Genomic DNA, 57,671 nt, shown 5'->3' on the forward strand with positions numbered 1-57,671 from the left:
GTCGCGAACGCCTTCACGGCCCAATTGACCATGCTCATTGACGCAACCCCAGCCTGCGAGAGCTTTGACCTGCGTTTCAACCTGAGGCTCCGAGAAACGGCCAACCAAATTCAAGCGCGCAGAGGACTTGAGCAAGTCAAGACTTTGCACAACCTCGCGAATACCGCGAATCGACGTAATACCGCCGACATAGCAGACCTCATTCTTCTTCCGATCCCACGGTACCATGGCGTCCAATTCTCCCAACATCGGAAAATTGTTGATATCGAGCACATTGCGGTTAAACGCCTTGAATTTATCCCTAATGAAAGGCGTCGCGGTGAGGATGCCATCAAATTTCGGACAGGCGTATTTTTCATACCAGGAAAACAGTGTGGCAACGACCCGACGCACCACCGGGTGCATGTAGGGTTTGCTCAGCAGTTGCTTGGGAACATCCTCGTGAGAATCGAAGATAACCCGCTTCCCCTGCTGTTTCAGGCGTACGCCCACTGGTATCAACTCAGGATCGTGCAGATGATAGACATCTGCATTCAGCGCCATGGCTCGTTCATAGACACGGCGAGTAGTCTTGAACATCCGATTCAGACGCCCACTCAGGCGCCCCACATCGCTGATGTGGACATTCTCATTAATCTCATCACCGTTGCCGTCAGCGACGACGAGGTAAACCTCATAACCTTCGCTCGCGAGCGTACGACACTGTTTTCGGAAGATACGAATATCGTACCGAGTGTGCACCGAAGTAAGGTGGGCAATTCGTGTCATGACCAATACTGCCCTTTATGAGTACACATTGATGCGACGACCCAGGGCCCGCTGCAGGAGGTACTGGAGCTTCTTCGCACGGGTCTGCTGATTATCCCAATTCGCGAAATCGGAGTAGTCATGGATCGGCGCCTGCATCAACGCCTCGAACTCTTCACGAGTAATACGCATTTTTTTGCAGAAGTACTCGATATCGATTTCCAGTTCGGCAGGGTCGTAGAGCGGCTCTGCCAGCTTCTCCAGCGCCTGCTCTCGGGTCATCTGCTTGGAAAGGACCATGCTCGAGTAATGGAGTTTGCGCTTGTCGTAACCGAACTTGGTCGGCAGGTAGTAGTTCTGGAACAGCTTGGTGAAGATCGATTCGCCGTGCTTGCGCGCGTAAGAGCGATAGCCAACTACTTCCTGAAGGTATTGCTCTGCCTGCGCTTTGTCGTAGCTCATGTAATTGAGTGGACGGAAGGTTCGCATACCTTTGACGAAGGGATACCAAAAATAGTATTCAAAGAAGCTGATAGTTTTGTAATCGCGCAGCGGGCGCTGGCCGTACTGCTTATGGATAGCTCGCAGGTTGATCGCATCCATGGCGCTGCCGTGCCAGGAATCCGGGAAGACTGCCTCAGTCGCGAGGTTGCCGCCACTGAGGATATATTTGATTTTGTTTTTGACGGCGAAGTGATACATGCTGGCGAAAAATGCATGATCCTGTGGAACATCCTGATTCGCGACAGCAGCCTTCATGTACGCCAACTGCAGATCTCGGACCTCTTCCCAATTCATTACGTGGGTATGCAGGTCATAACCGCAATGTTTGATAATTTTTTCAATATTGCTGACGGCAAGCTCACTGTTCCAGCCCGCGTCAACATGTACGACTAGTGGGCGCAAGCCAAGATCTTTAACTTTGAGGGCAAGATAAGAGCTGTCGACACCACCGCTGAGGCCAATAATGCAATCGTATTCCTGACCGGCACCGTCTTTTTTGATCTGGTCTACAATTTTCTGCAGGCGCTGCTGGGCGTCGTCGCCGCTAAACAGCTGCAGCGATTGCACAGAGTCGAATTTATGGCAGTGATTACACACACCGGCCTCATCGAATACTATCTCGGCATCCGATGTATCCATGACACAACGACTACAAACCTTACTCAAGGCCATTCTCCTAAAATCCCTGTCTATAACCTGAAATCTGCATGCTAGATCCCAGGCTTATGATTCTCGCCGTCACCCACGTCTGGGCTGACAGGCACTGTCTGCGCGCGTGTGTCAGCTATCGCAAACTTGCGATATCGATAGTTGGATAGCTTATAAGCACCGCTCGGTGTTTCCCGTGAAATACAAACAGGCTGCCCGCCGCTACGGCAGAAACGTTGGTCTGCTCGAACAAATCGGTGAGATCGCTCACCGCGCCTGCACCACCGCAGGCAATCACCGGCACATGTACGCTTTTGACGATACTGTCGATCAGCGTGGTATCGAAGCCTTTCTGGGTGCCATCCCGGTCTATAGAGTTGATGAAAATCTCACCGACGCCGGCGCCCTCCAGTGCCCGACCCCACTCGACGGGCGACCGCTTGGTGTCTACAGATCCGCTGGCAGCATACACGGTGTAGCCGCCCCAAAAGCTTTTCTTGCAATCGATCGAGCCAACCACGCTCTGCGAGCCATATTTGTTGGCTATCTCACGGATGATCGACAGATCGGCTAACGCCGCAGCGTTGATTGAAATTTTTTCCACACCCAACGCAAATAATTTATCCGCATGCGCCAGGGTCTTGATTCCACCACCGTAGCAAATAGGCATGAAACACTCACCGGCAACTTCGGCGATCAATTCGTAATTGGGCTCCTGCTTAAGCACCGATGCCTCAATATCCAGCAGGATCAGTTCATCGACCTCTTTCTCATTGAAGATCCTGATCGCATTGATCGGATCGCCAACATACTTAGGGTCTTTGAACTTGACTGTCTTGACCAGGCCGCGATCTTTGAGCAACAGGCATGGAATAATACGTTTTCTGAGCATTAGATCAGCTCCACGAAATTCTTGAACAATTGCATACCGAATTTGTGGCTTTTTTCTGGATGGAACTGAAAGCCGAACACGTTATCTTTAACGACCGCAGCAGTGAACAGCTGATCATAGTTGGCGCTCAGCAAAATATTGCTTTCATCGCGCGGGCTCATGTAATAGCTGTGCACAAAATAGAACCTGCTGGGGTTATCCAGGCCGTTCAGGCCGTCAAGGATGGGATGCTCCTGCGCCGCTACAATTTCGTTCCAGCCCATGTGCGGGATCTTGCGGTGCTCACGCGGTTCGAAACGGACGATATCCATGTCGACCCAGCCCAGGCCGGGTTCGCTGCCCTCTTCCGAGCGCATGCCCAACATTTGGCTACCGAGACAGATACCCATGACTGGCTTGCGCTTCTTCATGACCTGTTCAGTCAGAACGTCAACCAAGCCACTTTTGCGCAACGTCTGCATACCCGCGTCGAAGGCACCGACGCCAGGTAAAATAAGCTTTTCAGCACTTTCGATATCTGACCGGCTGTTCGAAGCAATGGCCTTAGCGCCCACGCGTTTCAACATATTCAAAACCGAAGCGATGTTTCCGACACCATAATCAACGACAACGATCACTTGGCTTCTCCCTTGGCGCAGTGGAAGGAAATCCAGAAATAGATGAAATACATAAACGCGTAACCCGCTGCGTAAAAGGTCAGGACAGACTCAACGTTGGCCGGCAGCATAAAACATGCCACGGTCATGGCCAGCAGAACCAGTTGCCATAGCAAATCCAGGTTCTGCCGCTGGGCAATGTAGATCGTGTAGCTGAGCGGACTGACAACAAAGCGCATGTAAAACAGAGGTATCAGTAACACCGCGTAACGCCCCGATTCCGTCCACTCGGCGCCAAAAATCAGGGCGAACGCAGGTTCTGCGAAGAAACCGATAATGATAAAAGGCGGCAACGCCAGCAGCGCAAGTACCTTGAACGTGGACAAGAACAGTTTGCGACAGTTGCCAGACTCCCGATATTCGCGAGCCGCCTGCTCTTTGAAGACATCCAGCACGGAGGCGGCGAGTAAGGATATCGGAGCCCCCATCATCCTCAGCGTCAAAGCGAACCAGCCGGCGATTTCGCCGCCAAACTTACTGGCCAGCAGAATAATGGGCAGCTGGCTCGACACTGTATTGATAAGATCGGCCGGCAATGAATACTTGGGAAAGTTGGAATAGCTGCGCGCTACCATGGCGAGCTTGGCCGAAGGAGCACCTAGGCTGCCAAGCAGCAGAGGCTTGCCCACCCACAGCGCTGCCAGTCCGGTGGCAATCACAACGCCAAGCATCTGCCCGTAGATCAACCCTTGCTCGCCCTGCAGCAAGTAGGCTGCAGCGACCTGAGAGAATGCGATGCAGGCTGCCAGGCTGATCCGAGCGAAGCCGAGTTTATTGAACGCTTGTTGGTAGGTCAGCACCGACAGCAGCAATTTATTAATGCCCAACCCCGCAGCAACCGCTACGAGGGCAAGCCAGTAATGGGTAATTTCGGAGGGCAAGCGAGAGGTTACGTACGGTAGGACCAAGAGCAGCCCGGCAACCGCGACCGACAATATCACCACCAGCACAATCACGAGTTTTATTACAGCGTGTAACTCCTCCCGTTGATGGGTGGAAAACAGTGCCAGCTCATAGCGCCCAGTGAGCAATACCGAAATGATGGTTGCTGCAGACAGCCACACACTAAACCCACCAATTTCCGCCGGTGCGTAAAGTCGGACCAAGAGCAACATGACGCCGATGGTGATTAGCTGAGCACCCAGCGTGCCGAGGAGCACACGCATAATTCGGTTGAAAAACAAAGCGCTCACTTGACCACCCTCGCCTGCAATCTGATCGGCAATGTAATCAACACCAGGGACACCAACATGAAAAAAATTCCGGATCCTAGCAAGACCGTTAGTAGCGACTGCTCAATAACCTTCGTCGCCACCAATAGCGCAACGGGGATCGCCAGGACAGCACCATGGCGGGAGTACAGGTAGTTCAGCAAGATGACGATTCCGGCTACTATTAACGACTCGACCACCACGCCCATATACCGCAACTGCATAAACGCGATGGCAAAAAAATTCACGTTCGCGTTCATTTCTGGGCTGTCGAACATTTCTGCACCCAACCTGAATGTCACCGGATCCGCACGACCTTGGCCAAATAGCGCGCCCAGCAGTGTGTCACTGTAGAGATTGCTACCGTACTGAACGACAAACGCATCCACAGCGCCCAGCAGCGTAGAGGGCACGATAAAAGCACGCCGTAAAAAATAATCATTCAGGTAGGAGTAACCGAACAACTCGTGTTCCAGAGCACCTATCACCAATAAGGTCAGCAGTGTGCCCAGCAACCACGACAATTTGATGCTTCCGAATCGGCGGAAATACACCATGAGGCCGTATATCAGGCAGAGCACCACAATTGGATATTTCTGTCCGAACGCGCCCCATAGCACCATAACGTTGAGAATACCCAACATCACAAAACGCTTTTTCTTCCGGTAAACGCCCCAGGCAAACAACACCGGAAACAACGCTTGCGTGCCAATCGATGCCAAATAGGCGCCTGCAGTCCCGGTTGCAAATACATCTCGGGCGAGCGCACGCCGGGCATACTGGCCAAAAAAATCAAAAGAAAAGTAACCCGCGCTTTTAACCACTATGAAAGCCAGCACAGCAAGGTTGAGACAGGACAACAGCGCCAAGACCCTTCGTCCTTGGCTCTCTTGAGAATCGTTACTTAGAGAGTAAAAACGAATCTTGTTGGCCAGGCCAATGATCGATACGCCAATCACGACAGCGAGCGTAACTCCAGACAGGGGGCCGGCCTCTGGTGAAAAACGATTTGCACCATTCAGTACCAATGCATGCGGCACAAGTACGAGCACAAAAAAAGCCACCAGCAAGTCACCAGGCCTTTCAATACGCCCCACTGCGAGCAACGCGCAAATGACTGCGAGCAGCAAAAGGTACATGTATTGAATGAAATCCACAGGCCGTTCTGCCGCGCCCATGTAGCCGTAAAGCTGATAGATGTAGCTGTTATTCACCCAGACCAATGCCAAAAAATAGGCAAACAGCAACACTGCGTTCAGCAGTACTGATTTGTCGATCCGGGTGGCTAGGTACATTCTTACAGTGCCAATGCGGCGCTGATGGCCTTCACAGCAGCCTGATCCAGATAAGGATGCATCGGCAAACTCATGACCTTGGTCGCAACGTCATCGCCAATCGGCAACACAGCGCTTTCATCCATGACCGCCGGCTGTTTGTTCAGCGGGATCGGGTAATGAACCGCGGTAGGAATTCCGGCCGCCTTGAGGCGCTCTTGCACGGCATCGCGATCCTGCACCTGCACTGTGTACTGGGCAAAGGCACTGATGTTGCCTTCAGCAATGTACGGTGTACCCGACACGCCCGCCTGCTTCAGTGCAACGTCATACCATGCCGCAACCTGCTGACGCAGGCCGATCTCTTCCTCGAATATCTCCAGCTTCGGCAACAGAATTGCCGCCTGCAGGGTATCGAGCCGGCTGTTTACACCCACGCGAATGTGATGATAACGACGGTCCTGACCATGGCGCGCTACCTGGCGAATCACTTTGGCCAGCTCTTCGTCATTGGTGAAGATAGCGCCGCCGTCACCGTAGCAACCCAACGGCTTGCTCGGGAAGAAGCTGGTGCACGACACCGTGGTCAGGTTGCACGAGCGTTTGCCTTTGTACGAAGCACCAAAGCTCTGCGCCGCATCCTCGATTACCGGGATGCCATGCTTGGCGGCGATTGCGTTGATTGCATCGTAATCGGCGCACTGGCCATACAACGAGACCGGAATGATCGCCTTGGTCCGCGGCGTGATGGCGGCTTCCAGCAAGGCGGGATCAAGGTTGTAAGTGCGTGGGTCGATATCTACATACACCGGTTTGGCGCCGAGCAGCGCTACGGTTTCGGCGGTGGCTATGTAGGTGAAGCCGGGGGTGATGACTTCATCGCCTGGACCGATGCCAAACGCCATCTGCACGATCTGCAAGGCATCAGTGCCGTTGGCGCAGGTGATGCAGTACTTGGCGCCGACAAACGCCGCCAGGCGCTCTTCGAGTTCGCTGACTTCCGGGCCGAGGATGTATTGGCCATGGCTCAGTACCCGCTGGATACCGGCATCGATCTTGTCCTTGATGCGTGCCTGCTGGCTCTTCAGATCAATGAATTCAATCATGCTTACGCGTCCACCTTGCTCAGGGTCTTGCCATTAAGTACGTAGCGCACACCGGAATGCGAACACACCGCTTCGCGGTTGGCATCCAGTTGCAGTTGTTCGCCGAACTCGCTCATCCAGCCGATCTGCCGGGCGGGAACCCCAACCATCAAAGCATAGGCGGGGACATCCTTGTTGATCACCGCGCCCGCGCCGACGAACGCGTATTCACCGATGGTCACGCCGCAGACGATGGTGCAGTTGGCACCGAGCGTGGCGCCTTTCTTGACCAGCGTGTCGCGATACTGATCCTTGCGCTCTATCAGCGAGCGTGGGTTGTAAACGTTGGTGAACACCATGCTCGGGCCGCAGAACACGCCCTCCTCCAGCGTCACGTTGTCGTACACCGATACGTTGTTCTGGACCTTGCAGCGGTCACCGATGACAACCTTGTTGCCCACGAACACGTTCTGACCCAGCGATACGCCTGCGCCGATCTGCGCGCCGGCGCAGACGTGGACGAAATGCCAGACCCGGGAATCGTTACCGATCTGCGCGCCGTCGTCGACGATCGCGCTGGGGTGCTGATAATAACTCATGGCTTGAGACTCACACTGGATTGAGGTTGATCGAAAAACCGCTGCAACCGAGCACTTGCAAAGTGCCCGTACTGACGTGCGCCCACCTCATTGAGGTGATGGTTGTCCTGATAGATGAGCTCACCATCCTGGTATGGCGCGTGAGCAAAAAAGCTGCTGTCGGCGAAGTCCATAAACTGCACATTCGGGATGCCAGTCGCCACCGACTGCAGCTGCCGATTGGCATCTTGCCATTGGCTATTGGGCAACAGCGGCGCAGACAAACCAAGCGCTGCGAACCGACGCAGGCGCTGTACGTTTGACTCAAACATAGGGATCTGCGCCAGCACCACCACCTGCTTGCCGGCATGGCTGGCATCCAGCAGGAAGGTGCGCATTGCCTCGACAAAAGCCGGGCTCTGCATTTGATACTGCCACATGCCCGCCACAATGATTTTGTCGAACGACGGCATCAACTGCGCCACTGCATCAATTTGTGCCTTGCACGGCTTTTGTGCCTTGCACGGCTTTTGTGCCCAGCCTGGCAAGCGTTCCAGATCGAAAGCCTTGATTGGCACACAACTGCTGCCGCTGAGCAACCGATAAGCCACGCCGGTCTCGTCACCGACAACGTCGAAGAAGTAGTTCAACTGGGCGGCGTGGCTGTCGCCGATCACCAACACACTTGGCTGCGCATAGGCTTTGCCGCGCTTGCACTCGCCAACCTGGGTGCCGTGGCAGATCAGCTCGGGCGCCGCGTAGCGGGTCAACTGCACCGGCGCGGGCTCGACCACACGCAGGTTCAACTGCGAGCCGGCAACCAGCAGCGCGGCCGTCACGACTGTCGCCAGTGCCCACTTTGGCGCATGTTGGCGAAGACCGGCAGATCGCCGAATCGGCGTTTCGATGTAGCGATAAGACAACCAGCCCAGCAGCAGCGAGCTACTTGCGAACAGCAGCACGCCACCAGCACTGAGCTCGTACTGGCCAGTGTAGTAGCGGATGAAAGCAAGGATCGGCCAGTGCCACAGGTACAGCGAGTAGGATATGCCGCCGATCCAAACCATTGGTCGGCTGGCCAGCAACTGACTAGCCGGGCCACGACGGGCAGCGATCAGCAGACCGGCACCGACGCAGGGCAGGACTGACCAGTACCCGGGGAAGTTTTGCTTATCGATGAGCCAAAAGGCACAGATCAACGCGACCGTGCCCAGCACGCCCACGGCGGCCGACAGCTTGCCTGGCAATTGATGATGCTGCAGCGCCAAAGCGGCGACGGCTCCGACCATGAACTCCGGCATGCGCGCCAGCAACGCAAAGTACATGGAGTCCTGCTTGCCCATGGCAACGCGATGGCCGCTCCACGCAAACAGAGCCAGACCCAACAAAACGAACACCGGCAAGCGCCATCTGCGCGGCACACAGATGAACAGGATCGGGTAGAACAGGTAGAACTGCATCTCGATCGCCAGCGACCAGGTATGCAGCAGCGGCAGCTCATCGGCACGCGGGGCGAAGTAACTGCCAAAGTCGGCAAAGTAGCGATTGCTGGTGAAAAACGACGATGACTTCAGACTTTTTTCAAAGAAACCGTAGTCCGCTGGCAGGAACAATACGGCCGAGACGATGCTGACAATTGCCAGCATGACAAAGTACGCCGGCAGGATGCGCTTGATCCGGCCTGCATAAAACTCGAACAGGTTGATACGTTCAGTGCGCCCAGCCAGCAGCGCAGTGATGATAAAACCGGAGATGACGAAAAACACGTCAACGCCCACAAAACCTGCAGGCAACCAGGCACTGTTGGCGTGATAAGCAAGCACCGCCAATACCGCAACGGCGCGCAGGCCCTGGACATCCAGGCGCATGTCTGTCGATTGCCTTGGCGCACCGACAGCGTTCAGCAGATTGGAATTATTGTTCGACACGCTGAAGACGGACCCTGCGCAAACAAGCTGTATACAGGTGGCCCCGTAGAGCCACCCATGGTGTTGGAGACCTTAGCGGGTCAGCGCTGCCACGAACGGATGGCCTTCGTTATCAGCGGCCTGCACGATGGCAGCACTACGGATGGTGTTGACCGTTTCGACGCAATGGCGCGCATCTTCGATACCGTAACCGCGACCGGCCAGAATCTCTTCATAGCTGGTGGTATGCAGGTCGGTGAAACCTTCCGAGAACTCCATTTCCTCGCCGTTGACGGTGATCGAACGGTAGGTAGGCTTCTTGCCCTTGACCGATTCCGGCAGGTCGTTGGCATCGACCGAGAGGAACCAGCGTACGCGGGCTTTCTCGTACTCGAGGTAACCGGCAGCTTTATGCTCGGAGGTGAAGTGCACGACGTTACGCTGCAGTTTGCCGAAGATGAAGTGCAGCATGTCGTAGAAATGCACGCCGATATTGGTGGCCACACCGAACGACTTGCGCGGGTCACCCTTCCAGCTCTTCAGGTACCAGTTACCGCGGGAGGTGATGTAAGTCAGGTCGACTTCATACTTGTGCGGGTTGTTCTCACGGGCAACCTTGTCTTTCAGGGCGATGATCGCCTGGTGGTGACGCAGTTGCAGGATGTTGAACAGACGCTTGCCGGTTTCCTGTTCCACCAGCGCCAGTTGGTCGAGCATCTCTGGGGTTGGCACCAGCGGCTTTTCGCAGATCACATCGCAGCCCAGGCGCAGGCCTGCGGCAATGTGTGGGTAGTGCAGGTAGTTTGGCGAGCACACCGCAACGTAATCCAAGGCGGTGGCCGGATCACGTTTGAGGTTACTGGCGTGATCGAGGAAGAACTCGAACTCGGTGAAGAACTCGCTCTGCGGCGAGATGCTGTCAATGATGCCGACCGAGTCGTTGATGTCGTAGGCAGACACCAGACGGTTGCCGGTGTCCTTGATGGCGCGCATATGGCGAGGAGCGATGTAGCCGGCGGCACCGATGAGAGCGAAGTTTTTCATGGTTGATCCTGTAAAAACGAAAGTATCCGCCCGCGCGGCAAGCGCAAGCGGATCGACATGACGAAGTCGGTAATCAGGCTTTGATGATATGCGCTGTCGGCGTGCGGTACTTGCCGCGGCTGTCGACGATCAGCTTGGCCTTGCTCTCGATCAGGGCATAGTCAAACTTGTCGTGATCGGTCGCCAACACAACAGCATCGAAGCTGGCCAGGTTTTCAGCGGTCAGTGCTTCGCTGCTCAGCTCGAAGTGGTGCTCGCGCATCTTCGGGAACACCGGGACATGCGGATCGCTGTACGCAACCACGCCGCCCTTGGCTTCGATCAGCTCCATGATTTCTACTGACGGCGACTCGCGCATGTCGTCTACGTTTTTCTTGTATGCAATACCCAGGACCAGCACGCGGCTGCCCTTGAGTGCCTTGCCTGCATCGTTGAGGCCGTCCATCAGTTTGCCGAGCACGTATTCCGGCATGGCCTGGTTGACTTCGCCCGAGAGCTCGATGAAACGGGTATGCAAGCCGTATTCACGCGCCTTCCAGGTCAGGTAGAAAGGGTCGATCGGAATGCAGTGGCCACCCAGGCCTGGGCCAGGGTAGTACGGGGTGAAGCCAAATGGCTTGGTCGCTGCGGCGTCTACCACTTCAAAGATGTCGATACCCATGCGGTCGGCCACGATCTTCATCTCGTTGACCAGGCCAATGTTGACGGCGCGGTGGATGTTCTCCAGCAGCTTGGTCATCTCGGCAGCCTTGGTCGAACTGACCTGAACAACCTGATCGATCGCTTGCTCATACAGGGCGACGCCGACTTCCAGACACTGAGCGGTGTGACCGCCAATGACTTTTGGAATGGTGCGGGTTTCGAAGTTCGGATTGCCCGGATCTTCGCGCTCAGGCGAGTAGACCAGATAGATGTCCTGACCGACCACCAGACCGCCTTCCTGCACTCGAGGCAGTAGCTCTTCTTCGGTGGTGCCTGGGTAGGTGGTGCTTTCCAACGAAACCACCTGGCCAGGGCGCAGGTAAGGCTTGAGCGCGTCGGTGGTGTTGATGACGAAGCTCATGTCCGGTTCGCGGTATTTGTTCAACGGGGTAGGTACGCACAGAATCAGTGCATCGCATTCGCTGACACGGGTGAAGTCGGTTGTCGCCTCAAAACCGCTCTCGCGCGCCTTGGCAATATTGGCGGCAGAGATATGTTCAATGTAGCTCTGGCCGGCGTTGAGCTTATCAACTTTGAATGTATCGATATCGATACCCAGTACATTGAAGCCAATGGCATTATATCGCAGCATCAGTGGCAGACCGACATAGCCAAGACCGACGATACCAATCAAAGCCTTGCGGCTTTTGAACTTTTCTACCACTGCATTAATGTCTGTCATATTTTCCAACTCACCATGAATTTTCCGCCCGTCGTCAAGACAGTACAGCGGGTACTAAAACTTGGACGACTCATTACCAGCCGAGTGAATCGATCCGCTACTAACCTCGGTGCCGTCGCCCTATTGCATACGCTCGCCGTCGTTGCCGACCTCCGTGCGTCACGCGCTGCAGGAAATCCAAGGCGCTGCAATCATATTGCTTTAACCATCGAGGTTCCAACAGTTCTTTGGCAGCAACGATGCGGCCATTTGACATCACTTACGCTGCTAAGTTGCTGCGCCGTTCGTTGCCGGAGTATCGAGCCGGGACGTCCCGGTTTCTGCCACTGCATCAGGAGAAACGCGCTCTGCAGTGCCTTTGATCTCCAGCACACGGATCTGCCGCAGGCGGTCCTTGACCAGGCTGCGAATCAGCGCGACAAACACACCCAGCATCAACCCGACCACCAACGCCACCAACACGATCAGCGCTTTGCGTGGACGAATCGGACGAACCGGCTCAACCGCTAGCTGGTCGACACTGATCAAACGCAGGCCTTGCAGGCTGGTATCCAGGTTAAGCAGGCGGGATTTTTCTGCTCGGAGTGTCTCGATCCCTTCAAGAAAGGCCGCGTCATTAGCCCGCGCCTTGAGCATCTGCACCTTGCGGTTAGTGGACAGCATGACGAGCTCTTTGCGAATCTGCGCGATGCGCGGCTCGGTGAAGTCGTCGGAAGTACGTCGGCGCAACGCATTGCGCTCTGCCTCGAGCACATTCGAGCCAAGGAAATACAACGGCGTTTGCTGGCTGTTGACTTCGGTGCGAATGACATTGCTGCTTTCCGAATCTGCATTGGCCATCAGGGACGGTGTAGAGGGCCGGCTCAGGCCCAGGCTTCGCGCAATGGCAATTGCCTCATCCAACTGAGCCAGCCGCGCCTCTCTGCGCAGTTTCGATTGCACACGCAGGGCGCTCAGCTCGTCGTTCAACTCCGCACGCTTTATGGCGTCGGCCTCTTCCAGGCGCGCTATTCGGCTTTCTTTGCCAGCGCTGTATTGCTCCATCGCCGAACTCAGCTGGGCATCAACTTCGGTCAGGCGGTTGGCCTTGATGATCTGCAGGTCCTGGACCAACTGAGCTCGCTCTCGCTCGGCCGCATAAGCGACAAAGTCATTGAGCACACTGGCTCCATCAAGCCCCCGGTCGTAGCGAATCTTCAGACCAATATAAGTACTGAGCAGATCAGTCTTTTTGGGGTCTGGCTGCATGAGCATCAGCGCATCGCTGTTGAACGCATCGAACGCTTGCTCCAGACTCTGGCCCGGGCTTGCGAACGCCTCGATCAGCTCCGGCCGTGCCCGGAAGAAGGCCAGCCGCGCGTCATAGGAATCCAAGGTCGCGCCTACCCGCTTGAGCGCCGCAACCGGCGGCAAGGTGTAGATTTTCGACCGGTTCAGGGCGTCCAGCTCGTTCAGGGCAACCGGGCGCAAAATAGTCGATGTTTCATAGACCGGTGTTGCAAGCTGAGCATAGACAACACCTAGTGCGGCACTTACGGCAGCCACACCGAGGATCAAAACTCTACGTCGCCACAGTCGCCGGACGAGATCGAAAAGGTCTATTTCGCTGGTATGGATAGCGGGCGGTACACGCGTGACGCTGTTCAATGCACTTTGCCTGATAGATAGGTTGAGAATTACCACGACAGGCACTGCTTAGCGCATCATGCGCGCGTCCAGCTTTTCCATGCCATCGGTGACCGCGAGCATTGTTGCATTTCTCGCAATTTCCAACAATGGTTGGGGACAAGAACCGGCCACGTTACAGCACTCAAGCCATGACACGGCGCCTTATCCAGACATCTCTGGCAAGCGCGACCATCACCCCCAAACCCAAGCCCGCCGCACTAGCCAGCAGAACGATCAACGACTTTTTAGGCTTGATTGGCTTATCAGGCTGCTCGACAGCGCCATCCTGCTGATATACCGCGATGGCGGATGGATCAATGCTGATACTGCGATAAATACCCAGCTTTTCCTGCCTGGACCTGAGCTCGCTGATGAATGGATCATCGGAGACGCGCGATTTGAGGGTATCGATTTCAGCTCTGAGCGCTTCACTCCCTCGCATGTAGGTCAGGCTGCCTCCCATGCCCGCTGAAATTTCTGACGACAAGTCACCTGCAAGAATCGGTGGCTTCTTCAGCCCAATGGATTCAGCCACAGCAAGCGCCTCCTGCAGCTGAGCAATCTGGTCTTCACGCTGCTTGCGCGCGCCGGCCTGGGCAGCTTGAATCTGTCGCTCAAGGTTATCAGCCATGATCGCGAGGTCGCTGTGGCTACCCTTCAACACTTCTCGCTTAGCGCGTTCAGACGCCATTTCCACGTATGTCGTGACCCAGTCGGCAGCTCTACGGGGGTCTTCGAGATTAGCGGTTACGACATAACGAGAGGGCATGTCTTTGCCAGCCTGAGACACTTTGATCAAACTGTTGAAGTGACTGTACAACGCGTCACGCGAACCACTGCGCTGCTCATCCGTGAGGTGCGCCAAATATTCCGTGCGGAAAAATTTGTTACGTAGTGCTTCTGACTGCAGGGCCTTCAAGTAAATGTCGTATACATCCTTGACGGAATAGGTCGACAAGCCTGAATCTCCACCCCGAGCGTTATTAAGTTGAGCAATCTCGCTCTGCGACGGCGGCTGAACATAGAGCTTGGCCTCATATACCGGTTGTACGAGCAGCACATAGGCGATACTCAGTCCAATTACCGGCAGTGCAACCAGTGCAACCCAGAGCTTCCTTCTCCAGACACCCTGCACCAACTCGACCAGATCAATTTCACCCTCACCACTCAGGCGCTCACGTTCATTGCGCATTTATTCTAATTTTCCTTGGATCCGTCGAAGTCAGACTTCCCTGAACAGGTACGACCTTCGCCAACCCATGGCTTGCTACCTGTAAAGATGAAGCGTAGCGGCAATTCAGCAATGTGCATGGCCCATTACATATCTTTAGCATTAATCCGTTATAGAGAGGTCTGAGCCTGGGAAGTTCCACTCCGCACTGACTTCAAAGCGTGCTCTGCCAAACGGTCAAGCTGGGACTGTGACGTCCACCTCGCACCCGAGTTCCGCAGATTTGCTGCGCAGCGCTGACGCCAACCCCCGCTTCGCCCCACCCTCCCCATGCACAAGCACCAGCCGCCTGGCCGCCCTCCCCGCGCCGAGCGCAAACTCGACCAACCCAGCCTGATCCGCATGAGCCGAATAGCCCGTCAGCGTCGTGACCTTGATCCGCCGCGGATAGGCCTCGCCATCCAACTCCACCTTCTCAGCACCAGCCTGCAAAACCGCCCCAGGCGTCCCCTTGACCTGATACCCGACAAAAACCACCTCATGCCGCGGATCACCCAGCATGGCTTTGAGGTAATTAACGATCCGCCCACCCGAACACATGCCATTGCCGGCAATCACAATCGCTGGCCGGCCAGTACTCTTCAGATAGTTGACCACTTGCTGGTGCTTTGCGTGGCTATCCACACACACCAACTGGGAAAAGCCAAGCGGCTTGCGCCCTTCGCTCAAGCGTAGTCGGGCTTCGTCATTCCAGTACTGATGCAGCTCCCGGTAGACCTGGGTCACGCGCTGAGCCAGCGGCGAGTCGAGGATGATCGGTAACTGCGCCCAGTCGACCTGATCATCGCAGGCTGCCGCGCCCGAGGTGTCGAGCAGGCCTTTAAGGTGAAGGACCTCTTCAATCTCATAGAGCAACTCTTGCGTACGACCGAGACTGAATGCGGGGATCAGGATCGTGCCCTGGTCAGCCAAGGCACGATCTATCGCTGCTTCCAGACGCTGGCGCCGGTCGCTGCGGTCAGGATGCAGGCGGTCGCCATAGGTGCTTTCGAGCACCAGCACATCGGCGCGCTCTGGCGGCTGGACTGGACACAGCAAGGGGCTGTGGGGCGCGCCGATATCGCCAGAGAACACCACACGTGTGCTGCACGATTGCGCAGGGGTACTGATGTCACACTCGACGTACGCTGAACCGAGCAGATGGCCGGCACGCTGCAGGCGGATGCGACATTGCAGGTGCCCTTGCTCGATCAGACTGTGCCACTGACCAAAGGCGATCGGCTCAACCAGACTTTTCAGCAGATGCAGAAAACGCGCTACCTGCGCGGGCTCGCTACTGATGCCGAGTTTGAAGGCATCTTCAAGAACCAGCGGGAGCAGCTTCGCGGAAGGCACGCTACAGAAGATCGGACCGCGAAAGCCTGCGGCCAGCAGTGCCGGAATGCGACCGACATGGTCGAGGTGCACATGAGTGATCACCAACGCCTGGATGCCGCTGACATCGAAGCCCAGCGCGGAAGAATCAGGGCGGGCATCGGCGCCTTGCTCAAGCCCGCAATCGATGAGCAGGCTGGTGGCGGAATCTAGGTGCAGCTGATGACAGGAACCCGTGACGCCGCGGGTGCCACCATTATGCGTGATAACGGGGAAAGTCATGCTGCTGAAGCCCTGCGCAGGGTTGAAAACGAAGCGGGCTATTACTCCATTTTCTTCGCAGATTTCATATCAGCTATGTCTGCTAAAGCTGTAGGACGTTTCCTCAGCTCTCTGCCAAGGCCGCCTGACGTGCCGATGCACGAATCCTGCGCTTGCTGCGCATGACGCCGTAGGCGCCAAGCAATGGACCTAGGGCCAGGCCCACCACCAAGGCGGCGAGTACTGGCAGTGCTACGGGCACTGCAGGGGCAGTCCAGCCGAACAATACCAGGGCGACGGTTTGCTGGTTCTCCAGCACGAAGAACATCACCACTGCTGCCAGCAGCAGGACGAACAGCAGCGCCAGGGCGCGCTTGAGGTTACGCATCGGTCTGATCCTTTGATTGCACTCAGGCTTCGGTTTCGTGCTCTTCTTCGTTGACCCGGTCGCGCAATTCCTTGCCCGGCTTGAAGTGCGGCACGAACTTGCCTTCAAGGCTTACCGACTGGCCGGTCTTGGGGTTGCGACCTACGCGAGGTGCGCGATAGTGCAGCGAGAAGCTGCCAAAGCCGCGGATCTCGATGCGATCGCCCGTTGCCAGGCACTGGGCCATTTGCTCGAGCATGGTCTTGATGGCCAACTCGACGTCCTTGGACGAGAGTAAACCCTGATGGGTGACAATACGTTCGATCAGCTCCGACTTCGTCATGTTTTTCCCTTCGTTATCAAGCAGCTAGATCATTGCTTAACCAGTTTGTAGCACGCTCAGGAGGATTTGAACAGGGCGGTTCTTGACTTAATAAAAAAATTCAAGATTGGTGCGCGGGGAACTTTTTCGGTGCACCGGGTTGGGCAGCGCTGGGTAGAGGGGTTTGCACCAGTTGGGCTGAGACGCCGCGGGCAGCTGCGCAACCCTCTGACAACAGGCGACAAATCGCAGGCAATAAAAAAGGGCGACCTAAGTCGCCCTTTTTCTACCGATCAAGCAGAACTTAGTTCTGTTTGGCCATTGCTTCGCGCAGCAGCGCAGCCATGGTGGTGTCGGCAGCAGCTGCCTCAGGAGCCTGTTTCAGGCTCTGGATAGCTTCACGCTCTTCAGCATCGTCTTTCGATTTGATCGACAGGCTGATAACGCGCGACTTACGGTCAACGCTGATGATCTTGGCTTCGATCTCTTCGCCTTCCTTCAGAACGTTACGCGCGTCTTCAACGCGGTCACGGCTGATTTCGGAAGCTTTCAGAGTAGCTTCGATGTCGTCGGCCAGGGTGATGATGGCGCCTTTGGCGTCAACTTCTTTGACGATACCCTTGACGATTGCACCCTTGTCGTTGACAGCAACGAAGTTGGAGAACGGATCGTCTTCCAGCTGCTTGATGCCCAGGGAGATGCGCTCGCGCTCTGGATCAACCGACAGGATGACAGTTTCCAGCTCGTCGCCCTTCTTGAAACGACGTACGGCTTCTTCGCCGGTTTCGTTCCAGGAGATGTCGGACAGGTGAACCAGACCGTCGATGCCGCCGTCCAGGCCGATGAAGATACCGAAGTCGGTGATCGACTTGATGGTACCGGTGATCTTGTCACCCTTGTTGAACTGGCCGGAGAAGTCTTCCCATGGGTTGGACTTGCACTGTTTGATGCCCAGGGAGATACGACGACGCTCTTCGTCGATGTCCAGAACCATAACTTCCACTTCGTCGCCAACCTGAACGACTTTCGACGGGTGGATGTTTTTGTTGGTCCAGTCCATTTCGGAAACGTGTACCAGACCTTCAACGCCTTCTTCCAGCTCAGCGAAGCAGCCGTAGTCGGTCAGGTTGGTAACGCGAGCTTGTACGCGAGTACCTTCTGGGTAACGAGCAGTGATAGCTACCCACGGATCTTCGCCCATCTGCTTCAGACCCAACGAAACGCGGTTGCGCTCACGGTCGAACTTCAGGACGCGAACATCAACTTCGTCACCAACATTGACGATTTCCGACGGATGCTTGATACGCTTCCAAGCCATGTCGGTGATGTGCAGCAGGCCATCGATGCCGCCCAGATCCACGAATGCGCCGTAGTCGGTGAGGTTCTTGACGATACCTTTGACTTGCTGGCCTTCTTGCAGAGTTTCGAGCAGAGCTTCACGCTCGGCGCTGTTCTCGGCTTCGAGGACGCTGCGACGCGAAACAACGACGTTGTTGCGCTTCTGGTCCAGCTTGATGACCTTGAATTCCAGCTCTTTGCCTTCGAGGTGGGTGGTGTCGCGCACTGGGCGGACATCAACCAACGAACCTGGCAGGAACGCACGGATACCGTTAACGTCGACAGTGAAGCCGCCTTTAACCTTACCGTTGATAACGCCCTTGACAACTTCTTCGGCAGCGAAAGCAGCTTCCAGAACAATCCAGCACTCGGCGCGCTTGGCTTTTTCACGGGACAGCTTGGTTTCGCCAAAGCCGTCTTCGACCGCGTCCAGCGCAACGTGAACTTCGTCACCGACCTTGATGGTCAGCTCGCCAGCTTCGTTGTAGAACTGCTCGAGCGGGATGACGCCCTCGGACTTCAGGCCAGCGTGTACGGTAACCCAGTCGCCGTCGATGTCGACAACGATACCGGTGATGATCGCACCCGGCTGAAGATTGAGGGTTTTCAGGCTTTCTTCAAAGAGTTCTGCAAAGCTTTCGCTCATTTTAATTCCTGTAGATTTGGGCGAAGAAGACGCCCCTAACCACACTCCAGACAATGTGGGTTTCGTTATTTAAAGGAAAACCGGCAAGACGTTGACTGGTGCCCCTGCCTGCTTTCCTGATCATCAGGCGATACCGCGCAGGGCGATCTCGCTTTTGATGCGTTGCAACACCTGCTCGATGGACAACTCGGTAGAGTCCAGCTGAATCGCGTCGGCCGCCGGTTTAAGCGGGGCCACCGCACGCTGGGTATCGCGCTCATCGCGCGCACTAATCTCATCTAGCAGACTCGCCAGCCTAACATCGTCGCCTTTCGCTTTCAACTGCAAATAACGACGTCGCGCCCGTTCCTCGGCGCTGGCGGTCAAAAACACTTTCAACGGCGCGTCCGGGAACACCACAGTGCCCATGTCGCGGCCGTCTGCGATCAGCCCCGGAGCCTCCTGAAACGCGCGCTGGCGCTGCAGCAGGGCATCGCGCACCGCGGGCAGCGAGGCCACCATCGAGGCGCCGGCGCCGACTGCTTCGGTACGGATGTCGAGGCTGACGTCGTCACCCTCGAGCATGATGCGCTGCAGCTTACCCTCCTCGGCCGGGTAGAACTGCACATCCAGATGAGCGGCCAGCTTGGTCAGCAGCTCTTCGTTGGTCAGGTCGACGCCATGGTTGCGCGCGCTGAAGGCGAGCAAACGGTACAGCGCGCCGGAATCGAGCAGGCGCCAGCCGAGCTCACGTGCCAACAGCCCGGCTACGGTGCCTTTGCCCGACCCGCTCGGGCCGTCGATGGTAATGACCGGGGCCTGGGCGTTCACGACTTGGCCTCTTCGGCGACACGAATGCCGACTTCGGCGCACAGCGCGAGGAAGTTCGGGAACGAGGTCGCAACGTTGGCGCAGTCATGGATACGCACCGGCGCAGTGGCCCGCAGCGAGGCGATGCTGAAAGCCATGGCGATACGGTGGTCGCCGTGGCCATGTACTTCGCCACCGCCAATCGGGCCGCCGTCGATGATGATCCCGTCCGGGGTCGGTTCGCACTTCACGCCCAGGGTGATCAGGCCGTCGGCCATTACCTGGATGCGGTCGGATTCCTTCACTCGCAGTTCTTCCGCGCCACGCAGGATGGTCCGGCCTTCGGCGCAAGCCGCGGCGACGAACAGCACCGGGAACTCGTCGATAGCCAGTGGTACCAGCTCTTCCGGGATCTCGATGCCTTTGAGCTTGGCGCCACGCACACGCAGGTCGGCTACCGGCTCGCCACCGACTTCACGCTGGTTCTCCAGAGTGATATCGCCGCCCATCAGGCGCAGGATGTCGATGACACCAGTGCGGGTCGGGTTGATGCCGACGTGCTCAAGCAGCAGGTCGGAGCCTTCGGCGATCGACGCGGCAACCAGGAAGAACGCAGCAGACGAGATATCTGCCGGCACTTCGATACGGGTTGCGGTGAGTTTGCCACCCGCTTGCAGCGACGCGACCGGGCCGTTGGACTCGACCGCATAGCCAAAGCCGCGCAGCATGCGCTCGGTGTGGTCGCGGGTTGGCGCAGGCTCGGTGACGGTGGTCACGCCTTCGGCATACAGGCCGGCCAGCAGCAGGCAGGATTTGACCTGGGCACTGGCCATTGGCAGCGTGTAGTTGAGTGCCTTGAGTTTTTGCCCGCCACGAATGGTCAATGGTGGCCGGCCATCGGCGCCGGTTTCGACCACTGCGCCCATTTCCCGCAGCGGGTTGGCGACGCGGCCCATCGGCCGCTTCGACAGCGAAGCATCGCCAGTCATGGTCACGTCGAACGGCTGGCCGGCGAGCAGGCCCGACAGCAGGCGCATCGAGGTGCCGGAGTTGCCGACGTAGATCGGCCCGGGCGGGGCTTTCAGGCCGTGCAGGCCGACACCGTGAATGGTGACCTTGCCATGGTTGGGGCCTTCGATGACCACACCCATGTCGCGGAAGGCCTGCAAGGTCGCCAGAGCGTCCTCGCCTTCAAGGAAGCCTTCGACTTCAGTGGTGCCTTCGGCCAGCGAGCCGAGCATGATCGAGCGATGGGAAATCGACTTGTCGCCTGGAACGCGGATCCGTCCGGACACGCGGCCACCAGGTTGGGCCAGGAAAATCAGATCGTTGGCGTTCATAGCGTCCACATAGGCCCGGCGGGCCAGGATTTTACTGAAATGCTCGCGGGCAACCCGTGCGCGGGTAAATACCCCCAGCAGCTGGTGCCCATCCCCTGCATCGACCGCGTCGCGCAAGGCGTCGAGGTCGCTGCGAAATGTATCTAGCGTGCGCAGCACCGCCTCGCGGTTGGCGAGGAAGATGTCATGCCACATGATCGGGTCGCTGCCGGCGATTCTTGTGAAATCGCGAAAGCCCCCTGCAGCGTACCGGAAGATTTCGAGGTTTTCATTGCGCTTGGCCAGCGAATCGACCAAGCCGAAGGCCAGCAGGTGTGGCAGGTGACTGGTAGCCGCCAGCACTTCGTCGTGACGCTCGACCGTCATGTGTTCGACATCGGCGTCCAATGCGCGCCACAGGCGGTCGACCATGGCCAGTGCGGCAGGGTCGGTTTCAGCCAGTGGCGTAAGAATGACTTTATGCCGGCGGAACAGCGCGGCGTTGGAGGCCTCTACCCCACTCTGCTCGGAGCCGGCGATCGGGTGGCCGGGAACGAAGCGCGGCAGGTTGCTGCTGAAGACTTCGCGGGCGGCACGGACCACGTTGCACTTGGCGCTGCCGACGTCGGTGACGATGGCATTGCCAAGGTCGAGCCGGGCCAGCACGGCGAGCAGTTTTTCCATGGCCAGAATCGGCACGGCGAGCTGGATCACGTCGGCGCCGACGCAGGCGCTGGCGAGGTCTTCTTCGCAGCGATCGACTACACCGAGGGCGACAGCCTGCTTGCGCGACGGGGCATCGAGATCGACGCCGACGACTTCGCGGCACAGGCCGCTTTCACGCAGGCCCTTGGCGAACGAGCCGCCGATTAGGCCGAGGCCGACCACGACTAGGCGGCCGATAATCGGCGCGGATTTGTTTGCTACCACATCAACCACGAGTGCGAACCCTGTTCAGAACGGCAGCATGTGCCGGATCAAACCATGCTGATCGATTGCCGCACCAGGGCCGCTGCGCGACCCTTCGCGGGCAAGCCCGCTCCCACAGGGTTTTGCGTCGATCACCCGTGCGGGCTTGATACAAATCCTGTGGGAGCGGGCTTGCCCGCGAAGGGCCGCGCAGCGGCCCCAGTAGCGCAGAGACCAGCTTCAACCTCAGAGTACCGCCTTCGGATACGAGCCCAGCACTTTCAGCGCAACGGCTTCCTGGCTGATCTGCTCCAGCACAGCCTTGATCAGCGGATCCCGATGATGGCCGACAAAGTCGATGAAGAACACGTAGGTCCACTTGCCACTGCGCGACGGCCGGGTTTCGATCCGGGTCAGGTCGATGCCGTTGTCGTGGAACGGCACCAGCAGCTCGTGCAGCGCGCCCGGCTTGTTGCTCATCGACACAATGATCGAAGTCTTGTCGTCGCCGGTCGGCGGCACTTCCTGGCTGCCGATCATGAGGAAGCGCGTGGAGTTGTCCGGGCGGTCTTCGATTTTCTCGGCAATACGCGTCAGGCCATACAGGTTGGCTGCCATATCGCCGGCAATCGCCGCCGAGTTCCATTCACCCTTGACCCGCTTGGCCGCTTCGGCGTTGCTCGACACCGCCACCCGTTCAACATTCGGGTAATGCGCATCGAGCCACTTGCGGCACTGGGCCAGCGACTGGGCGTGGGAATAGATGCGGGTGATACTGTCGGTTTTGGTGCTCTCGCCCACCAGCAGGTGATGGTGAATGCGCAGCTCGACTTCGCCGCAGATAACCATGTCGTGCTCAAGGAAACTGTCGAGGGTGTGGCTGACCGCACCTTCGGTGGAGTTTTCCACCGGCACCACGCCAAAGTTGACCGCACCGGCGGCCACTTCACGGAACACTTCGTCGATCGCCGCCATTGGCCGGCTGATCACCGCGTGGCCGAAGTGCTTCATCGCCGCAGCCTGGGTGAAGGTACCTTCAGGGCCGAGGTAGGCGACCTTCAGCGGCTGCTCCAGGGCCAGGCACGAAGACATGATTTCGCGGAACAAACGCGCCATCTCTTCGTTGCCCAGTGGGCCGCCGTTGCGCTCCATGACGCGCTTGAGCACGGCAGCTTCCCGCTCGGGACGGTAGAACACCGGCGTCTCGCCTTCGGCCAGGTTGGCCATCTTGACCCGGGCCACTTCCTGGGCGCAGCGGGCGCGCTCGCTGATCAGCTCGAGGATCTTCTCGTCGAGGCTATCGATGCGTACACGCAGGGCTTTGAGTTCGTGCTCGACCATCAGGCGTGCTCCTTCTCGAATTCAGCCATGTAGCTGACCAGAGCTTCAACGGCGTCCTGACCCAGGGCGTTGTAGATCGATGCGCGCATGCCGCCCACCGAGCGATGGCCCTTGAGGTTGAGCAGGCCGCGGGCGTCAGCACCGGCGAGGAAGGCTTTGTCCAGGCGCTCGTCGGCCAGGCGGAACGGCACGTTCATCCACGAACGGGCGTTGACGCTGATCGGGTTGCTGTAGAAATCGCTGGAGTCGATGAAGCCGTACAGGCGATCTTTTTTCGCCCGGTTGCGCGCTTCCATGGCTTCGACACCGCCCTGCTCCTTGAGCCACTCGAAGACCAGCCCCGAGAGGTACCAGGAATAGGTCGCCGGCGTGTTGTACATCGAGCCGTTATCGGCCGAAACCTTGTAGTCGAGCATGGTTGGGCAGCTGCTGCGGGCGCGACCGAGCAGGTCTTCACGCACGATCACCACAACCAGGCCGCTTGGGCCGATGTTCTTCTGCGCGCCGGCGTAGATCAGGCCGAACTGGGACACGTCGGTCGGGCGCGAGAGGATGTCCGAAGACATGTCGACCACCAGCGGTACGTCACCGGTCTGCGGCACCCAGTCGAACTGCAGGCCGCCAATGGTTTCATTGGACGCGTAGTGGACGTAAGCGGCGTCCTTGCTCAGGGTCCAGTCGTTCTGGCCGGGGATAGCGAGGTAATCGTAGGGCTTGGCGCTGGCAGCAATGTTGACGTTGCCAAAGCGACGCGCTTCTTCGATGGCCTTTTTCGACCAGATGCCGGTCTCGATGTAGTCCGCGGTGCCGTTTTCCGGCAGCAGGTTCAGCGGGATCTCGGCAAATTGCTGGCTGGCGCCACCTTGCAGAAACAGCACTTTGTAATTGGAGGGGACGGACAGCAGGTCACGCAGGTCCTGCTCGGCCTTTTCGGCAATGGCCACGTAGTCATCGCTGCGATGGCTCATTTCCATCACCGACAGACCTTTGCCATTCCAGTCCAGCATTTCCGCCTGGGCGCGCTGCAGGACTGCTTCAGGAAGCGCAGCAGGGCCTGCGCAGAAGTTAAAGGCTCGTTTGCTCACATCCACTCTCGCTCTGCTCTGGTCAGTAAGCGGGGCGACCATGGCCGCCCCGCTCGGGTTGTTGCGCTGTTTATTCCTGCGGCGCCTCTTCGGCGGCGCCGGCGTCATCATCTGCCGCCTCTACCGCATCGAGTTCGACGCCCTCTGCGCCCTCCTCGCCTTCGAGCAACTCCTCGAGGTCTTCGGATGGCTCCTGGATCCGCTCAAGGCCCACCAGGGTCTCGTCGCTGGCCAGTTTGATCAGGGTCACGCCCTGGGTGTTACGACCCAGGCTGGATACTTCGCCAACGCGGGTGCGCACCAGCGTGCCCTGGTCGGAGATGAGCATGATCTCTTCACCTTCCTGCACCTGGATCGCGCCGATCAGCAGGCCGTTACGGCCCTTGGTGCCCATGGCGATCACGCCCTGACCACCACGACCGCGCCGTGGGAACTTGGACAGCGGAGTACGCTTGCCGAAGCCACGCTCGGAGGCGGTAAGGATCTGCGCACCGGACTCGGGGATCAGCATCGAGATGATGCGCTGGCCTTTGCCCAGCTTCATGCCGCGCACACCGCGAGCGGTACGGCCCATTTCACGCACGACGCTTTCAGCGAAGCGGATGACCTTGCCGGCGTCGGAGAACATCATGACTTCCTTGGCGCCATCGGTGATGGCGGCGGCAATCAGGGTGTCGCCTTCTTTCAGCTTCAGCGCAATCAGGCCGCTGGTACGTGGACGCGCAAACTGGGCCAACGGGGTCTTCTTGACGGTACCGGACGCCGTCGCCATGAAGATGTAGGCACCGGTAGGCTCTGCAGCCCACTCGGCAGTGTCGCCGTCTTCTTCGTCGACTTCTTCGGCTTCGACCAGCTCACCCTCAAGCACGGTGTCGTCGCCATCCTCCAGCTCTTCATCGACATCGGCGCTCTGCTGCAGGGCTTCGAGGTCGATCTGCAGCATGGCGGTAATGCGTTCGCCGTCTTCCAGCGGCAGCAGGTTGACCAGCGGACGGCCACGGGCAGCGCGCGAGGCTTCCGGGATGTCGTAGGTTTTCAGCCAGTAGACCTTGCCCTTGCTGGAGAACAGCAACAGCGTGGCGTGGCTGTTGGCAACCAGCAGGTGTTCGATGTAGTCCTCGTCCTTGACGCCGGACGCCGACTTGCCTTTGCCGCCACGGCGCTGGGCCTGGTACGCAGTCAACGGCTGGGTCTTGGCGTAGCCGCCGTGGGAGATGGTCACCACGCGCTCTTCTTCCGGGATCATGTCGCCGTAGCTGAGGTCGTGACGGGCATCGAGGATCTCGGTGCGGCGCACGTCGCCGTATTCGGCACGGATCGCTTCGAGTTCTTCGCGGATCACTTCCATCAGGCGCTCGGCGCTGCTGAGGATGCGGATCAGCTCGCCGATCTGCTCGAGAATCTCTTGGTACTCGGCCAGCAGCTTTTCGTGCTCGAGGCCGGTCAGGCGGTGCAGACGCAGGTCAAGAATGGCCTGGGCCTGCTCTGGCGACAGGAAGTACTTGCCATCGCGCATGCCGTACTGGGCATCGAGGTTTTCCGGGCGGCACGAGTCGGCGCCTGCGCGCTCGACCATGACCTGCACCGCGCTCGATTCCCACGGCATCGCAACCAGGGCTTCCTTGGCTTCGGACGGGGTCGGCGAGGCCTTGATCAGGGCGATGACCGGGTCGATGTTGGACAGTGCGACAGCCTGGCCTTCAAGGATGTGGCCACGTTCACGGGCCTTGCGCAGCTCGAATACGGTACGACGGGTCACCACTTCACGGCGGTGACGGACGAACGCTTCGAGCAGGTCCTTGAGGTTGAGCAGGCGCGGACGACCGTCGATCAAGGCGACGATGTTGATGCCGAACACGCTCTGCAGCTGAGTCTGCTGGTAGAGGTTGTTGAGCACGACCTCAGGCACCTCGCCGCGACGCAGCTCGATGACCACGCGCATACCGTCCTTGTCGGACTCGTCGCGCAGCTCGGTGATGCCTTCGAGCTTCTTCTCTTTGACCAGCTCGGCGATCTTCTCGATCAGGCGAGCCTTGTTCAGCTGGTACGGCAGCTCGGTGATGACGATCTGCTGACGGCCACCGACCTTGTCGATGTCTTCGATCTCGGAGCGGGCGCGCATATAGATGCGGCCACGACCGGTGCGATAGGCCTCGATGATGCCGGAGCGGCCGTTGATCAGGCCGGCAGTCGGGAAGTCCGGTCCAGGGATGAACTGCATCAGCTCATCGATGGTGACTTCAGGATTGTCGATCAGCGCCAGACAACCGTCGATCACTTCGCCGAGGTTGTGCGGCGGGATGTTGGTCGCCATGCCCACGGCGATACCGCTGGAGCCGTTGACCAGCAGGTTGGGGATGCGCGTTGGCATTACCGCCGGGATCAGCTCGGTGCCGTCGTAGTTGGGTACCCAGTCGACGGTTTCTTTGTGCAGGTCAGCCAGCAGCTCGTGTGCCAGCTTGGACATGCGCACTTCGGTGTATCGCATTGCCGCAGCGTTGTCGCCGTCGACCGAACCGAAGTTGCCCTGGCCGTCGACCAGCAGGTAGCGCAGCGAGAATGGCTGGGCCATACGCACGATGGTGTCGTAGACCGCAGTGTCGCCGTGCGGGTGGTACTTACCGATAACGTCACCGACCACACGGGCGGACTTCTTGTACGGTTTGTTCCAGTCGTTGCCCAACTCGCTCATCGCAAACAGAACGCGGCGATGCACGGGCTTCAAGCCGTCACGCGCATCGGGCAGTGCACGCCCGACAATCACGCTCATCGCGTAGTCGAGGTAAGACTGTCTCAGTTCGTCTTCGATATTGACCGGGAGGATTTCTTTGGCCAGTTCGCCCATGAGAAGCCTGATTCCTTTTTCTGGTGAAACCTCGTCCAAGTCCCCAGAGGACGAACGAAGCTCGTCGCCGCAGCGCACAGTGGTGCGACGACTTACGACAAATCAATAGGTTGTGCCTTGGATCTGCGCAATGAAGACCGCATAAACGGGCGGCCTTGGAAACTGCCGGATGGTACCACAAAAATGCATCAGGCTTAAGCCTCAAGCTGCAACAAGAAGCGGCGCTGCCAAGCAATGGCCGCTTTGCCCCGACAGCTGCGTCCTGCGCGGCGCGGTGGCGCTCAATGCAGGCGCTTGCGGCACATCAGCTGGGCGATCTTGGCGGTGTCTGGGCGCTCTACCACGCCTTTTTCGGTCACGATCACGTCAACCAGGTCAGCCGGAGTCACGTCGAACACTGAATTGAACACCTCGACCTGTGCGGCAACCCGATTGCCGGCAACATCCAGCAGTTCGTCTGCTTCGCGCTCTTCCAGCGGGATATCGTCACCGGTTGCCAGGTTCAGGTCGATGCTGGTGCTTGGCGCCACCACCATGAAGCGCACGCCGTGGTGCATGGCCGCTACCGCCAGTTGGTAAGTGCCGATCTTGGCCGCGACATCGCCGTTGGCCGCGATGCAGTCAGCACCCACCACGACCCAGGTGATGCCCTTGACCTTCATCAGGTGCGCCATCGCCGAGTCAGCGCAGAGGGTGACCGGCACGCCTTCCTGCGCCAGTTCCCAGGCGGTCAGACGCGAGCCTTGCAGCCAGGGCCGGGTCTCGCCGACGTAAATCCGCTCGACCATGCCCTCAAGGTAAGCTGCACGCAGCACACCCAGCGCGGTACCGAAGCCCCCGCTGCCCAGCGCACCGGCATTGCCGTGGGTCAGCATGGTCTGCTCATTGCCTTGCTGGCGGCGGATCAGCTCGATGCCGTACTGGGCCATGGTCAGGTTGGCTTCGCGGTCGCTGTCGTGGATGGCGATGGCCTCGGCCTCCATGGCCGCCAGCAGGTTTTCATTGGGGCGCAGGCGCTGCAAGCGATCACGCATGCGGTTGAGCGCCGAGAACAGGTTGGCCGCGGTGGGCCGCGCTTCGGCCAGATCCAGAAAGTCTTCTTCGATCGACTCTTCCCAGTCGCCCTTCTCGGCAAGCCGGGCACGCAGCGCCAGGACCAACCCATAAGCGGCGCTGATGCCGATGGCCGGCGCACCGCGCACCGCCATCGAGCGGATCGCGCTCACTACCTGAGACACGTCGGTACAGGCCAGCCAGCGCTCTTGCGCCGGCAGCAGGCGCTGGTCGAGCAGATGCAGGGTGCCGTCACGCCACTGAATGCCGGTCACCTTCTCTGCCGCCAAAAGTCGCTCGCGCATCGCCTCTCCCCGTGCTTTGCTGATCAAAAGCCGGCGATTATAGCGAGCCTCAGCCGCGGGCGCTCGGGTATACTGCGCGATCCGCCCAAACCCTTCAGGTAGCTGCCGCATGCCGACCTCCGTAGCCCCCCTCGACCTGCTCCTGGTGCCGAACTGGCTGGTGCCTGTGGAGCCAGCCGGAGTGGTACTCGAAGGGCACGCGCTGGGCCTACGCGACGGTTTGATCGCCTGGCTCGGCCCGCGCGAGCGCGCGCCGGTGGCGCTGCAGGTGCGCGAGTTGCCCGACTGCCTGCTGTGCCCAGGCCTGATCAACGCCCACGGCCACGCCGCCATGAGCCTGTTCCGCGGCCTGGCCGACGACTTGCCGCTAATGACCTGGCTGCGTGAGCACATCTGGCCGGCCGAGGGCCGCTGGGTCGATCCGGGCTTTGTCCGCGACGGTACCGACCTGGCCATCGCCGAACAGCTCAAGGGCGGCATAACCTGCTTTGCCGACATGTACTTCTATCCGCGCGAAGCCTGCGAGCAAGTCGAGCAGAGCGGCATTCGCGCCCAGGTGGCGGTGCCGCTGCTGGACTTCCCGATACCCGGTGCAGCGACTGCGGACGACGCCCTGCATCAGGCCATCGAGCTGTTCGGCGAGTTGCGCCACCACCCGCGCATCACCATAGCCCTCGGCCCCCACGCGCCGTATACGGTCGGTGACGAGACGCTGGAGAAGATCCGCGTGATTGCCGATCAGCTCGATGCGCCGCTGCACATGCACATCCATGAGACCGCCAGCGAAGTCGAGCAGGCCGTTGCCGAGCACGGCGAACGGCCGTTGGCTCGGCTGGCGCGGCTTGGCCTGCTGGGGCCGAGCCTGCAGGCGGTGCACATGACCCAGATCAGCGACGACGACCTGGCCCTGCTGGTAGAAAGCAACACCAGCGTGATCCACTGCCCGGAATCCAACCTGAAACTGGCCAGCGGCTTCTGCCCGGTTGAGCGTTTGTGGCAGGCCGGGGTCAATGTCGCTATAGGCACCGATGGCGCGGCCAGCAACAACGACCTCGACCTGCTCGGCGAAACCCGCACCGCCGCCCTGCTGGCGAAAGCGGTGGCCGGCTCGGCGTCGGCACTGGACGCCCATCGGGCCTTGCGCATGGCGACCCTTAATGGCGCCCGCGCCCTGGGTCTGGACACACAGATCGGCTCGCTGGAACTGGGCAAGGCCGCCGACCTGGTGGCGTTCGACTTGTCTGGCCTGGCCCAGCAGCCGGTGCACGACCCTGTGTCACAATTGATCTATGCCACCAGCCGCGACTGCGCGCGGCATGTCTGGGTTGCCGGCGAGCAGCTGCTTGAAGATCGCCGCCTGACCCGTATGGACGAGGCAGCACTGACCGCCATGGCCCGCGCCTGGGGCGCGCGCATCGCAGGCAAGGAATGACCACGCGTCAGCTGCGGCTGGCGCTTAGTGACACCTTTTATTCAAGTTTCAGAGGATCTGTTCAATGAGCAACGTCGACCACGCCGAAATCGCCAAGTTCGAGGCCCTCGCCCACCGTTGGTGGGACCGCGAAAGCGAGTTCAAGCCCCTGCATGACATCAACCCGCTGCGGGTCAACTGGATTGACGAGCGCGTCAGTCTGGCCGGCAAGAAAGTCCTCGATGTCGGCTGCGGCGGTGGCATCCTCAGCGAAGCGATGGCGCAACGCGGCGCCACCGTGACCGGCATCGACATGGGCGAAGCGCCGCTGGCGGTAGCCCGCTTGCACCAGCTCGAGTCGGGCGTCGAGGTCGAGTACCGGCAGATCACCGCTGAGGCCCTGGCCGAAGAAATGCCCGAGCAGTTCGACGTGGTCACCTGCCTCGAGATGCTCGAGCACGTGCCTGACCCATCGTCGGTGATCCGCGCCTGCTACCGCATGGTCAAGCCGGGTGGCCAGGTGTTCTTCTCGACCATCAACCGCAATCCCAAGGCCTACCTGCTGGCGATCATCGGCGCCGAGTACATCCTCAAGATGCTGCCGCGCGGCACTCATGACTTCAAGAAATTCATCCGCCCGTCCGAGCTGGGCGCCTGGAGCCGGGTTGCCGGTCTTGAAGTCAAAGACATCATCGGCCTGACCTACAACCCGCTGACCAAGCACTACAAGCTGAGCAGCGACGTCGACGTCAACTACATGATCCAGACCCTGCGCGAGGTGTGAGCATGCGTTTGCGAGCAGTACTTTTCGACATGGACGGCACGCTGCTGGACACCGCGCCTGACTTCATCGCCATCTGCCAGGCGATGCTCGCCGAGCGCGGCATGGCGCCGATCGCCGACAAGCTGATCCGCGACGAGATCTCCGGCGGCGCGCGGGCGATGGTTGCCGCGACCTTTGCCATGAACCCGGAAGACGAAGGCTTCGAGGCATTGCGCCTGGAGTTTCTCGAGCGCTACCAGCGTGACTGTGCAGTGCACAGCAAGCTGTTCGAGGGCATGCCCGAGCTGCTCGACGATATCGAAAAAGGCGGCCTGATCTGGGGCGTGGTGACCAACAAGCCAGTGCGCTTCGCCGAGCCGATCATGCAGCGCCTGGGCCTGGCCGAGCGCTCTGCGTTGTTGATCTGCCCGGATCATGTCAAGAACAGCAAGCCTGATCCCGAGCCACTGATTCTGGCCTGCAAGACCCTGGATCTGGCCCCGGCCAGCGTGCTGTTCGTCGGTGACGACCTGCGTGATATCGAGTCTGGGCGCGACGCCGGGACCCGTACCGCAGCGGTGCGCTATGGCTATATTCATCCGCAGGACAACCCCAACAACTGGGGTGCAGACGTGGTGGTGGACCACCCGTTGGAGCTGCGCAAGGTGCTCGACAGCGCGCTGTGCGGCTGCTGATCAATCGCTGAGGGCGCGCCCGCCGCGCCCTGGCTTGCAAAGGATAGACCTATGTTCGATTACACCGCCCGCCCCGGCCTGCTGGCTGGCCGAGTGATCATGGTGACTGGCGCCGGCCGCGGCATTGGCGCTGCGGCGGCCAAGGCCTACGCCGCGCTGGGCGCGACCGTGTTGCTGCTGGGCAAGACCGAAGCCAACCTCAATGAGGTCTATGACGAGATCGAAGCCGCGGGCCACCCGCAACCGGTGGTGATCCCGTTCAACCTGGAAACTGCCTTGGCGCACCAGTATGACGAGCTGGCAGTAATGATCGAGAACGACTTCGGTCGGCTTGACGGGCTGCTCAACAACGCTTCGATCATTGGCCCGCGCACGCCGGTGGAGCAACTCTCGGGCGACAATTTCATGCGCGTGATGCACATCAACGTGAATGCCACGTTCATGCTCACCAGCACCCTGTTGCCGCTGCTGAAGTTGTCCGAGGATGCGTCGGTGGTGTTCACCTCCAGTAGTGTCGGGCGCAAGGGCCGGGCTTACTGGGGTGCCTATGGGGTGTCGAAGTTTGCCACCGAGGGCTTGATGCAGACCCTGGCCGACGAGCTGGAAGGCGTGGCACCGGTGCGCTCCAACAGTATCAACCCGGGCGCGACCCGCACTGCCATGCGTGCGGCGGCGTATCCGAGCGAGAATCCGCAGGACAATCCGTTGCCTGAAGAAATCATGCCGGTTTACGTGTATTTGATGGGGCCGGACAGCAAAGCGGTGAATGGGCAAGCGTTCAACGCCCAGTAACATTGCGGCGGCTGGATTGGGGCTGCTTTGCAGCCCCAGATACCGTGATCAACCGGCTGCCAAGCCCAGCCGCGTACGCCCAGCCTGACGCTGCTCCAGCTGCATGCAGCGCTCGAGGAACAGGTACATGCAGTCGTAGCTCTTGCATACCGCCTTGCGCAACTCGGCGCGCAGCAACGGCGTCGGGCTCTCCCCCACCAGTGTGCAGATGATCTCCAGCGCCTCCCAAGGGTGCGCATCGTCATACTGGGCATGCATCTTCAGCCACTTCATGGCGCGCTTGCGGGTCTCTTCCGGGAAGCCCTCGGCATACGCACCATCCGCACAGACCACCGCCGACCATTCGCCGGTAGCGCCTTCAATCGCATAGTTGGTGGCCGCCATGGCAATCGCCAGCGACTCGGTCGAGCACACCCGCCAGCACCAGTCATTCAAGCCATTAAGTTCGGCTGGCACGTCCTGCGCCTGCAGATCACCCAAGGTCACGCCGTGGGCATGGCACCAGTGCACCCAGTAATCAGCATGGTTGAGTTCGACGCGGATATTGCGCATCAGCCAGCGCCGGGCCATGTCCTCACCAGGGTGGCGGGCAAAGCGGGTCTTGGTCAGATTGTGCGCCATGTATAGGGAAAACTGCTCAACCACTGGCCAGCCACCAATCAGGTACTGGCGAATGGTCGCTTGACGCAGTTGACCATCGCGCAGGCGCTGGTAGAACTCGTGTTCGACTACCCGGCGCTTGCTCTCGCGGCAGTCTTCGATCATTTGTTGCGCCCACTGCGGGTAGCTGGCGGGATCCATCAGCGGCCCAATCCGAACGAATGCGTCACTCACTGTCAGCTCCTTGATTCCCTGTGATTTAGCCGTCCACTCTCAGCGAAACGTCCCTGGCGCGCGCTGCAGCAAAGGCCGTGCTGCAATTCGTTGGCGTTGCAGGCTATCGCAGGTAAACACCTGCGGCCGCTCGATCAGGTAGCCCTGGGCGTAGTCCACGCCGATTTCCTGCAGGGCCTGCTCGATCAACGGCGTTTCAACAAATTCGGCAATGGTGCGTTTGCCCATGACGTGGCCGATGTGGTTGATCACCTCAACCATAGCGCGATTAATCGGATCATCCAGCATGTCTTTTACAAAACTTCCGTCGATCTTCAGGTAGTCCACCGGCAAATGCTTCAAATAAGCGAATGACGACATTCCGGCGCAGAAGTCATCCAGCGAGAATTTGCAGCCCAGCCCTTTCAATTCATTGATGAAGCGAATGGCACTGCCCAGGTTGGCAATGGCGCTGGTTTCGGTAATTTCGAAGCAAATCATCCGTGGCGGGATTTCAAACTCGCTGAACAGACGTTGCAAATAATCGAGAAATTTATCGTCGCCGATGCTCGAACCGGACAGGTTGATCGCAACCAGTGCCAACGGCCCCGGGCGCCCCTCGTTCAGGCACTGGCGGATAACCTGGAATACGTTGCGCACGACCCAACGATCCAGCGCGGTCATCAAGCCGTAGCGCTCGGCCGCGGGGATGAAGCTGTCGGGCAGAATGGTCCGCCCGCTTTCATCGTGCAGGCGCAGCAGGATCTCGATATGCCCCGGCCCTCCCTGATCACTGAGGGCGGCAATCTCCTGGGCGTACAAGCAGAAGCGGTTTTCCTCGAGCGCCACATGCAGACGTTGAATCCAGGCCATCTCGCCAAACCGCATGGACAGCTCGCTGTCGTCAGCGTGGTACACCTGGACCCGATTGCGGCCCTTCTCCTTGGCCATGTAGCAGGCCATGTCGGCAGCGCGCAAGGAGGCCTCTAGGGTGCCGGGCGCTTGTGCCATGCTCACCAGACCAATGCTCACAGTGGTAATGAACGGCCGCCCCTTCCAGACAAAATGCAGGCTCTGCACCGCCTGGCGCAGTTGCTCGGCGATGCGCTCGGCCTGCTCCTGCGGACAGTTCTCGAGCAGTACCCCAAATTCGTCTCCCCCCAGCCGCGCCAGGGTGTCGCCCTCGCGCAGGCCGGACTGCAGCACCGCACAGATATGGCGCAGCAGCTCGTCACCCGCGGCGTGGCCGCAGGTGTCGTTGACCAGCTTGAACTGGTCCAGATCGAGAAACATCAACGCATGCCGGCCAGGCTGACGCGCCAGGCCGTTGAGCGCCTGTTCAAGGCGGTACTCAAACTCGCGGCGGTTGGCCAGCCCGGTCAGGGCGTCATGGGTGGCCTGCCACGAAAGGTTGGCGATGTACTGCCGCTCCTGGGTCATGTCATGCAGCACCAGGACGATGCCAGTGGCCTGGCCATCGCTGAGGATCGGTGAGCCCACCAGGTTGACCGAGACCGTGCTGCCATCCAGGCGCTGGATCAACCGTGCATGCTCGGCGCCGCCGCGCAGGCTGCCGGCCAGCACCTGCTCGATCAAGGTGCGCGCATCTTCGTCGCTGTGCTCGTCGAGCAGGCTGAACAGCGCCGACAACGGCAGCCCCTGAGCTGATGCAGCTTGCCAGTGGGTCAGCTGCTCGGCGGCGGCGTTCATGTAGAGGATATTGCCGTCGACGTCGGTGGTGATCACCGCATCGCCAATCGAGGCGAGGGTGATCTGCGCACGGTCCTTTTCGGCCTGCAGTGCACTGGCAAACGCCTGGCGTTGGGACAGCAACTTGCTTGAACGGCGCCAGGCCATGGTAATGAGGAAGATCGCCGTCAGCAGGTTGCTGATCAGCAACACCTTGAGCAGCACCCGTGAGCCTTCGCCCAGGGCGTCGCTGAAGGCCTTGGCGGCCGGCGTCACGCCTTCGTTGATGGTGGCGATGCGCGCCTTCCACTCATTGACCTGCTCCGGGGTCGGCTGGCCGCTGCTGAAGCTGCTGTGGATTTCAGTCGCGAGCAGGTCGAGCTGGCGCAGGTAGTCGTCGCCGATATCCCAATAGGCGATGGCCTTCTGCATGAAGCTGATGTTACGAAAGTAGCTGTAAAACCAGATGATCCGACTGACGTCTTCAGGGTGGTTGCCGCCCTGCAGGATGCCGGTGCGAGCTGCAGCATAGTCGGGTGTGGGCTGGTCCAGCGCGATGCGCAGTTCGTGATCGCCCTGGGGCACGGCGATGGCTTGGTGAAAACGCTGCAGAAAGCGCGGCTCAGGCCGCTCGGCGTACAAATTGAGGTAATAGATGGCGTCTTTCTGCGCCTTCGACCAGAGGCTCTCGCCGGCGACATAAGCGCGCACGGCCGAAAGCGTGTACAGGCTCAGGCCGGCCAGCAAGACCTGCAGGATCACCACGGCGACAAACGGCCAGATGATACCCAACAGCCTAGGCGCTTGATGAATATGAGTTCCCTTCATGGAGTCCCTGTCACGGCGGCAGATAAAGCACTAATCAAACCAGACAAGCAGAGCGTAGGCGAGAAACCGCTACTAGCTACACGTTCGCATTGCAAAAAAGTGCAGGATTTTCCTGCTCATGCACCGCCGCCGGCGCCGGCCACTGCTCAGCTTTGCTGCAGATGGCCGTACAACTTGGCGTAAAGCCCACCGTCAGCAATCAATTGCTGATGATCACCGTCTTCGGCGACATGCCCGCCGTCAAATACCAGGACCCGGTCGGCCTGCTTCACCGCCGAAAGCCGGTGGGCGATGATCAGCGTGGTACGGCCACTGAGAAACCGCGCCAGGGCCTGATGCAGGTTGTATTCAGTGGCGGCATCGAGGGCCGAGGTGGCTTCGTCGAGGATCACCACCTTAGGCTCGGCGAGGACCATCCGGGCAATCGCCAGGCGCTGACGCTGGCCGCCGGACAGGCGCACACCAGAGCGGCCAACGACGCTATCAAGGCCCTGCGGCAAGGCACTGATGGTGCTATCGAGCTGGGCGATGCGCAGCGCCTGCCAACAGGCTTCGTCACTGCATTCGCGGCCCATGGTCAGGTTGGCGCGCACGCTGTCGTTGAACAAGGCCGGATGCTGCAGCACCACCGCAACGTTTTCGCGCAGGGTCTCCAGGCCAATCTCCTGCAGGCTGGCGCCGCCGAAACGAATGGTCCCGGCCTGAGCGGTGTAAAGACCCAGCAGCAACTGAACGAGGGTGCTCTTGCCGCCGCCGCTGGCGCCGACAATCGCGACCTTTTCGCCTGGCGCAATCGACAGATCGAGGTGCTCCAGCACCGGCTCGTCAGCGTAGGAGAAACGCAAGTCGCGCACCTCGATGCCAACCGTATCGCGCCCGGCAAACGGATCGCTGGCAGCGGCGTACTGCGGCTCGTCCTCGCGCGCCAGCAGCTCGTTGAGGCGGCTCAGCGCGCCACCGGCGGCGTAGTAGGCGTATTGCAGGTTGAGCAGCTGCTCGACCGGGCCGATCATGAACCACAGGTAGCTGAACACAGCGAGCATCTGCCCGATCGACAGGTCGGAGAACAACACGGTGAGCATCGCCGCAGCGCGGAAGATGTCGATGCCGAACTGGAACAACAAGCCGCTGGCGCGCCCGCTGGCATCGCTTTTCCACTGCGAGGCCACGGCGTAGTCACGCACTTCACGGGCGCGCAGGCCAAGCCGACCGAGGAAATAACCCTGACGGTTGCCGGCGCGGATTTCCTGAATGGCATCCAGCGTCTCGGTCAGCGCCTGGGTAAAGCGGCCAGTGCTGTCGTTCTCGAGTTTCTTCAGGTGTTTGACGCGCTTGCCCAGCTGCACGGTGAAGTAGATCACCAGCGGGTTGAACAGCAAAATCAACAACGCCAACTGCCAGTGCATCCACAGCAGGATTGCCGCAGTGCCGGTCAGGGTCAGCATCGCCACCAGGAAGCGACTGAGGGTTTCGCCGACAAACTTGTCCAGGGTGTCAAGGTCAGTGACCAAGTGAGTGGCCACGGTGCCGCTGCCCAGGCTTTCGTATTCCTTGAGCGAGATACGCTTGAGGCGCTCGATCAGGCGAATCCTCAGGCGGTAGACGATGTCTTTGGCCAGGCCGGCAAACAGCTTGGCCTGAACCACGTTGAAGGCCAGCGCGCAAACCCGCAGGCAGAAGGTCACCGCGAGCATCAAGCCGATATAGCCGGTTGCCTGCTGCCAGTGGCTAGGCAGCAGATGATTCATCCACTTGAGTGCAGCGTCGCCGTGGCCCAGCAGCACCTCATCGACCAGCAGTGGCAGCAGCAACGGAATCGGCACGCTGCACAGCACCGCCAGCATCGCCACCAGGTTGGCGCCCCACAAGGCCTTGCGGTGATGCAGTGCCAGCCGGCGGATTTCTGCCCAACTCAGCCGATCAGGGGCGCCATGAGGCTTCCCCGGAACAGGGTCGGGCGACCCCGGCAGGTCAAGCACACGCGGCCTGCTGCAGCCAGCGGCCGAGCAAAGGCTGCAAGCTGGTCAGCGGCTGATAGCCGTTGGTCAGCAAGGCCAGTTGACCGTTACGTTCGGCCAGCAGGGTCGGGAAACCGGCAATACCCAGGTCTTGCACCCAGCTGAAATCAGCGGCGGTAGCACTGCGGGTTTCGCTGCGAATCAGCGCTTCAGCGAATTGCGCGCGGTCAAAGCCGACCTGCTCGGCCAGGTCGACCAGTTGCGGCGGGCGGGTTACGTCCAGGCCTTGCTCGTAGAAACCCGCCTGAATCAGCGCCAGCAACGACCAGGCGCGTGCGGCGTCGAGTTCGCGCGCAGCAACCAGCGCACGGCAGGCCGGCTCGGTGTCATAGACAAAACCATCGGGCAGCGCGTCGTCGAATCGAAACGGCTGACCGGTGGCTTCGGCGACCGCCTGCCAATGCTCGAGGATGTAGCGCCGAGTAGAGACATCCAAGGCGCTGCTGGCCGAGCGCAGGCCGCCCACCACCAGCCGCGTCGGCACGCCGGCATCGGCTGCCTGGGCGATGAGCGCCGCGGCCACCGGGGCGAACCCCCAGCACCAGGAGCACATCGGGTCCATCACATACAGCAGGCGTGCAGACATGCCTCAGGCCTCGGCTTTGTAGTTGAAACCAATCGGGTGTGGCTGGTTGCGCGCCTTGGCCAGTTCGATCTGTTTCTGCCGGTCGATGGCGCTGCGGCGAGTCTTCTCGCTCAGGCTGTCCCAGCAATGCGGGCAACTGACGCCTGGCGAATAATGCTCGGACGCACGCTCTTCGGCGTTGATCGGGTGGCGGCAGGCATGGCACTGGTCGTACTCGCCCTCGGTCAAGTCGTGACGCACCGTGACGCGGTTGTCGAAGACGAAGCAGTCACCATCCCACAGGCTCTCTTCCTGAGGCACTTCTTCGAAGTACTTCAGCACGCCTCCCTTGAGATGATAGACCTCCTCGAAGCCCTCACCGAGCATATAGCTGGAGGCTTTTTCACAGCGGATGCCGCCGGTGCAGAACATTGCCACCTTCTTGTGCTTGCTCGGGTCGAAGTTGGCCTTGATGTACTCGGGAAACTCGCGGAAGGTCTCGGTCTTGGGGTCGACCGCGCCCTTGAAGGTGCCGATCGCCACTTCGTAGTCGTTGCGGGTGTCGATCAACAGCACCTCAGGGTCGCTGATCAGGGCGTTCCAGTCCTTGGGCTCAACGTAGGTGCCCACCTTGTGGTTTGGGTCCACGCCAGGCACGCCAAGGGTCACGATCTCTTTTTTCAGCTTGACCTTGGTGCGGTAGAACGGCTGCTCGTCGCAGTACGACTCTTTATGATCGATGTCGACCATGCGCGGGTCGCTGCGCAACCACTGGAGCAGGCCGTCGATCCCTTCGCGGGTGCCCGAGACGGTACCGTTGATGCCTTCCAGCGCCAGCAGCAGAGTGCCTTTGACGCCGTTGTCGAGCATGGCCTTGAGCAGCGGCTCGCGCAGTTCGAGGTAGTCTTCCAGGGTGACGAATTTGTACAGCGCCGCGACGACGATAGCTTGTGACATGTAACGAGTTCTCCAGGTGGTCACCCTCGTAAGGGGCGGACCGGAATGACAGTTTGAGCGGGTGGCCTTGAAACACACATGGGAGCGGCGACGCGCTGACCCAGGCTGAAAACAGCTCGGGTCAACGCACCACCGCTCCCACGGGGATGTTGCGCAGTTTACCAGAATGCCTGGGAGGTTTCAGTGACCGCCGCCAGCACACACCGGCGATGCCGGTGCTGCGCCAACCTTGGCCCACTCCTCAGGGGTGTAGGTGTGAATGGCCAGGGCATGAATCTGCCCCATCAGATCGGCCATGGTCGCGTACACCCGCTGGTGGCGCTTGACGCTGTTGAGGCCAGCGAACTGCTCGCTGACCAGCACCGCCTTGTAGTGCGTCTCCAGCCCACGGCTGTGCATGTGGCTTTCGTCGAGCACCTCAAGGTGCACGTTGGCCAATGCCGCCAGTTGCTGTTGGATGCGTTGCTGCATGTTCATCAGCGTTGGCTCACTTCTTCGCAGGAGCGGCTTTGCCAGCGTTCGGGTCGAGCTCTTTGGTCATGTCTTCAAGCAGCTTGTTGACCACCGGTACCGCTGGCTCCAGGCTCTGCTGGGTCAGCTGGGCCGACTGCTGAGTGACCTTGGGCATTTCGCGCAGGACTTTCTTGCCCAATGGCGACTCGTAGAACTTGACCAGGTCCTGCAGCTCGCCTTCGGTGAAGGTCGCGGTGTACAGGTTGACCATCTGCGGCTTGAGCTTTTTCCAGCCAATGGCGTTGTCCAGAGCAGCGTTGGCCTTGGCCTGGTAGCTGTCGAGCACGGCTTTCTTGGAGGCTGGCGCCTTGGTCTGCTCGAAGCGCTGGGCAAACATCTGCTGCACCTGCATGTACACCGGAGTGCCCAGCTTGTCGGCATTGGCCAGGGTCAGGAACTTCTCGGCGGCTTGGTTGTGCGCAGGGGTTGCGGCAAGAACCGAACCGCTGGCGCAGGCCAGGGCGACGGCGGCACAAAGGACACGGAGACGGGTCATTGCAAATCCTTCAGGAAAGGGAGGCGAGTACCTCAGAGACGAGCATTCTGCGCCGCGCCGGGCGCTCTACTCAAGTAGCACGATGAGCGATTGAACCGCTCGGTCGAATCGGGGCCTAAACTGCGGATTCAGACGATTATGGAGTGAACGCCGCATGAGCCGTATCGAAACAGACAGCCTGGGCCCGGTCGAAGTTCCTCAGGACGCCTACTGGGGCGCGCAAACCCAGCGCTCGCTGATCAACTTCGCCATCGGCCAGGAGCGCATGCCGCTGGCCGTTTCGCACGCCTTGGCGCTGATCAAGAAGGCCGCCGCAAGGGTCAACGACCGCAACGGTGACCTGCCGGCGGATATCGCCCGGCTGATCGAACAGGCCGCCGACGAAGTGCTCGATGGCCAGCTGGACGAGCAGTTCCCGTTGGTCGTGTGGCAGACCGGCAGCGGCACCCAAAGCAACATGAACGTCAATGAAGTGATCGCCGGGCGCGCCAACGAGCTGGCCGGCCAGGGCCGCGGCGGCAAGTCGCCGGTACACCCGAATGATCACGTCAACCGCTCGCAGAGCTCGAACGATTGCTTCCCCACCGCGATGAACATTGCCGCGGCGCAGGCAGTGCACGACAAGCTGCTGCCAGCGATTGCCGAGCTGTCGTCGGGGCTGGCCGAGCTGTCTGCGCGCCATCACAAACTGGTCAAGACTGGCCGCACGCACATGATGGACGCCACGCCGATCACTTTCGGCCAGGAGATCTCGGCGTTCGTCGCCCAGCTCGACTACGCCCAGCGAGCGATTCGCGCAGCGCTGCCGGCAGTGTATGAACTGGCCCAGGGCGGCACGGCTGTGGGCACCGGCCTGAACGCACCGCATGGCTTTGCCGAAGCCGTCGCCGCCGAGCTGGCGGCATTGTCCGGGCTGCCCTTCGTCACTGCGCCGAACAAGTTTGCCGCCCTGGCCGGGCATGAGCCGCTGGTCAACCTGGCCGGCGCGCTGAAGTCACTCGCCGTAGCCCTGATGAAAATCGCCAACGACTTGCGCCTGTTAGGCTCCGGCCCACGTGCAGGGCTGGCCGAGGTGCGCCTGCCGGCCAACGAACCGGGCAGCTCAATCATGCCCGGCAAGGTCAACCCAACTCAGTGCGAGGCGTTGTCGATGCTCGCCTGCCAGGTGCTGGGCAACGACGTCACCATCGGCTTTGCCGCCAGCCAGGGGCATCTGCAGCTAAACGTGTACAAGCCGGTGATCATTCACAACCTGCTGCAGTCGATCAACCTGCTCGCCGACGGCTGCAGCAACTTCCAGCAGCACTGCGTGGCCGGCATCGAGCCGGATGCCGAGCAGATGGCCGAGCACCTTGAGCGTGGTTTGATGCTGGTGACTGCGCTGAACCCGCATATTGGTTATGACAAGGCGGCAGAGATTGCCAAGAAGGCTTACAGCGAAGGAACGACCTTGCGCGAAGCTGCCCTGGCGTTGCAGTACTTGACCAATGAGCAATTCGATCAGTGGGTGCGCCCGGAAAACATGTTGGCGCCTGGCGCCAAGGGCTGAGTGAGTCGGGGGCTGCGCAGCGCCCCCATCATTATTAGCGGCCAACAATCCTCAACCAACCTGCAACCGAGCACGCCGCGCTCGCCAACTGGCCAGGAGCGACGGCCCCAACGCCACCAGCGCCGAACCCAGCACTACCGTCACCGCGCCGATATAACCCAGTGCATTGATCTGTTCGGCATGCACATACTCCGGCCACAGCCACGCAGCCAGCGCTACAGCGACAAACGTCACCAAGGGCGTCAACGCCAATGTCGCACTGACCCGCGACGCCTCCCAGTGCGCCAGCGCCTCGGCGAACGCGCCGTAAGCCACCAAGGTATTCAAACAGCAGGCCAACAGCAGCCAGCCTTGCAAGGGGCTCAACTGCAGCGCCTCGAGCGGATGCACCCAGGGCGTCAGCAGCGCCGCGCACCCCAGGTAGATCACCATCATCACCTGCTGCGAATTCCATACGGTGAGCAGCTGTTTTTGGCTAAGCGCATAAAACACCCAGATGCTGGTCGCCAGCAAAATGGTCAAGACACCCGTGGTGTAGGTGCCCAACGACCCCAGCAGCTCGGCCAGGCGCTGATTGAAAAACAGCCCAAAGCCCATTAGCAGCACGACCAGACCCATGCCCTGGCCCCAACTGAAGCGCTCCCTGAATACGAATACGCTGGCCACCAACAACAGCACCGGGCCGATCTGCACCACCAGCTGGGCAGTGCCGGGGCTGAGCAGCTTGAGCCCGATCAGGTACAGCACGTAGTTGCCGAGCAGGCCGAAGATGGCCAGCGCCACCAGGCCGGTACGCTTGCGGCCCAGGCCGGCAAATGGCGGCAGGCGGCGCTTGGCCGACAGCCAGATGAACAACAGCCCACCGGATACCAGCAGGCGATACCAGGTCACCGTGACCGGATCCATCACCTGCAGGACCTGCTTCAACTTGATCGGCAGGATGCCCCAGAGCAGCGCGGTCAACAGTGCCAATAGCAGGCCATGGACCCAGCGTCCGGAAGTGGTGTGCATAACGTCCTCGATCAAAGCCCGTGGTGGGGGTGATTGCAGTCTAAGGGCTTGGCAGGCGTGACAGGTCTAAAATGACTGGAAAAAAATGCATCAGGTCATTCCCTGGCGGCATGCCTACCTGCTGCGCGCTGGGCGCGACGCCGCAGGCAGGCCGTTTGCGGTTACTTCTTGTGCTTGGCGAACGCTGCTTCCAACGCCTCGTTGATGGTGCGCAGGACCTTGACCCGCGCCCAGCGCTTGTCATTGGCCTCGACCAGCGTCCAGGGTGCAATCTCGGTGCTGGTGCGGTCGACCATATCGCTGACAGCTTCGGTATAGACGTCCCATTTTTCGCGGTTTCGCCAGTCATCTTCGGTGATCTTGTAGCGTTTGAAGGGTATTTGCTCGCGCTCTTCAAAGCGCTCCAATTGGGTCTGCTGATCGATCGCCAACCAGAACTTGACCACTACCACGCCGGCGTTGCTCAGTTGCTCTTCGAAGTCATTGATTTCACCGTAGGCGCGCATCCAGTCGGCAGGCGTGCAAAAACCCTCCACCCGCTCCACCAGCACCCGGCCATACCACGAACGGTCGAAGATGGTGAACTTGCCGCGCGCCGGCACATGCCGCCAGAACCGCCACAGATAAGGCTGGGCGCGCTCATCTTCAGTAGGTGCGGCAATCGGCACGATGCGGTACTGCCGTGGGTCGAGCGCAGCGGCCACACGGCGGATCGCGCCGCCCTTGCCGGCCGCATCGTTGCCTTCGAACACCGCGACCAGAGCATGCTTGCGCATGTGTTTGTGACGCAGCAAACCGGCCAGGCGCGCTTGTTCGCTGACCAGTTGCTGCTCATAGTCCTTCTTGTCCAGGCGCTGGCTCAAATCCAGCGCGTTGATCAGGTTGAGGTCGTCGATGCTGCGGCCCAGCGGGGCGACGTTGCCCTTGTGCTTGGCCTTGGGGTCCACGGCCAGCGCGGCCTGCATGCTCTCCAGCAGGATCTGGCCGACGGCCAGGCTGCGGTAATGCGGGTCGGCGCCTTCGATCACGTGCCAGGGCGCATAGTCGCGGCTGGTGCGGCGCAGCACGCGCTCGCCGAAGCGCACGAAGCGGTCGTAGGTCTGCGACTGTTGCCAGTCCAACGGGCTGATCCGCCAGCTGTGCAGCGGGTCGTCGCGCAGGGTCTTGAGGCGCGCCTTCATCTGCTTCTTGGACAAGTGAAACCAGAACTTGATGATCAACGCGCCTTCATCGCAGAGCATCTGTTCCAGCCGCTCGGCGCCGGCAATCGCTTGATCGAGCACGGCGTCCTTGAATTGACCATGCACCCGGCCTTGCAGCATCTGGCTGTACCAGTTGCCGAAAAACACCCCCATCCGGCCCTTCGGTGGCAGCGCCCGCCAATAGCGCCAGGCGGGCGGCCGGGCCAGTTCTTCGTCGGTCTGCTGGTCGAAGGTCAGCACGTCGATCAGGCGCGGGTCCATCCATTCGTTGAGCAACTTGACCGTCTCACCCTTGCCGGCGCCTTCGATGCCATTGATGAGGATGATCACCGGTAGGCGAGACTGCTGCTTGAGCTCGTACTGAGCGTCGAGCAGCGCCTCGCGCAGCGCCGGCACTGCAGCATCAAAGGTGTCCTTGTCGATGTGGTGACCGATTTGCGCAGATTCGAACATGCTGGCGTGGCTCCTTCATTGGAATGACAAGACTAGCGGATCGGCAGCGATTTATGCGCTTGCGTGCAGCCTAAGACCTGCGCAATGGCTTAAAATCCCGCTTCCGCTGCCGCCGAGCCGACCATGCCAGACCCTACCCTCCCCCAGCACGCCCAGATTGACTGGGACGATCAGGGCCGCCCGCACTCGCGGCAATACGACGACGTGTACTTCTCCACCACTGAAGGCAGCCTCGAAACCCAATACGTGTTCATCGAAGGCAACCGCCTGCGCCAGCGCTTTGCCGAGCTGCCAGCCGATGGCTGCCTGGTGATCGGCGAGACCGGGTTTGGCACCGGGATGAACTTCTACTGCGCCTGGCAGCTGTTTGCCGAGCAGGCCACGGGCGGCGCCCGCCTGCATTTCGTCAGCGTCGAAAAGTACCCGTTGAGCCTTGCCGACCTGAGCCGCGCCGTTAAGCTGTGGCCGGAGCTGGCGGCTTACTGGCAGCCGCTGCTGGACCAGTACGTGGCAGTGCATCCGGGCTTTCAGCAGTTCAGTTTCGACGGCGGCCGGGTGACCCTGACCTTGCTGATCGGTGATGTACTCGAGCAACTGCCGCTGCTCGATGCGCGCATCGACGCATGGTTCCTCGACGGTTTTGCGCCGGCGAAAAACCCCGACATGTGGACCCCCGAGCTGTTCGCGCAACTGGCGCGGCTGTCGCATGCAGGCACCAGCATCGGCACCTTCACCACCACCGGCTGGGTCCGCCGGAGCCTGATTGAGGCCGGCTTCAGCATGAAGAAGGTGCCTGGGCTGGGCACCAAGTGGGAGGTGATGCACGGCCACTACAGCGGCCAGCCGGCGGTGACCGCCACGGCACCGTGGTACGCCCGCCCAACAGCCACCAGCGGCCCGCGCCAGGCACTGGTGATCGGCGCCGGGCTGGCTGGCAGCGCCAGCGCCGCCAGCCTGGCCACACGAGGTTGGCAGGTCACTGTGCTGGAGCGCCATGCTGCGCCTGCACAGGAAGCCTCGGGCAACCCGCAAGGCGTGCTGTATTTGAAGCTGTCTGCCCATGGCACAGCGCTGTCGCAGATGATCGTCGCCGGCTTCGGCTACACCCGCCGTTATCTGGAGCGGATGCAGCGCGGACGCGACTGGGATGCTTGCGGCGTGCTGCAACTGGCCTTCGATGACAAGGAAGCCGCGCGTCAGGCCAAGCTCGCTGGCGCCTTCGACAGCAGCCTGTTGCGCCCGCTGAGCCAGCTCGAAGCCGAGCAGGTGGCAGGGGTCAGCCTGGCCAGTGGCGGCCTGTTTTATCCACAGGGTGGCTGGGTGCACCCGCCGGCGCTGTGCGCTGCGCAATTGCAGCACCCGCGCATTGAAGTAAAGGTGCATCAGGAAGTGCTCGAGCTGCGCCAGGTCGATGGCCTCTGGCAAGCCTGGGCCGGCGCGCGTCTGCTGGCCACTGCGCCGGTGGTGGTGCTGGCCGGCGCGGCCGACGTGCGCGCTTTTGCGCGGTGTGCCGAGCTGCCGCTCAAACGCATCCGTGGGCAGATCACCCGCTTGCCGGCCACTGCCGAGAGCCGTGCATTGAGCACGGTGGTCTGTGCTGAAGGCTATGTGGCGCCGGTGCGTGACGACGAACACACGCTTGGCGCCAGCTTTGACTTCCACAGCGACGACCTGACCCCGACCGTGGCCGAGCACCAAGGCAACCTCGAGCTGCTTGAAGAAATCTCTACCGACCTCGGTCAACGTCTGCAGCTGGCCACACTGGACCCGGCACTGCTGCAAGGGCGCGCGGCGTTTCGCTGCACCAGCCCGGACTATCTGCCGATCGTCGGGCCGATTGCTGACGCTCAAGGCTTCAACGAAGCCTATGCCATGTTGCGCAAGGATGCTCGGCAATTGCCTGCAGTCGACTGCCCGTGGCTGGATGGCCTGTATGTAAACACCGGGCATGGCTCGCGAGGCCTGATCACCGCCCCGCTCAGCGGTGAGTTGCTGGCGGCCTGGATCTGTGGCGAACCCTTGCCGGTGCCGCGGTCGGTAGCTGAAGCGTGCCACCCGAATCGCTTTGCATTACGCGCCCTGATTCGCGGCAAGGCCTGAGCAATGGGCTGCTTGCAGCCCAGCGACCATTCATCCCTTATAACCGATTGATATAAAACTCTCAGAAACCGCTCCGGTCCTTACCTAAGTGCCCGTCATCCGGCGAGGCACCTTCCCCAACGGCAAAACCGGTAAGGACTTATGTGCGGATTAGCTGGAGAGTTACGTTTTACCCCGATCAATCAGGCCCCGCGCCCCGCGGATCTGGCTGCGGTTGAGCGCATCACCCACCATCTGGCCCCACGCGGCCCGGATGCCTGGGGCTTCCATAGCCAAGGACCGATTGCCCTCGGCCATCGGCGCTTGAAGATCATGGACTTGTCCGACGGCTCGGCGCAGCCGATGGTCGACAACAACCTCGGCCTGTCGCTGGCGTTCAACGGCGCCATCTACAACTTCCCGGAACTGCGCCAGGAGCTGCTCGACCTGGGTTATACGTTCTGGTCCGACGGCGACACCGAAGTGCTGCTCAAGGGCTATCACGCCTGGGGCGCCGCGCTGCTGCCCAAGCTCAACGGCATGTTCGCGCTGGCCATTTGGGAGCGCGACACCCAGCGCCTGTTCCTGGCCCGTGACCGCCTTGGCGTGAAGCCGCTGTACCTGTCGCGCAACGGTGAGCGCCTGCGCTTTGCCTCGACCCTGCCGGCACTGCTCAAAGGCGGCGATATCGACCCGGTGATCGACCCGGTCGCACTCAATCACTACCTCAACTTCCACGCTGTGGTGCCGGCGCCGCGCACCTTGCTGGCCAATGTGCAAAAGCTCGAACCTGGCACCTGGATGCGTGTCGACCGCCACGGCGAAGTCGAACGTCAAACCTGGTGGCAGCTCAAGTACGGGCCGAATGCCGACGAGCAGAAGCTCGACCTGGAGGATTGGACCACCCGCGTACTCGATGCCACCCGCGATGCTGTGGCGATTCGCCAACGCGCTGCGGTGGATGTCGGTGTACTGCTGTCAGGTGGTGTCGATTCGAGCCTGTTGGTCGGTCTGCTGCGCGACGTTGGCGTGGACGACCTGTCGACCTTCTCGATCGGCTTCCAGGATGCTGGCGGTGAGCGCGGCGACGAGTTCGAATTTTCCGACCTGATCGCCCGTCACTACGGCACTCGTCACCACCAGCTGCGCATCGATGAACACGAAATCATCGACCAGTTGCCGGCGGCGTTCCGCGCCATGAGCGAGCCGATGGTCAGCCACGACTGCATCGCTTTCTATCTGCTATCGCGTGAAGTCGCCAAGCACTGCAAGGGCGTACAGAGCGGCCAGGGTGCCGATGAGCTGTTTGCCGGTTACCACTGGTACCCGCAGGTTGATGGCGCAGCGGACCCGTACTCGGCCTACCGCGATGCGTTCTTTGACCGCAGCCATGCCGAATACCGCGAGACGGTGCAGGCACCGTGGCTGCTGGACAACGACGCAGCCGGTGATTTTGTTCGCGAGCATTTCGCCCGCCCTGGCGCGGCCGATGCGGTAGACAAAGCGTTGCGTCTGGACAGCACGGTGATGCTGGTCGATGACCCCGTCAAACGCGTCGACAACATGACCATGGCCTGGGGCCTGGAGGCGCGCACGCCGTTCCTCGATTATCGCCTGGCGGAACTCTCGGCGCGGATCCCGGCACGCTTCAAGCTGCCCGATGGCGGCAAGCAGGTGCTCAAATCGGCCGCACGTCGGGTCATCCCGCATGAGGTGATCGACCGCAAGAAGGGTTACTTCCCGGTCCCTGGCCTCAAGCACCTGGAAGGCGCCACCCTCGGTTGGGTGCGCGACCTGCTGACCGACCCAAGCCAGGACCGTGGCCTGTTCAACCCGGCCATGATCGACAAGCTGCTGAGCAATCCGCATGGCCAGTTGACCCCACTGCGCGGCTCCAAGCTGTGGCAGTTGGCGGCACTGAACCTGTGGCTCAGTGAACAAGGAATCTGATCGATGAAAGCCCACGAAACAGCCTACGGCCAGCGCTTGCTGCGCGGCCAGGCCCCCTCCTACGCGCGGCTGCAGGCGCGCCTGGCCGAAGACGGCAGCGAGCCGCACGACCAGCCGCGAGCAGTCCACTGCGGCTGGGGCCGGCTGCTGATCGGCCATACCTACCCGGACCCCAGCTGCCTGGCACAGGCGCTGCTGGAAGAAGCCGCCGGTGAACGCGACATTGCCCTCTACGTGGCGGCGCCGCATCAGGTACTGGCGCACGCTCCGCAACAGCTGTTTCTCGACCCCTCGGACACCCTGCGCCTGTGGTTCAGCGACTACCGCCCGGCGCAGCGGGTGTTCCGCGGTTTTCGTATTCGCCGGGCACAGAGCGAAAGCGACTGGCAGGCGATCAATGCGCTGTACCAGGCGCGCGGCATGCTCCCGGTCAACGCCGAGCTGCTCACCCCGCGCCATCAAGGCGGGCCGGTGTACTGGCTGGCCGAGGATGAAGACACCCATGCTGTGATCGGCAGCGTGATGGGCCTCAATCACAGCAAGTCGTTCGATGACCCCGAGCATGGCAGCAGCCTCTGGTGCCTGGCCGTCGACCCGCGCTGCAGCCGGCCTGGGGTTGGCGAGGTGCTGGTACGGCATTTGATCGAGCACTTCATGAGCCGCGAGCTGGCCTATCTGGATTTGTCGGTGATGCATGACAACCGCCAGGCCAAGCGCCTCTACGAAAAGCTCGGCTTTCGCAACTTGCCGACCTTTGCCGTCAAGCGCAAGAACGGCATCAACCAGACCCTGTTCCTCGGGCCTGGGCCTGAGGCCGAGCTCAACCCGTACGCGCGCATCATTGTTGACGAAGCCCACCGCCGCGGCATCGAAGTGCAGGTCGACGACGCCAAGGCCGGCTTGTTCACCCTCAGCCTGGGCGGGCGCCGGGTACGCTGCCGCGAGTCGCTCAGCGACCTCACCAGCGCCGTCAGCATGACCCTCTGCCAGGACAAGCGCCTGACCCAGCACGCGCTGGAAAAGGCCGGGCTGAAGGTGCCGGTGCAACAGCTGGCGGGCAATGCCGACGACAACCTGGCGTTTCTGGAAGAGCACGGCGCGGTAGTGGTCAAGCCGGTCGATGGCGAGCAAGGCCAGGGGGTGGCGGTCAATCTGACCACGCTTGAGGAGGTTTCCCAGGCCGTCGCACACGCCCAGCGTTTTGATAGCCGGGTACTGCTCGAGAGCTTCCATCCGGGGTATGACCTGCGCATCGTGGTCATCGGCCACGAAGTGGTGGCCGCAGCCATTCGCCACCCGGCACAGGTTATCGGTGACGGCACGCACAGCGTCAAGGCGCTGATCGAAGCCCAGAGCCGCCGCCGCGAGGCTGCCACGGCCGGCGAAAGCCGCATCCCGATGGATGAAGAAACCGAGCGCACCGTGCGTGCGGCAGGTCATGAGTACGGCGATATTCTGCCGGCAGGTGAGCGCCTGGCGGTACGCCGTGCGGCTAATCTGCACACCGGCGGCATTCTCGAAGATGTCACCGAACGTTTACATCCGGCCCTGGCCGATGCCGCCGTGCGCGCGGCGCGGGCGCTGGATATTCCCGTGGTCGGCCTGGACTTCATGGTGGGCGATGCCAGCCAGCCCGACTACGTGATCATCGAAGCCAACGAGCGCGTTGGCCTGGCCAACCATGAACCGCAACCCACGGCCGAGCGCTTTGTCGATCTGCTGTTTCCGCACAGCCGGGCGCCAGCCTGAATCACCCAGGGGGCCTGCGCGGTAACCACGTCAGGCCACCCTGCCCCACCGCCGAGGAGTGACTATGTCTGTAACCCACCCCGAACCGGATCTGGACTACCTGAAACGTGTCCTGCTGGAAATGCTCGCCATCCCCAGCCCGACCGGCTTTACCGATACCATCGTGCGCTATGTCGCCGAACGTCTGGATGAGCTGGGCATTCCTTTCGAGCTGACCCGCCGCGGGACTATCCGCGCCACCCTCAAAGGTCGGCAAAGTTCGCCTGACCGCGCTGTATCAGCCCACCTCGACACCATCGGCGCCAGCGTGCGCCAGTTGCAGGACAACGGCCGCCTGGCCCTGGCGCCGGTCGGCTGCTGGTCGAGCCGGTTTGCCGAGGGCAGCCGGGTCAGCGTCTTTACCGACACCGGTGTGTTCCGCGGCAGCGTGTTGCCGCTGATGGCCAGCGGGCATGCATTCAACACCGCCATCGACCAGATGCCGATCAGCTGGGACCACGTTGAAGTGCGCCTGGACGCCTACTGCGCGACCCGCGCCGACTGCGAGGCGTTGGGGATCTCGATTGGTGACTTCGTCGCCTTCGATCCCCTGCCCGAGTTCACCGAAAGCGGCCATATCAGCGCCCGCCATCTGGACGACAAGGCCGGTGTGGCAGCGCTGCTTGCTGCGCTCAAGGCGGTGGTGGAAAGCGGCCAGCAGCCGCTGATCGACTGCCACCCGCTGTTCACCATCACCGAAGAGACTGGCTCTGGTGCTGCAGGTGCATTGCCGTGGGACGTCAGTGAATTTGTCGGCATCGACATTGCGCCGGTGGCACCTGGGCAGGCCTCCAGCGAGCATGCGGTGAGCGTGGCGATGCAGGATTCGTCGGGGCCGTACGATTACCACCTGTCGAGGCACCTGCTCAAGCTTGCCAACGACCAGCAACTGCCGGTACGCCGCGATCTGTTCCGCTACTACTTCAGCGATGCGCACTCGGCGGTTACGGCGGGCCATGACATCCGCACGGCGCTGGTGGCATTTGGTTGCGATGCCACCCACGGGTATGAGCGGACCCATATCGACAGCCTGGCAACCCTCAGCCGGCTGCTCTCGGGTTACCTGCTCAGCCCACCGGTGTTTGCCAGCGATTCGAACCCGACCAATGCTTCGCTGGAGCGCTTCAGTCACCAGATAGAGCATGACGCCCAGATGGAGAGCGATACCCGTGTGCCGCCGGTCGACAGCCTTTTGGGTAACAAGCTGTGACGCCTGTGGTGCGCGAATCGCGTAGCATGGCGGGATTGTCGATCAATCTACGAAGTTGCCCATGCTGATCCCTTACGACCAACTCGAAGCTGAAACCCTGACCCGCCTGATCGAGGACTTCGTGACTCGCGAAGGCACCGATAACGGCGATGACACGCCGCTGGAAACCCGTGTGCTGCGGGTGCGCCAGGCGTTGGCCAAGGGTCAGGCGTTTATCCTGTTTGATCTGGAAAGCCAGCAGTGCCAGCTGCTGGCCAAGCATGATGTGCCCAAGGAGCTGTTCGAGTAATGCTGTGGGGGCTGCGAGCCGGTCCCCCTTTTTACTGCTCCCGCACTTCGCGGGCTTTGATTCGCTTGTAGATTTCACAGCGGTGTACGGGTAGGTCGCGTGGGGCGTCGATGCCCAGGCGGACGATGCCGTGGTCGATCGCTACTACCACGATCTGGATGTCATCGTTGATGGCGATGACCTGGCCAACTTCGCGAGTCAGTACCAGCATGCTTTGATCCTCCTCGTTCCAGGGAAGATTGGAGACTGCACCGGGTACATTCGCCTACACAACGTTGCTCCTGCTAAATAGATCGGTCCTACGCTTGAGGGTAAAAATCCCTACAAGTTTGGGGTGGTTTTGGGGTGGTTGGGGGACGGGTGTTTCAGGGTTATTGTGGGCTTATCCGGTTTATCGATGGGTGGGACTGGCCCCTTTCGCCCTTACGGCGAGTTACTTTTTGGCAAACGCCCCAAAAAGTAACCAAAAGGGCCTGGCTCCCACTTACGGCCCCTGCGCTGCGCTGCGGGGTTCCCTCACTCCGGCATTGCTCCCGTGAGGACCTGCGTTCGGCCTTCTGAGGTGGCGGGTAGATCAAGAGCACGCCTCGCTGCGCTGGCGCAGATCAAAAGCGACAGTCAAAAGCTGGGGCCGCTTTGCGGCCCTTCGCGGGTGAACCCGCTCCCACAGGGATCTGAGGGGTCTCAGGTCAGCATTGATCCCTTTGGTCCAGCGCTGCAGCAGCCTCGCCTCCACAATGACCACACACCCCCGGCCAACGCGAACCCTGTGGGAGCGGGTTCACCCGCGAAGGGCCGCAAAGCGGCCCCCGCTCTTGATCTGCGCCAGCGCAGCGAGGCGTGCTCTTGATCTTGCTCTTGATCTACCGGCGACTCAGGAGGCCGAGCGCAGGTCTTGCGAAGGGAGGTGACGGGCATGGATGCCCGTCAAGCGCTGCGGCCCAGGATGGGCCGTACAGCGCGGTCCTCCCGGGAGCAAGACCGGAGCGAGGGCCCCCCCGCAGCGCAGCGAAGGGGCCGGATGTGGAGCCAAGCCCTTTTTTGGTTACTTTTTTGGGGCGTCTGCCAAAAAAGTGACTCGCCGTAAGGGCGAAAGGGGCCAGAACTGCATACAAATCAAATGGATAAGCCCACAACCGGATAAGCCCCATTCACCCCTGCTGCAACCGCGGCCCAAACACAATAATCGTGGCCCCAACCACACACAACAGCGCCCCAAGCCAATCGCTGCCCAACGGCCGAACCCGCTCAACCAGTGCCAGCCAAAGCAGCGAAGAAACAATATAGATCCCGCCATAAGCCGCATAAGCCCGTCCCGCATAGGCGGCCTCGACCCGCGTCAATATCAACCCAAAAACACTCAGGCTGACCAGCGCCGGCACCACCCACCAGGCACTCTTGCCCAACCGCAGCCACAGGTAAAACGCATAGCACCCGCCAATCTCGAACAACGCCGCAAGAAAGAACCAGAAGTAATTGACCACAGCCCACGCCCGTGCAGATTCAAAGCTGCCGAGCATACCTCACTCGCCGACTACTGCCGCGCCTTGGCGCGCATCTTCACCGCCATCCCCGCCATCTCGGCATACAACAATTCCGGCGTCTGGCACTTGAGTTTCCAGGCAGCACGCCCCGCCTCATGCGGCAGGATCAAAAACTCATCAGCAGCAATCCGCTCATGCATGTAGTCGGCAATTTCGGCAGCACTGATTGGCGAGCCTTCGAGCAACTTGCCCACCTGGGCTTTCATCGCTGGGTCCGGCCCGCGGAAAGAATCCAGCAGGTTGGTCTGGAAGAACGACGGGCACACCACATGCACCGCTACCTGCACCTGACGCAGCTCGACCAGCAGGCTCTCCGACAACGCCAACACCCCGGCCTTGGCCACGTTGTAGTTGCTCATGCCCGGCCCCTGCATCAATGCTGCCATCGAGGCGATGTTGACGATTCGTCCCTGGCTGCGCTCGAGCAATGGCAAAAACGCCTTGCAGCCTTTGACCACGCCCATCAGGTTGACCGCCAGTTGCCAGTCCCAGTCCTCCAGCGACAACTCGGCAAAAAACCCGCCCGAAGCAACCCCGGCATTGTTGACGATCATGTCGATGCCGGCAAAGCGTTCCTCGCAGGCCTGGGCCAGCGCCGTCAGCTGGCTGTAGTCGCGCACGTCACAACGTTGCACAAAACCTTCGCCACCAGCCGCCTGCACCAGCTCAAGAGTCTCGCGCAGACCGGCCTCGTTGACATCGGCCAGCGCCAGGCGCCAACCCTCGCGCGCCCAACGCAGGGCAATTTCACGGCCGAGGCCAGACCCGGCGCCGGTAATCATCATTCGCTTGTGCATGCTGCAGGCCTTGTTTGGTGGGCAATAGCGCGAGTCTAGCCAAGGCCGGCCAGGGCCTGGTGCGCTATCGAAATGCTGAATGAGCGAACATGCCGCCAAGGCAAATAATCAATTGAATTTTCTTGTAACAGCCGAGGTCGGAAATGTAAGCGGCCAGGATTGCCCGGCCCCTTCCCCCACGAAAACACGCAAGGATTCTGCCCATGACCACGATCCTCATCATCATCCTGATTCTGCTGCTGGTTGGCGGCTTGCCAGTCTTCCCTCACTCGCGCAGCTGGGGCTATGGCCCGTCCGGCATCATTGGTGCGGTCCTGGTGGTTCTGTTGGTGCTGTTGCTGCTTGGCATGATATGACCCGGCGCTGGCAGCTTGACCTGCCAGCCGCACAATAAAAAAACGCCCCGCAATGCGGGGCGTTTTTTATTGGGTCAAGCGGTTAGTGAGAAACCGCACCACTGGCGCCCAGGCCGGTTTGCGAACGGACGAACTGTGGGAAGAACAGCGCACGCTCGTTGACCGCTTCCTTGGACTTGTCGGTGACCGAGAAGAACCAGATTCCGACGAAGGCGATCAGCATCGAGAACAGTGCTGGGTATTCGTACGGGTAGATGGCCTTTTCATGACCGAGGATCTGCACCCAGATGGTCGGGCCAAGGATCATCAGGCCAACGGCACTGATCAGGCCCAGCCAGCCGCCAATCATCGCGCCGCGGGTGGTCAGCTTCTTCCAGTACATCGAGAGCAGCAGTACCGGGAAGTTACAGCTGGCGGCAATGGAGAACGCCAGGCCAACCATGAAGGCAATGTTCTGCTTCTCGAACAGAATGCCCAGCCCGATCGCCAGCACGCCGAGGAAGATCGTGGTGATCTTCGACACCCGGATCTCATCCTTGTCGTTGGCCTTGCCTTTGCGCCAGACGCTGGCATACAGGTCATGCGACACCGCCGAGGCACCGGCCAGGGTCAGGCCGGCAACCACTGCCAGGATGGTGGCGAAAGCGACTGCCGAGATGAAGCCGAGGAAGATACTGCCACCCACAGCGTCAGCCAGGTGCACCGCAGCCATGTTGTTGCCACCCAGCAGTGCGCCGGCGGCGTCCTTGAAGTCCGGGTTGGTGCTGACCAACAGGATCGCGCCGAAGCCGATGATGAAGGTCAGGATGTAGAAGTAACCAATGAAGCCGGTGGCGTACAGCACGCTCTTACGCGCTTCCTTGGCATCGCTGACGGTGAAGAAGCGCATCAGGATGTGCGGCAGGCCGGCGGTACCGAACATCAGTGCCAGGCCCAGCGAGAACGCCGAAATCGGGTCTTTGACCAGGCCACCCGGGCTCATGATCGCTTCACCCTTGGCGTGTACCTTGATCGCTTCGGAGAACAGCGTGTTGAAGTCGAAGTTGACGTGTTTCATCACCATCAGCGCCATGAAGCTGGCACCGGACAGCAGCAGCACTGCCTTGATGATCTGCACCCAGGTGGTCGCCAGCATGCCGCCGAACAGCACGTACATGCACATCAGGATGCCGACCAGAATCACCGCAACGTGGTAGTCCAGACCGAACAGCAGCTCGATCAGCTTGCCGGCACCGACCATCTGCGCGATCAGGTAGAACGCTACCACCACCAGCGAACCGGAGGCCGACAGGGTGCGGATCTGTTTTTGCCCGAGGCGATAGGACGCCACGTCGGCAAAGGTGTACTTGCCCAGGTTACGCAGGCGCTCGGCGATCAGGAACAGAATGATCGGCCAGCCGACCAGGAAGCCGATCGAGTAGATCAGCCCGTCGTAACCGGAGGTGAACACCAGCGCAGAAATACCCAGAAAGGACGCCGCAGACATGTAGTCACCGGCAATCGCCAGGCCGTTCTGGAAACCGGTGATCTTGCCGCCGGCTGCGTAGTAGTCCGAGGCTGACTTGTTGCGCTTCGAAGCCCAGTAGGTAATCCCCAGGGTGAACAACACAAAGGCCAGGAACATCAGAATGGCAGCCATGTTCAGGGGCTGTTTCTGCACCTCGCCAGTGAGCGCGTCAGCCGCCCACACAGCGGGTGCGAAGACACCGCAGGCCAATATGGCCAAAGTTTTGGTAGGTCGCATCATTGCTTGGCCTCCGCCAGAATTGCCTTGTTCAGTTCGTCGAACTCGCCGTTGGCGCGACGCACATAGATGGCGGTCAGCACAAAGGCTGAAAGGATCAGGCCGACGCCCAGGGGGATACCCCAGGTGATGGACGACTGTGGGCTGATCTTGGCGCCGAGCAGGTGCGGGCCATAGGCGATGAGCAAGATGAATCCGCAATAGAGGCCGAGCATGATTGCCGAAAGAATCCAGGCGAATCGCTCGCGTTTGCTGACCAGTTCCTTGAAGCGCGGACTGTTCTGTATCGAGAGGTAAATGCTGTCGTTCATTGTTTTTGTCCTAGCAGCACAGATTATGGATAACCCACCTGTAACTTTATGCTGCAGTTGGACGCCAACCAGACGACCTTAGTCTTAGATGCAAGAGTGTTTTGCGGTTTTGGTAACAAACCTCAGGCAGCGCAGCGCTTTTTCAGCTGAAAACAGCGCGCCCAAGGTGACGACTCAACCTTGGGCGGCGATGCTGCTATGGCTCGTTCAACGCGTTACTTGGCAGTCCACTCCGCCACGCGCTCAGGGTGTTTGGCGACCCAATCCTTGGCCGCTTGTTCTGGCTTGGCGCCATCCTGAATGGCCAGCATGACTTCGCCGATCTCATCCTTGGACTGCCACTGGAACTTCTTCAGGAACGCTGCAACTTCCGGGGCCTTTTTCTCCAGGTCCTTGCTGCCGATGCTGTTGACGGTTTCAGCCGCACCAAAAACGCCTTTCGGGTCTTCGAGGAACTTCAGCTTCCACTTGGCGAACATCCAGTGCGGCACCCAACCGGTAACAGCAATCGACTCCTGCTTTTTCTCGGCGCGGCCCAGTTCGGCGGTCATGCCCGCGCCGGAACTGGCCTGCAGCTTGTAACCGGTCAGGTCGTAATCCTTTATCGCCTGCTCGGTCTTGATCATCACGCCCGAACCTGCGTCGATGCCGACGATCTTCTGTTTGAAGCTGGTGTCGGTCTTGAGGTCTGCGATGCTGTTGGCCTTGACGTACTCAGGCACGATCAAGCCGATCTTGGCGTCTTTGAAGTTAGGCCCGAAGTCGACCACCTTGTCCTTGTTCTTGGCCCAGTATTCACCATGGGTCACCGGCAGCCAGGCCGAGAGGATCGCATCGAGTTTGCCGGTGGCAACCCCTTGCCACATGATCCCGGCCGCCACTGCCTGCAGCTTGACGTCATAGCCGAGCTTTTCCTTGATAACCTCGGCGGCAACGTTGGTGGTCGCAACACTGTCGGCCCAGCCATCGACATAACCGATGCTTACTTCTTTAGCCATGGCCTGCCCAGCGCTCATGGCCAACAACAGGGCGGACCCCACCCCCAGCATACGTCGCATGTTCATCAATGCATCCCCTCGTCAGGTCTCGGAGATAGCATCATCAACCTGCAACAAAGCGCGACCT

At 60.4% G+C, this 57,671-nt stretch carries 49 protein-coding genes (1 of these 49 only partly in view); 11 read left to right on the forward strand and 38 right to left on the reverse strand.

Annotated features, from left to right (window positions below; all coding sequences use genetic code 11):
• From K3F44_RS13075 to mtnA, 23 genes are all read right to left on the reverse strand, one after another.
• Positions 1-768, reverse strand: the 5' portion of a protein-coding gene (locus tag K3F44_RS13075) for a glycosyltransferase family 4 protein (protein WP_181088698.1). Its footprint begins 354 nt before the window's first position; only the first 768 of its 1,122 coding nucleotides appear in the window; its start codon is at positions 766-768; its stop codon lies off the left edge, out of view.
• Positions 769-783: 15 nt separating this feature from the next.
• Positions 784-1,917, reverse strand: a complete 1,134-nt coding sequence (locus tag K3F44_RS13080; protein ID WP_181088699.1) for an N-acetyl sugar amidotransferase — start codon at positions 1,915-1,917, stop codon at positions 784-786.
• 118 nt (positions 1,918-2,035) lie between these two features.
• A complete protein-coding gene (locus tag K3F44_RS13085) occupies positions 2,036-2,791 on the reverse strand; it encodes an AglZ/HisF2 family acetamidino modification protein (protein WP_220632390.1) in 756 nt (251 codons plus the stop codon).
• Positions 2,791-3,408 (reverse strand): imidazole glycerol phosphate synthase subunit HisH, encoded by a 618-nt coding sequence (gene hisH / locus K3F44_RS13090; RefSeq protein ID WP_220632391.1) that lies wholly within the window; start codon positions 3,406-3,408, stop codon positions 2,791-2,793. Before hisH ends, K3F44_RS13085 begins: the two co-directional genes overlap by 1 nt.
• Positions 3,405-4,640, reverse strand: coding sequence for an oligosaccharide flippase family protein (locus tag K3F44_RS13095; protein ID WP_220632392.1), 1,236 nt, complete (start codon positions 4,638-4,640; stop codon positions 3,405-3,407). The genes hisH and K3F44_RS13095 overlap by 4 nt, the downstream gene beginning before the upstream one ends.
• On the reverse strand, positions 4,637-5,953 hold the full coding sequence (locus tag K3F44_RS13100) for a hypothetical protein (protein ID WP_220632393.1): 1,317 nt from the start codon (positions 5,951-5,953) through the stop codon (positions 4,637-4,639). The genes K3F44_RS13095 and K3F44_RS13100 overlap by 4 nt, the downstream gene beginning before the upstream one ends.
• A 2-nt stretch (positions 5,954-5,955) precedes the next feature.
• Complete coding sequence (locus K3F44_RS13105) at positions 5,956-7,038, reverse strand: DegT/DnrJ/EryC1/StrS aminotransferase family protein (RefSeq protein ID WP_220632394.1); 1,083 nt, start codon at positions 7,036-7,038, stop codon at positions 5,956-5,958.
• Between the two features lie 2 nt (positions 7,039-7,040).
• Positions 7,041-7,616 carry a UDP-2-acetamido-3-amino-2,3-dideoxy-D-glucuronate N-acetyltransferase gene (gene wbpD / locus K3F44_RS13110; RefSeq protein WP_150571391.1) on the reverse strand — a complete coding sequence of 192 codons (576 nt, stop codon included), beginning with the start codon at positions 7,614-7,616 and terminating at the stop codon, positions 7,041-7,043.
• A complete protein-coding gene (locus K3F44_RS13115; RefSeq protein WP_220632395.1) occupies positions 7,613-9,463 on the reverse strand; it encodes an acyltransferase family protein in 1,851 nt (616 codons plus the stop codon). The genes wbpD and K3F44_RS13115 overlap by 4 nt, the downstream gene beginning before the upstream one ends.
• 132 nt (positions 9,464-9,595) lie before the next feature.
• Positions 9,596-10,546, reverse strand: a complete 951-nt coding sequence (gene wbpB, locus K3F44_RS13120; protein WP_181088706.1) for a UDP-N-acetyl-2-amino-2-deoxy-D-glucuronate oxidase — start codon at positions 10,544-10,546, stop codon at positions 9,596-9,598.
• A gap of 73 nt (positions 10,547-10,619) precedes the next feature.
• Entirely contained in the window at positions 10,620-11,930 is a 1,311-nt protein-coding gene (gene wbpA, locus K3F44_RS13125; protein ID WP_150571394.1) for a UDP-N-acetyl-D-glucosamine 6-dehydrogenase, read from the reverse strand.
• 267 nt (positions 11,931-12,197) lie between these two features.
• A complete protein-coding gene (locus K3F44_RS13130) occupies positions 12,198-13,577 on the reverse strand; it encodes a Wzz/FepE/Etk N-terminal domain-containing protein (protein ID WP_220632396.1) in 1,380 nt (459 codons plus the stop codon).
• 163 nt (positions 13,578-13,740) lie between these two features.
• On the reverse strand, positions 13,741-14,790 hold the full coding sequence (locus K3F44_RS13135; RefSeq protein ID WP_220632397.1) for an LPS O-antigen chain length determinant protein WzzB: 1,050 nt from the start codon (positions 14,788-14,790) through the stop codon (positions 13,741-13,743).
• 216 nt (positions 14,791-15,006) lie between these two features.
• Positions 15,007-16,425 (reverse strand): MBL fold metallo-hydrolase, encoded by a 1,419-nt coding sequence (locus K3F44_RS13140; protein WP_220632398.1) that lies wholly within the window; start codon positions 16,423-16,425, stop codon positions 15,007-15,009.
• 103 nt (positions 16,426-16,528) lie between these two features.
• Positions 16,529-16,792, reverse strand: a complete 264-nt coding sequence (locus K3F44_RS13145; RefSeq protein WP_150571398.1) for a LapA family protein — start codon at positions 16,790-16,792, stop codon at positions 16,529-16,531.
• A gap of 22 nt (positions 16,793-16,814) precedes the next feature.
• Positions 16,815-17,114 (reverse strand): integration host factor subunit beta, encoded by a 300-nt coding sequence (gene ihfB, locus K3F44_RS13150; protein WP_101321649.1) that lies wholly within the window; start codon positions 17,112-17,114, stop codon positions 16,815-16,817.
• Positions 17,115-17,397: 283 nt separating this feature from the next.
• Positions 17,398-19,077 carry a 30S ribosomal protein S1 gene (rpsA, locus tag K3F44_RS13155; RefSeq protein ID WP_101321650.1) on the reverse strand — a complete coding sequence of 560 codons (1,680 nt, stop codon included), beginning with the start codon at positions 19,075-19,077 and terminating at the stop codon, positions 17,398-17,400.
• Positions 19,078-19,200: 123 nt separating this feature from the next.
• Positions 19,201-19,887, reverse strand: coding sequence for a (d)CMP kinase (gene cmk, locus K3F44_RS13160; protein WP_101321651.1), 687 nt, complete (start codon positions 19,885-19,887; stop codon positions 19,201-19,203).
• Positions 19,884-22,091: a bifunctional prephenate dehydrogenase/3-phosphoshikimate 1-carboxyvinyltransferase gene (locus K3F44_RS13165; protein WP_259407073.1), complete on the reverse strand. Its 2,208-nt coding sequence runs from the start codon at positions 22,089-22,091 to the stop codon at positions 19,884-19,886. The genes cmk and K3F44_RS13165 overlap by 4 nt, the downstream gene beginning before the upstream one ends.
• Before the next feature lie 249 nt (positions 22,092-22,340).
• Entirely contained in the window at positions 22,341-23,435 is a 1,095-nt protein-coding gene (pheA, locus tag K3F44_RS13170) for a prephenate dehydratase (protein WP_101321653.1), read from the reverse strand.
• On the reverse strand, positions 23,435-24,520 hold the full coding sequence (gene serC / locus K3F44_RS13175; protein WP_101323087.1) for a 3-phosphoserine/phosphohydroxythreonine transaminase: 1,086 nt from the start codon (positions 24,518-24,520) through the stop codon (positions 23,435-23,437). Before serC ends, pheA begins: the two co-directional genes overlap by 1 nt.
• Positions 24,521-24,590: 70 nt before the next feature.
• Positions 24,591-27,365 carry a DNA gyrase subunit A gene (gyrA, locus tag K3F44_RS13180; protein ID WP_150571400.1) on the reverse strand — a complete coding sequence of 925 codons (2,775 nt, stop codon included), beginning with the start codon at positions 27,363-27,365 and terminating at the stop codon, positions 24,591-24,593.
• A gap of 281 nt (positions 27,366-27,646) precedes the next feature.
• Complete coding sequence (mtnA, locus tag K3F44_RS13185; protein WP_101321655.1) at positions 27,647-28,723, reverse strand: S-methyl-5-thioribose-1-phosphate isomerase; 1,077 nt, start codon at positions 28,721-28,723, stop codon at positions 27,647-27,649.
• Between the two features lie 109 nt (positions 28,724-28,832).
• Here mtnA and K3F44_RS13190 point away from each other — a divergent pair, with 109 nt between their 5' ends.
• The 4 genes from K3F44_RS13190 to K3F44_RS13205 all read left to right on the forward strand — a co-directional run bounded on the left by K3F44_RS13190 (position 28,833) and on the right by K3F44_RS13205 (position 32,384).
• Entirely contained in the window at positions 28,833-30,155 is a 1,323-nt protein-coding gene (locus K3F44_RS13190) for a TRZ/ATZ family hydrolase (RefSeq protein WP_220632400.1), read from the forward strand.
• A gap of 64 nt (positions 30,156-30,219) precedes the next feature.
• A complete protein-coding gene (gene ubiG, locus K3F44_RS13195; RefSeq protein WP_101321657.1) occupies positions 30,220-30,918 on the forward strand; it encodes a bifunctional 2-polyprenyl-6-hydroxyphenol methylase/3-demethylubiquinol 3-O-methyltransferase UbiG in 699 nt (232 codons plus the stop codon).
• 2 nt (positions 30,919-30,920) lie between these two features.
• A complete protein-coding gene (gene mupP / locus K3F44_RS13200; RefSeq protein WP_220632401.1) occupies positions 30,921-31,592 on the forward strand; it encodes an N-acetylmuramic acid 6-phosphate phosphatase MupP in 672 nt (223 codons plus the stop codon).
• Between the two features lie 51 nt (positions 31,593-31,643).
• Positions 31,644-32,384 carry a YciK family oxidoreductase gene (locus tag K3F44_RS13205; protein ID WP_101321659.1) on the forward strand — a complete coding sequence of 247 codons (741 nt, stop codon included), beginning with the start codon at positions 31,644-31,646 and terminating at the stop codon, positions 32,382-32,384.
• Positions 32,385-32,432: 48 nt separating this feature from the next.
• Here K3F44_RS13205 and K3F44_RS13210 read toward each other — a convergent pair whose 3' ends face one another.
• The 7 genes from K3F44_RS13210 to K3F44_RS13240 all read right to left on the reverse strand — a co-directional run bounded on the left by K3F44_RS13210 (position 32,433) and on the right by K3F44_RS13240 (position 40,263).
• Positions 32,433-33,218 carry a TenA family transcriptional regulator gene (locus K3F44_RS13210; protein ID WP_150573786.1) on the reverse strand — a complete coding sequence of 262 codons (786 nt, stop codon included), beginning with the start codon at positions 33,216-33,218 and terminating at the stop codon, positions 32,433-32,435.
• A 39-nt stretch (positions 33,219-33,257) separates the two neighbouring features.
• Positions 33,258-35,714: an EAL domain-containing protein gene (locus tag K3F44_RS13215; RefSeq protein WP_101321661.1), complete on the reverse strand. Its 2,457-nt coding sequence runs from the start codon at positions 35,712-35,714 to the stop codon at positions 33,258-33,260.
• 146 nt (positions 35,715-35,860) lie between these two features.
• Complete coding sequence (locus tag K3F44_RS13220; RefSeq protein ID WP_101321662.1) at positions 35,861-37,693, reverse strand: ABC transporter ATP-binding protein; 1,833 nt, start codon at positions 37,691-37,693, stop codon at positions 35,861-35,863.
• Positions 37,686-38,318, reverse strand: a complete 633-nt coding sequence (locus K3F44_RS13225; protein WP_220632402.1) for a DsbA family protein — start codon at positions 38,316-38,318, stop codon at positions 37,686-37,688. The genes K3F44_RS13220 and K3F44_RS13225 overlap by 8 nt, the downstream gene beginning before the upstream one ends.
• A 3-nt stretch (positions 38,319-38,321) precedes the next feature.
• Entirely contained in the window at positions 38,322-39,254 is a 933-nt protein-coding gene (locus K3F44_RS13230) for a rhodanese-related sulfurtransferase (protein ID WP_101321664.1), read from the reverse strand.
• A gap of 180 nt (positions 39,255-39,434) precedes the next feature.
• A complete protein-coding gene (locus tag K3F44_RS13235; protein ID WP_220632403.1) occupies positions 39,435-39,731 on the reverse strand; it encodes a BolA family transcriptional regulator in 297 nt (98 codons plus the stop codon).
• Between the two features lie 10 nt (positions 39,732-39,741).
• Complete coding sequence (locus K3F44_RS13240; protein WP_101321666.1) at positions 39,742-40,263, reverse strand: DUF2059 domain-containing protein; 522 nt, start codon at positions 40,261-40,263, stop codon at positions 39,742-39,744.
• A gap of 154 nt (positions 40,264-40,417) precedes the next feature.
• On the opposite strand from K3F44_RS13240, the gene K3F44_RS13245 reads away from it, so the two are divergent.
• Positions 40,418-41,812: a class II fumarate hydratase gene (locus tag K3F44_RS13245; protein WP_101321667.1), complete on the forward strand. Its 1,395-nt coding sequence runs from the start codon at positions 40,418-40,420 to the stop codon at positions 41,810-41,812.
• A 51-nt stretch (positions 41,813-41,863) separates the two neighbouring features.
• Here K3F44_RS13245 and K3F44_RS13250 read toward each other — a convergent pair whose 3' ends face one another.
• Positions 41,864-42,823 carry a DMT family transporter gene (locus K3F44_RS13250; RefSeq protein ID WP_150570905.1) on the reverse strand — a complete coding sequence of 320 codons (960 nt, stop codon included), beginning with the start codon at positions 42,821-42,823 and terminating at the stop codon, positions 41,864-41,866.
• Positions 42,824-42,984: 161 nt separating this feature from the next.
• Positions 42,985-44,478 (reverse strand): polyphosphate:AMP phosphotransferase, encoded by a 1,494-nt coding sequence (gene pap, locus K3F44_RS13255; RefSeq protein ID WP_150573814.1) that lies wholly within the window; start codon positions 44,476-44,478, stop codon positions 42,985-42,987.
• 123 nt (positions 44,479-44,601) lie between these two features.
• On the opposite strand from pap, the gene mnmC reads away from it, so the two are divergent.
• The 5 genes from mnmC (at position 44,602) to K3F44_RS13280 (ending at position 51,794) form a co-directional block, all read left to right on the forward strand.
• Positions 44,602-46,578, forward strand: coding sequence for a bifunctional tRNA (5-methylaminomethyl-2-thiouridine)(34)-methyltransferase MnmD/FAD-dependent 5-carboxymethylaminomethyl-2-thiouridine(34) oxidoreductase MnmC (gene mnmC, locus K3F44_RS13260; protein ID WP_220632404.1), 1,977 nt, complete (start codon positions 44,602-44,604; stop codon positions 46,576-46,578).
• A gap of 141 nt (positions 46,579-46,719) precedes the next feature.
• The gene (locus K3F44_RS13265; RefSeq protein WP_103438222.1) at positions 46,720-48,507 is read left to right on the forward strand and encodes an N-acetylglutaminylglutamine amidotransferase; all 1,788 of its coding nucleotides are present in this window, start codon (positions 46,720-46,722) and stop codon (positions 48,505-48,507) included.
• Between the two features lie 3 nt (positions 48,508-48,510).
• Complete coding sequence (gene ngg, locus K3F44_RS13270; protein WP_101321672.1) at positions 48,511-50,256, forward strand: N-acetylglutaminylglutamine synthetase; 1,746 nt, start codon at positions 48,511-48,513, stop codon at positions 50,254-50,256.
• A 64-nt stretch (positions 50,257-50,320) separates the two neighbouring features.
• A complete protein-coding gene (locus K3F44_RS13275) occupies positions 50,321-51,505 on the forward strand; it encodes an osmoprotectant NAGGN system M42 family peptidase (protein ID WP_101321673.1) in 1,185 nt (394 codons plus the stop codon).
• A gap of 61 nt (positions 51,506-51,566) precedes the next feature.
• Positions 51,567-51,794 carry a YheU family protein gene (locus tag K3F44_RS13280; protein WP_101321674.1) on the forward strand — a complete coding sequence of 76 codons (228 nt, stop codon included), beginning with the start codon at positions 51,567-51,569 and terminating at the stop codon, positions 51,792-51,794.
• A 31-nt stretch (positions 51,795-51,825) separates the two neighbouring features.
• Here the strand turns inward: K3F44_RS13280 and csrA are convergent, their stop codons facing one another.
• From csrA to K3F44_RS13295, 3 genes are all read right to left on the reverse strand, one after another.
• The gene (gene csrA, locus K3F44_RS13285; RefSeq protein WP_101321675.1) at positions 51,826-52,005 is read right to left on the reverse strand and encodes a carbon storage regulator CsrA; all 180 of its coding nucleotides are present in this window, start codon (positions 52,003-52,005) and stop codon (positions 51,826-51,828) included.
• Between the two features lie 940 nt (positions 52,006-52,945).
• Positions 52,946-53,278, reverse strand: coding sequence for a YnfA family protein (locus K3F44_RS13290; RefSeq protein ID WP_101323088.1), 333 nt, complete (start codon positions 53,276-53,278; stop codon positions 52,946-52,948).
• Between the two features lie 50 nt (positions 53,279-53,328).
• Complete coding sequence (locus K3F44_RS13295) at positions 53,329-54,135, reverse strand: SDR family oxidoreductase (protein ID WP_101321676.1); 807 nt, start codon at positions 54,133-54,135, stop codon at positions 53,329-53,331.
• 197 nt (positions 54,136-54,332) lie between these two features.
• On the opposite strand from K3F44_RS13295, the gene K3F44_RS13300 reads away from it, so the two are divergent.
• Entirely contained in the window at positions 54,333-54,491 is a 159-nt protein-coding gene (locus tag K3F44_RS13300; RefSeq protein ID WP_178080836.1) for a DUF3309 family protein, read from the forward strand.
• Positions 54,492-54,573: 82 nt separating this feature from the next.
• On the opposite strand, the gene K3F44_RS13305 is transcribed toward K3F44_RS13300, so the two are convergent.
• The 3 genes from K3F44_RS13305 to K3F44_RS13315 all read right to left on the reverse strand — a co-directional run bounded on the left by K3F44_RS13305 (position 54,574) and on the right by K3F44_RS13315 (position 57,610).
• The gene (locus tag K3F44_RS13305) at positions 54,574-56,238 is read right to left on the reverse strand and encodes a cation acetate symporter (protein ID WP_101321678.1); all 1,665 of its coding nucleotides are present in this window, start codon (positions 56,236-56,238) and stop codon (positions 54,574-54,576) included.
• On the reverse strand, positions 56,235-56,546 hold the full coding sequence (locus tag K3F44_RS13310; protein ID WP_220632405.1) for a DUF485 domain-containing protein: 312 nt from the start codon (positions 56,544-56,546) through the stop codon (positions 56,235-56,237). The genes K3F44_RS13305 and K3F44_RS13310 overlap by 4 nt, the downstream gene beginning before the upstream one ends.
• A 215-nt stretch (positions 56,547-56,761) precedes the next feature.
• Positions 56,762-57,610 (reverse strand): glycine betaine ABC transporter substrate-binding protein, encoded by an 849-nt coding sequence (locus K3F44_RS13315; RefSeq protein ID WP_150572549.1) that lies wholly within the window; start codon positions 57,608-57,610, stop codon positions 56,762-56,764.
• Between the last annotated feature and the right edge of the window lie 61 nt (positions 57,611-57,671).

It is taken from the genome of Pseudomonas sp. S07E 245, from assembly GCF_019599025.1.
Classification (GTDB): domain Bacteria; phylum Pseudomonadota; class Gammaproteobacteria; order Pseudomonadales; family Pseudomonadaceae; genus Aquipseudomonas; species Aquipseudomonas shirazensis.

Bases quoted from the DNA above. Each gene is read 5' to 3' on its own strand.
- pheA (WP_101321653.1), bottom strand. From the start codon at position 23,435: ATGGTCGAGCACGAACTCAAAGCCCTGCGTGTACGCATCGATAGCCTC.
- mtnA (WP_101321655.1), bottom strand. From the start codon at position 28,723: ATGCGCGAGCGACTTTTGGCGGCAGAGAAGGTGACCGGCATTCAGTGG.
- K3F44_RS13190 (WP_220632400.1), top strand. From the start codon at position 28,833: ATGCCGACCTCCGTAGCCCCCCTCGACCTGCTCCTGGTGCCGAACTGG.
- rpsA (WP_101321650.1), bottom strand. From the start codon at position 19,077: ATGAGCGAAAGCTTTGCAGAACTCTTTGAAGAAAGCCTGAAAACCCTC.
- K3F44_RS13275 (WP_101321673.1), top strand. From the start codon at position 50,321: ATGTCTGTAACCCACCCCGAACCGGATCTGGACTACCTGAAACGTGTC.
- K3F44_RS13100 (WP_220632393.1), bottom strand. From the start codon at position 5,953: ATGTACCTAGCCACCCGGATCGACAAATCAGTACTGCTGAACGCAGTG.
- wbpD (WP_150571391.1), bottom strand. From the start codon at position 7,616: ATGAGTTATTATCAGCACCCCAGCGCGATCGTCGACGACGGCGCGCAG.
- mupP (WP_220632401.1), top strand. From the start codon at position 30,921: ATGCGTTTGCGAGCAGTACTTTTCGACATGGACGGCACGCTGCTGGAC.
- ihfB (WP_101321649.1), bottom strand. From the start codon at position 17,114: ATGACGAAGTCGGAGCTGATCGAACGTATTGTCACCCATCAGGGTTTA.
- K3F44_RS13235 (WP_220632403.1), bottom strand. From the start codon at position 39,731: ATGAACATGCAGCAACGCATCCAACAGCAACTGGCGGCATTGGCCAAC.
- csrA (WP_101321675.1), bottom strand. From the start codon at position 52,005: ATGCTGGTACTGACTCGCGAAGTTGGCCAGGTCATCGCCATCAACGAT.
- mnmC (WP_220632404.1), top strand. From the start codon at position 44,602: ATGCCAGACCCTACCCTCCCCCAGCACGCCCAGATTGACTGGGACGAT.
- K3F44_RS13205 (WP_101321659.1), top strand. From the start codon at position 31,644: ATGTTCGATTACACCGCCCGCCCCGGCCTGCTGGCTGGCCGAGTGATC.
- K3F44_RS13140 (WP_220632398.1), bottom strand. From the start codon at position 16,425: ATGACTTTCCCCGTTATCACGCATAATGGTGGCACCCGCGGCGTCACG.
- K3F44_RS13215 (WP_101321661.1), bottom strand. From the start codon at position 35,714: ATGAAGGGAACTCATATTCATCAAGCGCCTAGGCTGTTGGGTATCATC.
- gyrA (WP_150571400.1), bottom strand. From the start codon at position 27,365: ATGGGCGAACTGGCCAAAGAAATCCTCCCGGTCAATATCGAAGACGAA.
- ngg (WP_101321672.1), top strand. From the start codon at position 48,511: ATGAAAGCCCACGAAACAGCCTACGGCCAGCGCTTGCTGCGCGGCCAG.
- K3F44_RS13085 (WP_220632390.1), bottom strand. From the start codon at position 2,791: ATGCTCAGAAAACGTATTATTCCATGCCTGTTGCTCAAAGATCGCGGC.
- K3F44_RS13265 (WP_103438222.1), top strand. From the start codon at position 46,720: ATGTGCGGATTAGCTGGAGAGTTACGTTTTACCCCGATCAATCAGGCC.
- wbpB (WP_181088706.1), bottom strand. From the start codon at position 10,546: ATGAAAAACTTCGCTCTCATCGGTGCCGCCGGCTACATCGCTCCTCGC.
- K3F44_RS13295 (WP_101321676.1), bottom strand. From the start codon at position 54,135: ATGCACAAGCGAATGATGATTACCGGCGCCGGGTCTGGCCTCGGCCGT.
- K3F44_RS13230 (WP_101321664.1), bottom strand. From the start codon at position 39,254: ATGTCACAAGCTATCGTCGTCGCGGCGCTGTACAAATTCGTCACCCTG.
- K3F44_RS13310 (WP_220632405.1), bottom strand. From the start codon at position 56,546: ATGAACGACAGCATTTACCTCTCGATACAGAACAGTCCGCGCTTCAAG.
- ubiG (WP_101321657.1), top strand. From the start codon at position 30,220: ATGAGCAACGTCGACCACGCCGAAATCGCCAAGTTCGAGGCCCTCGCC.
- wbpA (WP_150571394.1), bottom strand. From the start codon at position 11,930: ATGACAGACATTAATGCAGTGGTAGAAAAGTTCAAAAGCCGCAAGGCT.
- K3F44_RS13135 (WP_220632397.1), bottom strand. From the start codon at position 14,790: ATGCGCAATGAACGTGAGCGCCTGAGTGGTGAGGGTGAAATTGATCTG.
- K3F44_RS13240 (WP_101321666.1), bottom strand. From the start codon at position 40,263: ATGACCCGTCTCCGTGTCCTTTGTGCCGCCGTCGCCCTGGCCTGCGCC.
- K3F44_RS13280 (WP_101321674.1), top strand. From the start codon at position 51,567: ATGCTGATCCCTTACGACCAACTCGAAGCTGAAACCCTGACCCGCCTG.
- K3F44_RS13245 (WP_101321667.1), top strand. From the start codon at position 40,418: ATGAGCCGTATCGAAACAGACAGCCTGGGCCCGGTCGAAGTTCCTCAG.
- K3F44_RS13105 (WP_220632394.1), bottom strand. From the start codon at position 7,038: ATGATTGAATTCATTGATCTGAAGAGCCAGCAGGCACGCATCAAGGAC.
- K3F44_RS13315 (WP_150572549.1), bottom strand. From the start codon at position 57,610: ATGAACATGCGACGTATGCTGGGGGTGGGGTCCGCCCTGTTGTTGGCC.
- K3F44_RS13250 (WP_150570905.1), bottom strand. From the start codon at position 42,823: ATGCACACCACTTCCGGACGCTGGGTCCATGGCCTGCTATTGGCACTG.
- K3F44_RS13145 (WP_150571398.1), bottom strand. From the start codon at position 16,792: ATGCGTAACCTCAAGCGCGCCCTGGCGCTGCTGTTCGTCCTGCTGCTG.
- K3F44_RS13225 (WP_220632402.1), bottom strand. From the start codon at position 38,318: ATGTCTGCACGCCTGCTGTATGTGATGGACCCGATGTGCTCCTGGTGC.
- K3F44_RS13305 (WP_101321678.1), bottom strand. From the start codon at position 56,238: ATGATGCGACCTACCAAAACTTTGGCCATATTGGCCTGCGGTGTCTTC.
- pap (WP_150573814.1), bottom strand. From the start codon at position 44,478: ATGTTCGAATCTGCGCAAATCGGTCACCACATCGACAAGGACACCTTT.
- K3F44_RS13115 (WP_220632395.1), bottom strand. From the start codon at position 9,463: ATGCGCCTGGATGTCCAGGGCCTGCGCGCCGTTGCGGTATTGGCGGTG.